The 57,671-nt window shown below is 54.9% G+C and carries 51 protein-coding genes and 3 tRNA genes (2 of these 54 cut by a window edge); 24 read left to right on the top strand and 30 right to left on the bottom strand.

What is annotated here, in order from left to right:
- The 9 genes from ybgF to xerD all read right to left on the bottom strand — a co-directional run.
- Positions 1-36, bottom strand: partial view of a tol-pal system protein YbgF gene (ybgF, locus tag ACMTNU_RS09915; protein ID WP_413935082.1) — the start only. The gene continues 1,353 nt to the left of window position 1, outside the view; the window shows 36 of its 1,389 coding nt (coding positions 1-36); its start codon is at positions 34-36; its stop codon lies beyond the left edge, outside the window.
- A gap of 66 nt (positions 37-102) precedes the next feature.
- Complete coding sequence (gene pal, locus ACMTNU_RS09910) at positions 103-807, bottom strand: peptidoglycan-associated lipoprotein Pal (protein WP_413935081.1); 705 nt, start codon at positions 805-807, stop codon at positions 103-105.
- A 79-nt stretch (positions 808-886) separates the two neighbouring features.
- Positions 887-2,227, bottom strand: coding sequence for a Tol-Pal system beta propeller repeat protein TolB (gene tolB / locus ACMTNU_RS09905; RefSeq protein ID WP_413935080.1), 1,341 nt, complete (start codon positions 2,225-2,227; stop codon positions 887-889).
- 3 nt (positions 2,228-2,230) lie between these two features.
- Positions 2,231-3,301: a TonB family protein gene (locus ACMTNU_RS09900; RefSeq protein WP_413935079.1), complete on the bottom strand. Its 1,071-nt coding sequence runs from the start codon at positions 3,299-3,301 to the stop codon at positions 2,231-2,233.
- Between the two features lie 38 nt (positions 3,302-3,339).
- Entirely contained in the window at positions 3,340-3,786 is a 447-nt protein-coding gene (locus tag ACMTNU_RS09895) for a biopolymer transporter ExbD (RefSeq protein WP_413935078.1), read from the bottom strand.
- Positions 3,783-4,484, bottom strand: coding sequence for a MotA/TolQ/ExbB proton channel family protein (locus ACMTNU_RS09890; protein ID WP_413935077.1), 702 nt, complete (start codon positions 4,482-4,484; stop codon positions 3,783-3,785). The genes ACMTNU_RS09895 and ACMTNU_RS09890 overlap by 4 nt, the downstream gene beginning before the upstream one ends.
- 73 nt (positions 4,485-4,557) lie before the next feature.
- Positions 4,558-4,635 (bottom strand) — tRNA-Asp (locus ACMTNU_RS09885).
- A gap of 135 nt (positions 4,636-4,770) precedes the next feature.
- Positions 4,771-4,846, bottom strand: a tRNA-Val gene (locus tag ACMTNU_RS09880).
- A gap of 113 nt (positions 4,847-4,959) precedes the next feature.
- Complete coding sequence (gene xerD, locus ACMTNU_RS09875; RefSeq protein WP_413935076.1) at positions 4,960-5,910, bottom strand: site-specific tyrosine recombinase XerD; 951 nt, start codon at positions 5,908-5,910, stop codon at positions 4,960-4,962.
- A 123-nt stretch (positions 5,911-6,033) separates the two neighbouring features.
- Between xerD and ACMTNU_RS09870 the strand changes: the two genes are divergently transcribed.
- The 4 genes from ACMTNU_RS09870 (at position 6,034) to ACMTNU_RS09855 (ending at position 10,280) form a co-directional block, all read left to right on the top strand.
- Positions 6,034-8,010: a penicillin-binding protein activator gene (locus tag ACMTNU_RS09870; RefSeq protein WP_413935075.1), complete on the top strand. Its 1,977-nt coding sequence runs from the start codon at positions 6,034-6,036 to the stop codon at positions 8,008-8,010.
- 10 nt (positions 8,011-8,020) lie between these two features.
- Positions 8,021-8,761: a site-2 protease family protein gene (locus tag ACMTNU_RS09865; RefSeq protein ID WP_413935074.1), complete on the top strand. Its 741-nt coding sequence runs from the start codon at positions 8,021-8,023 to the stop codon at positions 8,759-8,761.
- The gene (trpS, locus tag ACMTNU_RS09860) at positions 8,758-9,750 is read left to right on the top strand and encodes a tryptophan--tRNA ligase (RefSeq protein WP_413935073.1); all 993 of its coding nucleotides are present in this window, start codon (positions 8,758-8,760) and stop codon (positions 9,748-9,750) included. The genes ACMTNU_RS09865 and trpS overlap by 4 nt, the downstream gene beginning before the upstream one ends.
- A gap of 221 nt (positions 9,751-9,971) precedes the next feature.
- Positions 9,972-10,280, top strand: coding sequence for a hypothetical protein (locus ACMTNU_RS09855; protein ID WP_413935072.1), 309 nt, complete (start codon positions 9,972-9,974; stop codon positions 10,278-10,280).
- 134 nt (positions 10,281-10,414) lie between these two features.
- On the opposite strand, the gene ACMTNU_RS09850 is transcribed toward ACMTNU_RS09855, so the two are convergent.
- Positions 10,415-11,053, bottom strand: coding sequence for an MBL fold metallo-hydrolase (locus ACMTNU_RS09850; protein ID WP_413935071.1), 639 nt, complete (start codon positions 11,051-11,053; stop codon positions 10,415-10,417).
- Positions 11,054-11,092: 39 nt separating this feature from the next.
- On the bottom strand, positions 11,093-11,737 hold the full coding sequence (locus ACMTNU_RS09845; RefSeq protein ID WP_413935070.1) for a hypothetical protein: 645 nt from the start codon (positions 11,735-11,737) through the stop codon (positions 11,093-11,095).
- A gap of 109 nt (positions 11,738-11,846) precedes the next feature.
- On the opposite strand from ACMTNU_RS09845, the gene ACMTNU_RS09840 reads away from it, so the two are divergent.
- From ACMTNU_RS09840 to ACMTNU_RS09820, 5 genes are all read left to right on the top strand, one after another.
- Positions 11,847-12,566: a hypothetical protein gene (locus tag ACMTNU_RS09840; RefSeq protein WP_413935069.1), complete on the top strand. Its 720-nt coding sequence runs from the start codon at positions 11,847-11,849 to the stop codon at positions 12,564-12,566.
- 359 nt (positions 12,567-12,925) lie between these two features.
- Positions 12,926-14,485 carry an AAA family ATPase gene (locus tag ACMTNU_RS09835; protein ID WP_413935068.1) on the top strand — a complete coding sequence of 520 codons (1,560 nt, stop codon included), beginning with the start codon at positions 12,926-12,928 and terminating at the stop codon, positions 14,483-14,485.
- A 14-nt stretch (positions 14,486-14,499) separates the two neighbouring features.
- Positions 14,500-15,342 carry an NlpC/P60 family protein gene (locus ACMTNU_RS09830; protein ID WP_413935067.1) on the top strand — a complete coding sequence of 281 codons (843 nt, stop codon included), beginning with the start codon at positions 14,500-14,502 and terminating at the stop codon, positions 15,340-15,342.
- A gap of 198 nt (positions 15,343-15,540) precedes the next feature.
- Positions 15,541-15,972, top strand: coding sequence for a hypothetical protein (locus tag ACMTNU_RS09825; RefSeq protein ID WP_413935066.1), 432 nt, complete (start codon positions 15,541-15,543; stop codon positions 15,970-15,972).
- A gap of 166 nt (positions 15,973-16,138) precedes the next feature.
- Positions 16,139-16,813 (top strand): hypothetical protein, encoded by a 675-nt coding sequence (locus tag ACMTNU_RS09820; protein WP_413935065.1) that lies wholly within the window; start codon positions 16,139-16,141, stop codon positions 16,811-16,813.
- A gap of 12 nt (positions 16,814-16,825) precedes the next feature.
- Here the strand turns inward: ACMTNU_RS09820 and ACMTNU_RS09815 are convergent, their stop codons facing one another.
- From ACMTNU_RS09815 to ACMTNU_RS09805, 3 genes are read right to left on the bottom strand one after another with little or no spacing between them, the layout of a single operon-like run.
- Positions 16,826-17,239, bottom strand: coding sequence for a hypothetical protein (locus ACMTNU_RS09815; RefSeq protein ID WP_413935064.1), 414 nt, complete (start codon positions 17,237-17,239; stop codon positions 16,826-16,828).
- Between the two features lie 28 nt (positions 17,240-17,267).
- Entirely contained in the window at positions 17,268-18,410 is a 1,143-nt protein-coding gene (locus tag ACMTNU_RS09810; protein WP_413935063.1) for a hypothetical protein, read from the bottom strand.
- An 8-nt stretch (positions 18,411-18,418) separates the two neighbouring features.
- The gene (locus ACMTNU_RS09805; RefSeq protein WP_413935062.1) at positions 18,419-18,859 is read right to left on the bottom strand and encodes a DUF5069 domain-containing protein; all 441 of its coding nucleotides are present in this window, start codon (positions 18,857-18,859) and stop codon (positions 18,419-18,421) included.
- 157 nt (positions 18,860-19,016) lie between these two features.
- Between ACMTNU_RS09805 and ACMTNU_RS09800 the strand changes: the two genes are divergently transcribed.
- Positions 19,017-19,382 (top strand): PilZ domain-containing protein, encoded by a 366-nt coding sequence (locus ACMTNU_RS09800; protein ID WP_413935061.1) that lies wholly within the window; start codon positions 19,017-19,019, stop codon positions 19,380-19,382.
- On the opposite strand, the gene ACMTNU_RS09795 is transcribed toward ACMTNU_RS09800, so the two are convergent.
- From ACMTNU_RS09795 to gltB, 5 genes are all read right to left on the bottom strand, one after another.
- Positions 19,363-20,148: an FkbM family methyltransferase gene (locus ACMTNU_RS09795; RefSeq protein ID WP_413935060.1), complete on the bottom strand. Its 786-nt coding sequence runs from the start codon at positions 20,146-20,148 to the stop codon at positions 19,363-19,365. The two genes, ACMTNU_RS09800 and ACMTNU_RS09795, sit on opposite strands and share 20 nt — an antisense overlap.
- 44 nt (positions 20,149-20,192) lie before the next feature.
- Entirely contained in the window at positions 20,193-20,420 is a 228-nt protein-coding gene (locus tag ACMTNU_RS09790; protein WP_413935059.1) for a hypothetical protein, read from the bottom strand.
- Positions 20,404-21,249, bottom strand: a complete 846-nt coding sequence (locus ACMTNU_RS09785; protein ID WP_413935058.1) for a hypothetical protein — start codon at positions 21,247-21,249, stop codon at positions 20,404-20,406. Before ACMTNU_RS09785 ends, ACMTNU_RS09790 begins: the two co-directional genes overlap by 17 nt.
- A 306-nt stretch (positions 21,250-21,555) precedes the next feature.
- The gene (locus tag ACMTNU_RS09780) at positions 21,556-22,992 is read right to left on the bottom strand and encodes a glutamate synthase subunit beta (RefSeq protein ID WP_413935057.1); all 1,437 of its coding nucleotides are present in this window, start codon (positions 22,990-22,992) and stop codon (positions 21,556-21,558) included.
- A gap of 47 nt (positions 22,993-23,039) precedes the next feature.
- Complete coding sequence (gltB, locus tag ACMTNU_RS09775; protein WP_413935056.1) at positions 23,040-27,557, bottom strand: glutamate synthase large subunit; 4,518 nt, start codon at positions 27,555-27,557, stop codon at positions 23,040-23,042.
- A gap of 235 nt (positions 27,558-27,792) precedes the next feature.
- On the opposite strand from gltB, the gene ACMTNU_RS09770 reads away from it, so the two are divergent.
- From ACMTNU_RS09770 to ACMTNU_RS09760, 3 genes are all read left to right on the top strand, one after another.
- On the top strand, positions 27,793-28,797 hold the full coding sequence (locus tag ACMTNU_RS09770) for a polyprenyl synthetase family protein (protein WP_413935055.1): 1,005 nt from the start codon (positions 27,793-27,795) through the stop codon (positions 28,795-28,797).
- A gap of 132 nt (positions 28,798-28,929) precedes the next feature.
- Positions 28,930-30,255: a DUF1015 domain-containing protein gene (locus ACMTNU_RS09765; RefSeq protein ID WP_413935054.1), complete on the top strand. Its 1,326-nt coding sequence runs from the start codon at positions 28,930-28,932 to the stop codon at positions 30,253-30,255.
- 92 nt (positions 30,256-30,347) lie between these two features.
- Complete coding sequence (locus ACMTNU_RS09760; protein WP_413935053.1) at positions 30,348-31,715, top strand: sigma-54-dependent transcriptional regulator; 1,368 nt, start codon at positions 30,348-30,350, stop codon at positions 31,713-31,715.
- A 49-nt stretch (positions 31,716-31,764) separates the two neighbouring features.
- Here the strand turns inward: ACMTNU_RS09760 and ACMTNU_RS09755 are convergent, their stop codons facing one another.
- The 3 genes from ACMTNU_RS09755 to ACMTNU_RS09745 all read right to left on the bottom strand — a co-directional run bounded on the left by ACMTNU_RS09755 (position 31,765) and on the right by ACMTNU_RS09745 (position 34,163).
- Positions 31,765-32,505 (bottom strand): nucleotidyltransferase family protein, encoded by a 741-nt coding sequence (locus ACMTNU_RS09755; RefSeq protein ID WP_413935052.1) that lies wholly within the window; start codon positions 32,503-32,505, stop codon positions 31,765-31,767.
- Between the two features lie 90 nt (positions 32,506-32,595).
- Entirely contained in the window at positions 32,596-33,699 is a 1,104-nt protein-coding gene (locus tag ACMTNU_RS09750) for an aminoglycoside phosphotransferase family protein (protein ID WP_413935051.1), read from the bottom strand.
- Between the two features lie 62 nt (positions 33,700-33,761).
- The gene (locus tag ACMTNU_RS09745; protein ID WP_413935050.1) at positions 33,762-34,163 is read right to left on the bottom strand and encodes a VanZ family protein; all 402 of its coding nucleotides are present in this window, start codon (positions 34,161-34,163) and stop codon (positions 33,762-33,764) included.
- Positions 34,164-34,261: 98 nt separating this feature from the next.
- Here ACMTNU_RS09745 and ACMTNU_RS09740 point away from each other — a divergent pair, with 98 nt between their 5' ends.
- From ACMTNU_RS09740 to ACMTNU_RS09710, 7 genes are all read left to right on the top strand, one after another.
- A complete protein-coding gene (locus ACMTNU_RS09740) occupies positions 34,262-36,463 on the top strand; it encodes a glycoside hydrolase family 57 protein (RefSeq protein WP_413935049.1) in 2,202 nt (733 codons plus the stop codon).
- A gap of 131 nt (positions 36,464-36,594) precedes the next feature.
- Entirely contained in the window at positions 36,595-37,599 is a 1,005-nt protein-coding gene (gene galT / locus ACMTNU_RS09735; RefSeq protein ID WP_413935048.1) for a galactose-1-phosphate uridylyltransferase, read from the top strand.
- Positions 37,600-38,985: a CCA tRNA nucleotidyltransferase gene (locus ACMTNU_RS09730; protein WP_413935047.1), complete on the top strand. Its 1,386-nt coding sequence runs from the start codon at positions 37,600-37,602 to the stop codon at positions 38,983-38,985. It abuts the gene before it with no gap.
- A gap of 82 nt (positions 38,986-39,067) precedes the next feature.
- Positions 39,068-39,262: a MoaD/ThiS family protein gene (locus ACMTNU_RS09725; RefSeq protein WP_413935046.1), complete on the top strand. Its 195-nt coding sequence runs from the start codon at positions 39,068-39,070 to the stop codon at positions 39,260-39,262.
- Positions 39,263-39,714: 452 nt separating this feature from the next.
- Positions 39,715-39,942 carry a hypothetical protein gene (locus tag ACMTNU_RS09720; RefSeq protein WP_413935045.1) on the top strand — a complete coding sequence of 76 codons (228 nt, stop codon included), beginning with the start codon at positions 39,715-39,717 and terminating at the stop codon, positions 39,940-39,942.
- A gap of 347 nt (positions 39,943-40,289) precedes the next feature.
- The gene (locus ACMTNU_RS09715; protein ID WP_413935044.1) at positions 40,290-40,634 is read left to right on the top strand and encodes a fibronectin type III domain-containing protein; all 345 of its coding nucleotides are present in this window, start codon (positions 40,290-40,292) and stop codon (positions 40,632-40,634) included.
- Positions 40,635-40,832: 198 nt separating this feature from the next.
- Positions 40,833-40,908, top strand: a tRNA-Arg gene (locus ACMTNU_RS09710).
- A gap of 270 nt (positions 40,909-41,178) precedes the next feature.
- Here ACMTNU_RS09710 and ACMTNU_RS09705 read toward each other — a convergent pair.
- Positions 41,179-42,450 carry an ammonium transporter gene (locus tag ACMTNU_RS09705; protein WP_413935043.1) on the bottom strand — a complete coding sequence of 424 codons (1,272 nt, stop codon included), beginning with the start codon at positions 42,448-42,450 and terminating at the stop codon, positions 41,179-41,181.
- A 280-nt stretch (positions 42,451-42,730) separates the two neighbouring features.
- Here ACMTNU_RS09705 and ACMTNU_RS09700 point away from each other — a divergent pair, with 280 nt between their 5' ends.
- From ACMTNU_RS09700 to ACMTNU_RS09690, 3 genes are all read left to right on the top strand, one after another.
- Positions 42,731-43,699, top strand: a complete 969-nt coding sequence (locus tag ACMTNU_RS09700) for a FlgO family outer membrane protein (protein ID WP_413935042.1) — start codon at positions 42,731-42,733, stop codon at positions 43,697-43,699.
- 154 nt (positions 43,700-43,853) lie between these two features.
- Positions 43,854-44,657 carry a bifunctional hydroxymethylpyrimidine kinase/phosphomethylpyrimidine kinase gene (thiD, locus tag ACMTNU_RS09695; RefSeq protein ID WP_413935041.1) on the top strand — a complete coding sequence of 268 codons (804 nt, stop codon included), beginning with the start codon at positions 43,854-43,856 and terminating at the stop codon, positions 44,655-44,657.
- Positions 44,658-44,710: 53 nt separating this feature from the next.
- Complete coding sequence (locus tag ACMTNU_RS09690; RefSeq protein ID WP_413935040.1) at positions 44,711-45,520, top strand: alpha/beta hydrolase family protein; 810 nt, start codon at positions 44,711-44,713, stop codon at positions 45,518-45,520.
- 121 nt (positions 45,521-45,641) lie between these two features.
- Here the strand turns inward: ACMTNU_RS09690 and ACMTNU_RS09685 are convergent, their stop codons facing one another.
- The 6 genes from ACMTNU_RS09685 to ACMTNU_RS09660 form a co-directional block, all read right to left on the bottom strand.
- Positions 45,642-46,430: an MBL fold metallo-hydrolase gene (locus ACMTNU_RS09685; RefSeq protein ID WP_413935039.1), complete on the bottom strand. Its 789-nt coding sequence runs from the start codon at positions 46,428-46,430 to the stop codon at positions 45,642-45,644.
- Positions 46,431-46,915: 485 nt separating this feature from the next.
- Positions 46,916-47,806 (bottom strand): hypothetical protein, encoded by an 891-nt coding sequence (locus ACMTNU_RS09680; protein ID WP_413935038.1) that lies wholly within the window; start codon positions 47,804-47,806, stop codon positions 46,916-46,918.
- Positions 47,807-47,964: 158 nt separating this feature from the next.
- Entirely contained in the window at positions 47,965-51,357 is a 3,393-nt protein-coding gene (locus tag ACMTNU_RS09675; RefSeq protein WP_413935037.1) for a tetratricopeptide repeat protein, read from the bottom strand.
- Between the two features lie 668 nt (positions 51,358-52,025).
- Positions 52,026-54,278 carry a CHASE2 domain-containing protein gene (locus ACMTNU_RS09670; RefSeq protein WP_413935036.1) on the bottom strand — a complete coding sequence of 751 codons (2,253 nt, stop codon included), beginning with the start codon at positions 54,276-54,278 and terminating at the stop codon, positions 52,026-52,028.
- A 379-nt stretch (positions 54,279-54,657) separates the two neighbouring features.
- Entirely contained in the window at positions 54,658-55,977 is a 1,320-nt protein-coding gene (locus ACMTNU_RS09665) for an adenylate/guanylate cyclase domain-containing protein (protein ID WP_413935035.1), read from the bottom strand.
- A 17-nt stretch (positions 55,978-55,994) separates the two neighbouring features.
- Positions 55,995-56,285, bottom strand: coding sequence for a hypothetical protein (locus ACMTNU_RS09660; RefSeq protein ID WP_413935034.1), 291 nt, complete (start codon positions 56,283-56,285; stop codon positions 55,995-55,997).
- A 407-nt stretch (positions 56,286-56,692) separates the two neighbouring features.
- Here ACMTNU_RS09660 and ACMTNU_RS09655 point away from each other — a divergent pair, with 407 nt between their 5' ends.
- Positions 56,693-56,971: a hypothetical protein gene (locus tag ACMTNU_RS09655; protein ID WP_413935033.1), complete on the top strand. Its 279-nt coding sequence runs from the start codon at positions 56,693-56,695 to the stop codon at positions 56,969-56,971.
- Positions 56,972-57,601: 630 nt separating this feature from the next.
- Here the strand turns inward: ACMTNU_RS09655 and ACMTNU_RS09650 are convergent.
- Positions 57,602-57,671, bottom strand: the 3' end of a protein-coding gene (locus ACMTNU_RS09650; protein ID WP_413935032.1) for an AarF/UbiB family protein. It continues 2,264 nt past the right edge of the window; the window shows 70 of its 2,334 coding nt (coding positions 2,265-2,334); its start codon lies beyond the right edge, outside the window — the gene reads right to left on this strand; its stop codon occupies positions 57,602-57,604.

Raw genomic sequence — 57,671 nt, 5'->3', positions numbered from 1 at the left:
TAGCACGCCATGCGTGGTTCGCAGTTGAGACTTCATGCCTTGCACTCCAGTGGACCGACTACAACGAGGATACGCTCCTGCCAACAGCGTGTCCCACACGCACTATTTCCCCACCTTCACGACAAGATGCCCTCGACGATTCATCGAGTAGCAGTGCTCCCCATGTTCTGTGCAAAACGGCCGTTCTTTTCCATACGAGACGACCGAGAGGTGCTGGGGAACCACCCCCAACTCAACGAGGTAGTTCCGAACGGCTTTCGCCCGCTTCTCTCCTAGCACCAAGTTATATGCGGAGGTGCCTCGTTCGTCACAATGTCCTTCGATCTTCAGCTGAGCCTGCGGATTTGATTTGATCCACTCCGCATCGTTCGCGAGCGCGTGGCGCCCTTCGTCGGTGATAGAAAAACTATCATAGGCAAAAAATACGTCCCGCAAGCCGGCCGCCGCCGATGCCGTCTGCTCTGCACGTATTTCAGCGAGCTGGCGTGCAGCACCGCCAGGATCGGACTTGGCCATCAGCGTGTTGCCCGGAGTCACCGTTCCATTTCCGTTGTGACCACCGCCTCCGAGTCGTTCTTCTAAGGGGTTCCGATCGAATCCGCGCAGACTACTCGTCTCATCCTTCCCGGACAACGATGTGTCGGGAAAGCTTGAACTTGCCCCACCTTTTGCCCCTCCTCGTGCCATTTCTTCCTGTAACGCACGTGTGTCTCCTCCCGATTGAACCGCCTTCCTCGAGCAAGCCGGACTCAGCAGAAGGAGCACGCCAAGAATCACTGGCAGGGGGGTGACTACTAATGTCTTCATCGAGTCGATTCCCTTCTCATCAGGTGTTCTTTCTTTTCATACCGTGGAGGACGATTCTCGTCAATGCCTTGCACAAAAATCACGAGGCGGGAGACCACGTCGGTGCGCTATTGTGAGTCCCCGTAAAGGTAATTCGTTCCAAGTCCTTCCCGTCCGTATTAATCATATAGATATGGCTCTTCCCGTCCGCCGTGGAACTAAACACAATGTGCCGTCCATCGGGGGACCACGAAGGGGAATCATCCACCCCCGGCCCGGTCGTCAACTGCACGCGCTTCTGCCCATCGGGCGTGATGAGACAGAGCTTGTACTCTTTCCGTGGAGTCCGGCACACGTACGCGATCCAATTCCCTCGAGGAGACCAGGCGGGAGCGGCATTATAATCTCCCTCAAAGGTCAATCGGCGCACATTGGATCCATCCGCGCTGATGAGAAACACTTGCGGTCCGCCGCTTCGGTCGGAGGTAAAGGCCAACTCGCGGCCAGACGGTGCCCAGGAAGGGGAGAGATCTCCGCCGGCATTGGTCGTCAACCGTTGCACCGCCTTGGTGTGGGTATCCATGCGATAGAGTTCCGCATTCCCCTCGGAGCTGGACGAATACGCGAGAAAATTCCCGTCCGGAGAGAGTGCCGGCGTGATGTTCAGTCCGCCCTGCGAGACCAGAGTCCAGCGTTTTCCAGTCGCGAGCTCAAGGAGATCGATATCTTGCGTATTCCGATTGCGGTAGGTCGTAAAGACCAAAAATCGACGATCAGGAGACCAGCGCGGCATCAAATTCAAAAATCCGTCGGCCGTCAGTTGCCGCGGGTCGTAGCCGTCATAGTCCATGATGAATAACTCGCGCGCCGAACCCAACTCAGACACATAGGCGATTTTTGTCCGAGCGATCCCCGGTTCTCCGGTATACCGAAACACCAGCTCATCGGCAAATCGATGGGCCATCAGTCGGACCACCGATGTCGAGCCGACATAGCGTTTCCCCCCAACCACCTCGTTATTCCCCGCATCGTAGACATAGCCGTCCATATTCACATCGGAATCTTTATTCCCACTCTTGATACCAGCTCGTCCCCACACCACCACCGACACGCCATTCTCAACCGCGTGCTTGAAGGATGGATCCGGCTCAGCTCCGAGTTGTCCAGCCTTAATACCGAGACCATTCACATCAACGAGAGCAAACACCAAGGAGCGACGGACATCCGTCTTGAGCACCTCCTCAATGCGGCTACCGAGCTTCACGCGCCCTTCCGGCGATTCCGTCCCACCCAGATTCTCAATTCCGGCAATCGCCAATGGAATTTTTTGAAAATCTGGCCTCGCCGCTTCAAGAAACACGTCGGCAGCACCGGATTCGATGATCCACACCAGGCCGACCAGGGCACAGAAACCGGCAATCACAAGCGCTCGTAACGTCATAATTTATCCTTGAGGCTCGCCCACGGTAAAGGTGAAGTGGGCATCAAAGTATGAATCGGAAATATCGGCCGGGAAGACAGGCAGAGGATTTGCGCTCAGAACCGCCCGCTTTCCCGCCAGATCATAATAGTCATTCCCAGACGATTGTTCGATGGATACACCCGTGACTTTCCCGTCCCGATGAAGTCTGAATTGGACGATTACCACATACACCTGGTTGGTCAGGTCCAGAGGCGGAGCACTCCAGCTATTGCTGATGCGTTGTCGGACCAACGCAAGATAGGCATTCGACCCAGGAGCCATTCCTGGAACCTTCAGCGTCGTGTCGACGGCCTTGACGCTCGGCACTTTTGCCTCAACCTGAGGAGCCGGCTGGGAGGCAGGTTTTGAGGGAATATCGACCGAAGCCACGGCTTTGGGCACTTCCAGTTTATTAATCTTCTTGAGCTCTTCGTCCAAGTCTTTTGCAAGATCTTCTGTCAGGGAGGAAGACGATTTCTGGGCCACAGGCTTCCCCGTGAGATCTCTCGTATCCGAGACGACCGGCACATCAGGCAGCTTCATAGCCGACGTCGCCCTGGGCTTCTCCTCAGGACTGATGTCTCCGCGCTTCGGAGCATCCGGCGGCAACTCGATGCCCTTCATGATCTCGCTCATCATATCATTCGACGATTTCGCCCGAGTGACAGGAGGAGAAACCGGCGTGGAGGAAGCAGACGAAGACGGGACAGGTACCGGCCTTGGAACGGGAACGGCCTTGGGTGGCGCGATCGTCGTGGTACGCTCGACAGGTTTTGGCGAATCGACAGACTTATGCTGCGGCACTGGCTTCGGACGTTCTAGGTCTTTCTCTTTCGAAATCGGTTGGCTCTTTTGAGGCTCAAGGGTTTTCACCTGAGGCGCCGGGAGACTGGCCAGCGAAATCTCAATGGACGCAAGCGGTCGTTCACCATGACGCGGCAAGCGAATCCACGCCACGATCGCCAAAATCCCGAGATGCAACACAAGGGAAACAAACAGGGCACGGCTCAGGCGGCGAGCCAGCTTCGCCTGCCACTCATCATCCGATATCATACCGGCTGATGTCCAAGCCTGCACCGTGAACCTTAATCCTACTGGTTAGGTGGAGGAGACGTCGCCTCCGTGATCCGCTCAGGTCCGGTTGTGGGATCGGTCACCATGCCGAGTTTTTCAATCCCGGCCTTTTTGACTCCATCCATAACCTGAACCACGACCCCATACGGCACATCACGATCGGCACGCAAATACAAGGAGACATCCGCGTGTTCTTGCTTCAGGAGATGTAACTTTCGCTCGAGTTGAGCCACGCTGACTTGATCTTTGTCGAGATACAGTCGCTGATCTTTTTCGATCGTCAACACGGCTCGAATTTCAGGTTTGATGGTGTTCGAGGCGGAAGTCGGCAACTTGATGTCCATTCCACGATACAGCATCGGCGCGGTCACCATGAAGATGACTAATAACACCAAAACCACATCGACCAGCGGAATCACATTGATTTCGGCCAAGAACCGACGCTGCCGTGTCTCGAAAATCATCCCTTGGCTCCGACGGCAACCGGATCGGCGGACTTGGTCTGCGGTGGGATCAGAGCCAGAAGCTCCACCACGACGGAATCCATCTGCAAGGCAGTACGCCTGATGCGCGTCAGGAAGTAATTGTAAGCAATGACTGCGGGGATCGCCGCAAATAACCCGGCAGCGGTGGCGATCAAGGCTTCGGACACTCCGGGGGCCACAGCCGCAATACTGGCCGTGCCCTGGGCGCCGATTTCCCGAAACGAATCGATGATCCCCATCACGGTCCCCAACAACCCTACGAACGGGCTGATATTCCCAGTCGTAGCAAGAAACGGAAGAAAAGACTCCAACTTGGCGATTTGACTCTGCGCGATATGGGCGGCCGTCCGCTCCATCACATGCCGATCAAAGGCGAGCGCGCCGTTCTCCTTCATCTCCGTAGGGATGTAGCCGATCCGCTGGACGACGGTATGAAAAATCTTTGCGCAGGGACTTCCGGTAGTTTGTTGCACCTGCCGCGTGACCTCTTCGACATCTCTCGCTCGCAAGAGCACCGCCATAAAACGGCGGTCTTTCTCGTCGGCCGCACGAAAGCTCGCCCACTTATAGAAAATAACCGCCCAGGAAATGATGGAAAACCCTAACAGTAGCAAGAGGACCACTTTGGAGACGATCCCCAACGACATGATGACTCCCAGTGGGCCAGCTTGAAACATACGAGTCTCGACGTGCCTCCTTAGATTTCAGTCGCTCTGTGCAACGTGGATTGTACCAAACACTGGGGAAAAATGGCGGGGCCGACGGGATTTGAACCCGCGACCTCCAGATTGACAATCTGGCGTCCTAACCAGGCTGAACGACGGCCCCGCAAAATCTAGCTATGGCGGAAGATTGAAAATGACAAGACGCTCTCAGTTTGGTCGCCGATCAAGCCCCGAGCTGAGGAACAAACCCTCCGTACAAAAGCACTCTCCCTGCCGCGCCTTACCACAATACTCCATTTGGTAGGCGGAACAGGGATTGAACCTGTGACCTCTGCCTTGTAAGGGCAGCGCTCTCCCAACTGAGCTATCCGCCCAATTTCCTTAGCAAGCTCCGCGGAGCCTATCAAGTCCATACTGCCTTGTCAACCAGTAGCCATCTCTTTCACCGCTCGCGTCACATCCATACGTACGACAACAGTCTTCACCCTCAGGCTTTTGTTCCACCCGAGCCTCGTCGCATAAGCTGTCTTGGGAAAAATCGTTTATGAACATGCTTCAGCCGGCTCCGTTCTACATACGTGTAAATCTGAGTCGTCGCAATATCGGCATGCCCCAGCATCGTTTGAACGGCTCGAAGATCGGCTCCCCCTTCCAGCAAGTGCGTGGCAAACGAATGTCGCAGCATGTGCGGCGAGATCGACTTCGCAATCCCAGCGCGTCGTGCCCGCTGCAGAAGCAGCTTCCAACAGGCTTGTCTGGTCAACCCCTGCCCACGGCGACTGACGAACAACACTCGCGTGGAGCGGCGCTTCAGAAGCACCGGACGAATGTGATCAAGGTACTCACGCAACAGATCTTGCGCAGTCTGTCCCATCGGGACCAGGCGCTCCTTGGTACCTTTCCCCACGACCCGAAGGCAACCGAGATTGAGATCCATGTGAGACAGTGTCAACCCCACGAGTTCTGAGACACGAAGACCTGACGCATACAACAGTTCCACCATCACCCGATCGCGTTGATCCTCTACCCGATCACGTACTGGCAACTCCAACAGAGCGGTCACCTCAGGCCTCGTCAACGTCTTCGGCAATTGAACAGGCCGGCGCGCCACCGCAACTTCACGGAGAGGACTCCCTTCCAAGACACGTTCCCGCACAAGGAATCGATACCAACCTCGCATGGCCGAAAGAATCCGGGCAACCGACGAGGCCGCAAGCGATTCCTGTTTGAGAGCGGCCAAAAACGATCGGATCACCTGCGATGAGACGACATCGTTCATGCGCAGTCGATGCATCAGCAAATGTTGCTGCAATCGAAACAGATCACGCCGGTAGGCCTCGACCGTATTCGTGGCCAACCCTCCCTCAACTCTCAGTTGTGTGAGATATCGTTCAACCAGAGGGTCGAGGAGCGCGGTCGATGGGGCAGTCGTGGACATCAAGTAACCGAACTATAGCCAACTCGCGCATTCCGCACAATGACACTCCCATTATAGTTCTCCTTGACAGGCCACCGCCTTTCCGATACTAGTCTGCGTACGGCCTACCATCGGCCCAACGGAATGCTCGCCTATTCACATCGCCTACTGCTCAACGCTGCTCGACTGTTGCTGGTTCTCACCATCAGCGGGACATTTACGCTCGGTGAGGCCCTTGGTCTCACACGCTCGGAACTGCCAGGAACGACAGAGTCCCCCAAACCCCTCGTTCCCATCCCACCAGTATTGAACCAGGCCAAGCAGTTGATTGAAAAGGGCGCGTCCGAATCGGCGGTGACCGTGCTCCGTCGATTCTTAACCACGACTCCTCCTCCTGAACACCTTGACGACACCTACTTACTACTCGGTGCCGCCCTCTACGGCATCAAAGACTATCCGGAAGCCCTTCGTTCTCTCAACCAACTCCAGACGGAGTTTCCTGAATCCGACCTGCTAGACAGGGGCAAGCTCTTGATGGCCCGCACCCATGCAGCGATGGGCAATTTTGATCTGGCTCTGCCGTTGTTGGCTCAAGTTCGGACTACCACACAGGACGAGAGCACGAAGCGTGAGGTGCAGCAGCTGACAGCCGAAATCCTGGCCAATAAGAAAGATTATGTGCGAGCGATCCACACCTTGCTGGAAGGAATGGTCGGCAGCTCAGACGCACAGATGACCGAGACACGTGAACAAATCCGCCAGTTCATCTCGGACAAGCTGGATAAGCGTGGCCTGATTCGCGTACGCGAGGCCTATCCTCGCTCATATCCCGGTGACCTCGCCTCACTTCGTCTGATCGACTATTACACCGGACGAGGTGAAGACCACTTAGCAGAGCGGGAAACTCGGCATTTCCTTGCGGCGTTTCCCGCCCACCCCTCCCTCTCAAAAGTCAACGAGTCCCTCGATCTCATCAAAACGAAATTGAAAGCCAATCAATATCTCATTGCAGCCGTCCTTCCACTGTCGGGACCGCTGTCCCCCTTCGCCACGGATGTTCTTCAAGGCATTCAACTGGCGGTAGAACGGGCTCGTGAGCAGCCAGGGTCACCACCCGTTGGACTGATCGTCAAAGACCATGACGCCGACCGGCAGGGCTTTCTGGACGATCTTTCGACGCTGCTCCACGAGGATCGTCCGCTTATCGTCATCGGTCCGATGTTGTCGAAGAATCTTCCGGTCATGGCTGAAATGGCCCAAAAGACCAGAATCCCGTTAATCACACCGGCCGCCACACTCCCGAATGTCCGGCGGATGGGCAATTACCTGTTCAGTACGGCACTGACCTATGGGATGCAGGCCGAACGGATTGCAACCTACGCTGCCAAGGAACAGGGCTATCGACGGTTCTGCATTCTCTATCCCGATACCGTCTATGGCCGTGAGTTAGCCCGCCTGTTTGCGCAAAATGTGCGGCGGCTGGACGGCGAAATTATCGCCATGGAAGCTTTTAAGGAGGGGGACACCAATTTTGCTCCCCAAATCCAGCGGCTCAAGGCCGAGGACCTGAAAAAATACGGGTTGGCAGTCCCCGTCGAAGTAACCAATCCAACGGGCAAACCGCTGAGCCGAAACGAAAAACGAGTCCTCTACACACCAGGCTTCGATGCGATCTTCATCCCCAGTCGCTCAAAAGAGATCGGCCTCCTCGCCGCCCAACTGGCCTTCCATGATATCAAGGCTCCCCTTCTCGGCACCAACGGATGGAATTCCCAGGATTTTGCTCGCACCGCAGATCGTGCCGTCGACGGCGCGACGTTCGTCGATGGCTTCTTCATCGATAGCCTCAATCCCGGTGTCCAGGAGTTTGTCCAACGACACCAGAAACGCTTTGAGTCCCCTCCCTCACTCTTCACCATGCAGGGCTATGATGCCGCGAGAATTGCCATCGACGGAATTCGCCATGGAGCCATCACCGGGGACGCCCTGCACGAGTACCTCGCGACCTCACGCAATCTCCCGACACTGACGGGACCGGCCGAATTCGGACCTGACGGTGCTCTGCACCGACCGCTCTTTCTTCTTCAAGTAAAACAAGGTAAGTTTGTGCAACTGAACTGAGCGCAGGGGTATGAGTTCGTTGTCACAAATTCTCCACACCATCTCGTATATGGGACTCCCGCTCCTGTTTGCTATGGTCCTCCACGAGTATGCCCATGGCTGGATGGCGGAAAAGTGTGGCGACTCGACGGCAAAACTTCAAGGTCGCCTCACCATCAACCCTTTGGCGCACATTGACCCATTTGGTACCGTTATTCTCCCCCTGATTTGCCTGATGCTGCCGGGGAGTTTTCTCCTGGGCTGGGCCAAACCGGTCCCGATCAACCCAGGAAACATGCATCAGCCTCGGCGCGACATGGCCCTCACGGCGGCGGCCGGACCAGGAATGAATCTGTTGCTGGCCGTCGCCAGCGCCTTGCTCCTGGCTTTGATTTTAACGATCGATCCCTCCTTGTCCATCCGTAACACCGGGGACGCCGAGACGATATCCAATCTGTTTGGGACCATGTTTCTGCGACCGATCGCCGTCATGGCACTCTACTCGGTGATGATCAATGTCTTCCTGGCTCTCTTCAACCTGCTTCCCATTCCACCGCTCGACGGTGGCCGTATCTTGACGGCGGTCTTGCCGCCTCAACCTGCCATGGCGTTAGCCAGGTTGGAGCCATACGGGATGCTCATCTTGGTGGGACTGATCGTGTTCGACAAGGAGCTGGGAATCCTTCACATGATCACAGGAACCTTTGTAAAAACCTTGTCGGGAACCATTCTGTCCACCGCACTCGGCCTACGCCCAGGAGCAACTGAATGACGCCAATTCGAAAGCGAGTTTTGAGTGGGATGCAGCCCAGCGGCCTGATGCACCTTGGCAATTACCTGGGAGCACTGGAGAATTGGAAGGCCTTACAAGAACAGTATGACTGCTACTTTTTCGTCGCGGACTGGCACGCCCTCTCGACGAACTATGCCGACACCAGCCGTATTCGGATGTTTGTCCGAGACATGTTGATCGATTGGTTGGCTGGTGGCATCGATCCGGAACGTGCCACGATTTTTATCCAATCCCGGATCCCCGAACACGCGATCTTACATCTCTTACTCTCAATGATGGCTCCCGTCTCCTGGCTCGAACGCAATCCGACCTACAAGGAAAAGCAGGAGGAGATCAAAGAGAAAGATCTCACTACCTACGGTTTTCTCGGCTACCCCGTCCTGCAGGCCGCCGATATCCTCTTGTACAAGCCTGATTTCGTGCCGGTGGGTAAGGATCAACTCCCGCATCTGGAGCTGACACGGGAACTCGCGCGGCGCTTCAATGATATCTACAAGACATCGGTGTTTCCTGAGCCGAAGGAACATCTGACGAAGTTTCCCAAGGTAATCGGCACCGATGGCCGCAAGATGAGCAAGAGCTACCATAATACGATCAATCTTTCGGACACAGAACCGGCTGTCCGACAGAAACTCAAAACCATGGTGACTGACCCAGCCCGTGTGAGACGGACCGACCCCGGCAATCCGGACCTCTGCCCGGTCTATGAATTCCATAAGATTTACTCGCCACAGGGAACTCAAGACCAAATCAATAAAGATTGCCGAACCGCCGCGATCGGCTGCATTGACTGCAAGAAACTGGTGGCAGATCGGTTGGTGGAGCAGTTGACACCGATCTGGGACATACGCGCGAAGCTCACCCAAGATTCATCCCAGGTCGATGAGATTGTTGACGCCGGCAGCAAACGTGCCGCTACGGTCGCAAAAGCAACCCTCCAAGAAGTCAACGAAGCCATGAAGATTTAGGAGTTGTCCCAGAACCGTCCGCTCGTCCGTTGACCAACACATAGCAACAAGCAGTGAGCCTGAAAGAGTCTATCGATCCGTTCATACCCATTTGCTTCTTCTGCTCCACCGTTCGAGTACTATCTCCACATACCTCTTATCGATTCCGTGTGCGTCCTGAACACCATCACTTATGGTAAGGTGTCTCGTTCAAGCAACCGTCCACTCAGATGGAGTACAGAATGAATCGACCTTGGTATCGTTCGGTTGGTCTCATCCTCAGCCTTGCGATTACACCTGCAATAGCATCAGCGGCTGATCCACCTTGCGATAAGTATCTGCCCGCTGAACAACCGCGCTGTATAGAGATCTGGAAAGGGCTGAACAAGGAAGACGGGCCGGTCATTGCCCAGTTTGGGCTTGATCAGCAGAAACGCCGGGAAGAGGGGAAAATCAACGCCCAACAGCATCTTGCCGAGAACATGACATTCATTAAACAAGCCACTGAGAAGCGGATTGAACGACTCAAGGAACGCATGGCCAAAGAGTAGCGCAGCGACTGACAAATGCCGTCTGCGTTGTGATCCCATCGCTTAGAGGTTCGCCGTACGACGCACCTTCTTACTCACTGCAGCGTGGCATTGTGGAACAGCTACAATTCGAAGGGGCACGTCCCGCTGCACCATCACACACGGACAACCTGGTTTGATTCCTTTTCCCACCCAATTTCGGTCTCAGGCCCATGCCCAGTGACCACCGTCGTGGCATCATCGAGGGTGTACAATCGTTCTCGGATAGACTCTTCAATCGCCTCAAAGTTTCCGCCCCACAAGTCGGTCCGGCCGATGCTGCCCCGGAACAGGGTGTCACCTGCCAGTACCAACTGGTCATTCGGCACATGAAAGCTCATCGACCCAGGCGTATGGCCCGGCGTATGGAGCGCAATAATCGGCACCTGTCCCAGCATCACCTTTTCTTCATCGACGAGCCAATAGTCCGGTAAGAGGGCCGGTCGATAGGACACCCCAAACATGCGGCACTGCAGTTCGAGGTTTTCCCACAGCTTGAGATCGTCTTGATGGAGACACAACGTTGCACCGGTCGTATGCTTGAGCTCGCTGGACGCCAGAAAGTGATCGAAATGGGCATGGGTATGCAAAATGTGACTGATCGTGAATCCCAGTCGCTGCACTTCCTGGACAATTCTCTCCGGGGCCCCGCCGGGATCGATCACGACCGCTTGCTTCGTGACGGGGTCACCGACGATCGAGCAATTACAGCCAAGCGGCGGGACTGAAAACGTTTTTCGAATCAGCGAAGCCATAGAGTCGCATGCTACAGCCATAGGACCGTGCGGCGCAAGTTAGGGACGTGCTGCGTCATCTGCGCTATCGCGCATAGTCCACACCACCTCCGTATCAAAGAGCTCCCATACCTCTTCCCGCCGATGAAACCACACCAGGAACCCTGCTCCAGTCCCATCACGGCGCCTATTCTCGACGTACACGAGAGCTTGATCGTTCTTCAGCGTTCGCCCCACACGCGAGAACGCCAGACGATCAAGCACAGAGCGAGCGTGCACCGCCGTCTTATGACCATGCAGAGTAGGAACCACCAAGCGTGCCTCTACGTCATCGCTCGTCTCTTCGGACACAAATCGATAGTGCACACCAAATCCAAATCTGCCTTCGAGTCGGCTCTGTGCTTGGTTGACACCGATAAAATCGCGGACCAGCTCTTGCGGTATCATTCCATTGAAGAACTCTTGCTGCCGAAAAAACGCTATCGTCATGGAATCAGGTTGGTCCGGCACAAGCCGTGACACCGTCATACGTTCCAGTAGGACCAAGTGGATCTGGGATGTAAGAAATTTGCCCTCAATGACCCGGTCGTACAGGTCATAGTCCTCCGGTAGAACAGCAACACCACCCTGCCTTCCTTCCACCGCAAGCGACAACCCCATGAAAAGAAATGGCAATAGCATCGCACAGGCAACCATCTTGTTCATGACAGAGCACCGATTGAGGAGCCATTTCCAACAATCAAATTTCCGATATCGCATTTACAAGTTGAGGCGAAGCGTAGATAATCTTACCAGTCAACTGAGAGGAGCACACGTGCAGGATAAAACACTGGGCAGTCCGCAGTCACTGGGAATTGGCATCGTCTGGTTCATGATCGCGCTCGGCTGCGCACCCGATGGGAGTCGGGAGAATCCTTTCCGTGTGGAGAATGACGCACTCAAACGGCAACTGGCGAAGCAAGAATCTCTCTTAAGCTCTTTGCAGGACGGGAATAAGGTCATGCAGCAACAGATTGATCTGCTCAATCAGGAACTCCGCGATGCCAAGAGCAGCATGGAGGTGACCAAAGCCGACGCGAAACGGCTCAACGAGCAAATGGAGCTGCAGCTGGCTGAAACGAAACGAATGATCGCCGCACAGATGGCAGAATCGCTCAAAATCGAGGAGAAAGGTGCGCAATCCGACACCCTGCCGCGGCCAATGCCGACCGTGGCCAAAGTAGTTGAAGACGCCCTGGCGCGGAACGGATATCATCTAAAAGTTAGCGTCAAGACCGATCAACGGGCGGTCTATGTGACTGAGCGTAAGATTTCTACCCCTGCGACGCTTGAGATGACGGGCTCACGAAACCAATATCTCGTCTCACTTGAAGCCCTTCCAGACAGTGTCACGAAGCTTGGGGTGAAAGCAGAGTTCGAACGGGTCGCCCAGGGAGGGCGGATCTTGAGCGTGAGTCACGAGGAAACCAGTGAAATCGAGCGCCGCCTGATCAGCGAAATCAATAAGGCGCTTGAAAGCCCTCAAAAGACCTAACCCCACTTTATTCACGAACGCTGCTCCTGTAACTGTCGATGCTCCGCTACGAGAATATCCGTCGCTCGTTGTTCGTGAAGCGTTTTAATCCAGAACGGGATACACTTCACGTATGACGTTTCACGGCCTTCATACGCTTCACAAGATTGGCTGTCCAGATGATTTTGTCCCTCGAGGGTATGTCAGGCCTTTCTGAATAGCGTGAACGCAAGTTGCAAAACAGCGTCTGCCCACCTCCTTGTCCTAACGAGTTCCAAGTGATGGCAGCGGCAACGGACATACACACGTCGGCTTATCCGTCAGTGATATTCTGTGGTTTTCTTGGTCAGCATAGAGCCTCGTGCTAGCATTTTCGTCCGATGGCTCTCTCAACGACCGTCCATGATCTCCGTACACTGATCCGTTCTTCTCACCCTCTCGTTGTCATTGAAACAGTGGAAGAGGAGCGGGTGCTGGCCCTCCTGCAATCCGTCACAGCTCAGGAACGGATGCCGCTCTTCGAATGGTCAATGACCAGAGGGCTGACCCGTGCGGATGATGGCCCAACTCTGAGCAAACTAACCACGCCCCCCCTGGCAGTCCTTCAGCACCTCCATGGGTTAACGGTCGAAGCAGTATTTTGGCTGAAAGATCTTGGACCACATCTCCAGGATTTTGCCGTGTGCCGCCAGCTACGGGAGGTTGCAGCCGTCTACAGTCGAACACGGGCCACCTGCGTCCTGACCGGTCACCCGATCGCGCTGCCACTGGATCTCGACAAGATTGCCGTCCGGCTGGACCTGAAGCTCCCGGATCGAGAGGAATTGCGGTCAATGCTCCAAGGTCTGCTGCAGTCACTCGGCCCGAGATCCGTCTCTCGCCCACATTCCACCATCCGTGTGCGTAGCCTTCTCAATTCGCTCGGCAAAGCCAGGATACCAGACAATAATCCCGCCGGTGATGAATCCGATTCGATCCTCCGGGCATTACAAGGCTTCACGCTCCATCAAGCACGTCAGGTGATCGCCCACTGTCTCGTCGAGCGAGGTACCCTCTCGGCCGAGGATGTGCGGACCATCCTGAAACGCAAGATGCAAGCGATCAAAGACGGCGGTCTGCTTGAATACTATCCGCTGGAGGATAACCGGTTTGAGTTGGGCGGATTCAACAATCTCAAAGCGTGGCTGGAGCGCGCCCAAGTTGGGTTTACCCAGGAAGCCAAATCACTCAATCTCACTCCGCCTCGAGGGATCATGTTCGTTGGCGTGCCAGGCTGCGGCAAGTCTCTGGCGGCAAAGGCCATCGCACGAGAGTGGAAACTCCCCCTGTTGAAGCTTGATGCCGGCCGATTATTCGACAAGTTCATTGGAGAATCGGAAAAGAACTTTCGGAAGGCGATCGAAATGGCTGAGTCGTTGTCCCCGATTGTCTTATGGATCGATGAGATCGAGAAAGCGATGGTCGCAGGAGGTGGTAATGGTGAGGCCGATGCAGGCCTGAGTCGTCGCCTGTTTGGGGCGTTTCTCACATGGTTACAGGAAAAGAAGCATGACGTATTCGTAGTCGCTACGGCCAATGATCTCTCATCGCTCCCCCCTGAACTTCTTCGGAAGGGCCGATTCGACGAGATCTTTTTCGTCGACTTACCGGACGATGCCGAACGCGCGTCGATCTGGAGAATTCATCTGGGCCTGCGCAAGCAAGACAGCACCCAGTTCGATCTCGAGAAGATCGTCAGCGCCAGCGATGGGTTCAGCGGATCTGAAATTGAGCAAGCCGTGATGGCCGCCCTCTATCGGGCACTCCATCAAAAAACGCCGCTCACAACCGATCTGCTCATTGAAGAATTAACCCATACCATTCCCCTGTCCGTGACCAGGCGAGAAGATATTGATGCACTGCGACAGACTGCGGAAGGGCGATTTGTAAACGTACGGTAGCAAGAGGAGGACCGATGCAACATATCGCCATCATGATTGTCCTCGCAATCGTAGCTCTAACAGCCTGCGCCACCCCGACCAAGAAGCCACAGCTCGTGGCCGCTGAATCATCCACTTCACTGCAAAACCTCAGCAAGAACATTGACCGATCATCGGTGCCCATCCTTCGCCAGCCGGTACCGTTCAGTTCTTACGCACCAACTCCCGCCCCCATCCCCACCTCCCTACCCAGTCGATCCGCCATCGTTCACTCAGCCGTACGGTTATTAGGGTCAAAGACCATCACCATTCAAGGTCGGCGCATCAACTATGACTGTGCGGGAGTGACGCGTGCCATCTTTTTGGAGCACGGGATTGACCTCTACCGAAGTAGCCACCCCGAGGTGAATGCGAACGGCGTCCGGCTCATCCACAATCATGTGCGCCAGCATGGCATGCTTCATCAAGCCCTGGATGTACGCCCAGGTGATCTGGTGTTCTTTGATAACACCTGGGATTTCAATGGGGACGGTCTGCTGAATGATCCGCTGACACACGTCGGTATTGTCGAGCAGATCGAGCCTGACGAAACGGTCATCTTCATCAGCCGAGTGGCTGGAGCCGTTGCACGCTACCGGATGAATCTGAGTCAGCCCCATGTCCACAAAACAGCGGAGGGCCGTCTGTTAAACGACTATATCCGACGAAAACGCCCAACGGATCCCGAGAACACGGCCCGACTAACCGGCGAGTTATTTTCCTTCTATGGGAACCTGCTAAGCCCTCAAAAGAACAAGCCTTTCCAGGGACGATCTGATCAGCATTCATACGAGCAACGGGTCTCCGACATCGCCCCCTCTGCAGTTACGGAACAGTGAGGGACACGTCATGGCGCCCTCGATTCCTCTCATCATATCGGAGATACCTGAGTGCGAAGGCTCACACTCAGTCCAGTTATGAGTTTGAGTACGACTACAGAACGACCGGCTGCCATCCGATAAGAATCCCAGTGAGTCACTCACAGAGGGATGGTACCTGAATCCTTAACTTTCAACCGAGCTGTTAAAATAACTACTATGGCTATTTCATCAAAGCACACAGACGTCCGAGAAACCAATCCACTGCGGCGAACCTTGGCCGATGTTCGGCATGGGCTCTTAGGCTTGCATAAAGCCCTGATTGTCGCTGAGCAACTGACCTATGAGCGGATTTATGGCCGAGTGGATTCCACTGGCCAGCTCCTCCAGCTGGTGATGAACGACCCCTGGTTTACCTGGCTCCATCCATTATCGAACATGGTTGTCCGTATCGACGAACTGCTCGACGGACACGATCAACCAACGGTTGATGACGTCGCCATCTTATTGACGGAAATCAGAGGACTCATTCGCCCCTCCGAACTTGGCGATGGATATGAGCGGAGTTATTATGAGGCACTTCAACGCGCCCCAGACGTCGTACTGGCCCACTGCGAGATGAAGAAACTGCTGACACTCCCATCGGTATAACGTTTTACCAGCCTAGTGCTCACGATAAATGACCGCCGTCGGTCCTGATGAACCAACGGCGGTCTTGCTTTCTGGACATACCTCCAATTCCCGTCACACAATCGGCAGATAGCATGAGGCCGACGCGCCTGAAGACAGCCCAAGTCCCTCCCTTGTATGATGCAGCATGGCAAGACAACGAGGAAACAGCCCTACACATAGGATACCGGTAGCTTTTTCCAGCAGACACTGGGGGATTCTCCTCCTGATCATAGCTGCCCTATGCCCAAGTCCTGTCTACACCCAAGGCCGCTCTGTCGATGTCCTGATCACAGTCGTAAAGGATAGGGTCGTTGCCCTACCAGGGGGCGGGAGTCCCGTTGAAGAGCCACTGGGAGTCAATGAAACGATCGTCACCGCTTCAGCTCACGGACCAGCGGGACTTGCTCAGACCACTCGAAGGCTATTGGGCTTTTCTTCGGCCTTACACCGATGGACGGAGGTGCAGCTGGGTGTCGAGGAACAGGTGGAGCAACATCAGGTATTGCCGCGCATGCTTTTGGTCCAGACCAATCGACGGGTCCATGGGTTTCAAGAAAGTCGTGGCCATTGGTTCAGCGAAGCGTTGGGACCGAATGAAACCGTTCATCAATTGCACGGGCGAGGCCATGTCGCCGTCGCGATCACGCCTGAGCGAGCCTTGGCATTCTCTGCTTTCACGGGAGGGTTCTTCTCGATTCGCTTCTCACCGAACGAGCAGGTACAGTCGATCGACCAGACACACGACGTCACCGTGATCCGAACCACCGTCCGTCAATTGGCGTTCCGTTCACAAATCGGCCTCTGGACGGAAATGAGATAGGAACGGCTCCAATTACGAATGGCTCTGTCGCTTCCAGAGATATCCTGCAAAGGCCGTGGCTCCAAGAACGGACAGCATGAGAAGGATAAGACAGCCCACTGCTAAGACTCCCGCCCAGGGAGCCCCATAGCCCTGGTAGATAACCGACAGTGGCTGATCCGTCATCGGGCTGAAATGCGAGAGCCAACCGAGCCCTAGACCAAGCATTCCGACAACCGTCCAGAAACGGGCGCCTACCCATCCTGCCCGATACAGCCAGACTCCCAATCCCATCCCGCCCAGGATGACCGTCGCCACGACGAGAAATCCAATCGATTGTTCGTCGATCGGCCAATGAAAATCTCCTCGAAGAAGATGGTCGACGAGATGCAGTACATTCAGGAAAGCAATAACTCCGAGAAGTTGGAGCAGGCGAGGATCCGGCATAGAGGCTGTTCTATTGTTAGCTTGAGCATCATTCATGAGTGTAATACTCCACCCCACCAGAAAACTGACGGCGCAAGCAAAGATCGGCGACCACCACACATTCGAGACCGAAAGGAAGATACCCTGCATAGCCGAGCAGCGGCATCTCGAACAACGGGAACCGATGGACGAATGGAAGAGCATACTCCCAGTGAGCCAGGCTCTTCCAGTTCCACAGCTCCCAAAAGATTCCGCAGATCAGCGCCGCTAATGCCGGCACCCCGATGCCTCGCCAATCACCCTGCGCAAGGGGTGAAAAAGCGGTCGGTGTTCCGGCGAGCACTTGAAGCGAGACGACCAACAGCAGCGGTCCAACCCAGACCAGTGGGAAAAGATAATTGGGCCAGAGTCCAATGCCGAAGAGTCCGCAGCAGGACAGGCCCACAAGTACCCAACCCGACCACTTCTTCTGTAGATATTGAATGGCTTTGAACCGATTCCGGCCAGAACTGATGACACGATACGAAGTCAGAAGCTCCGCCGTGCCGATCACAGCCGGCAGCACGGTGGAAAATGGAGTCGTCGCTCGGAAGAAATACTCGACCGACGACAGATCAGCCACACCAACGTAATACCAGTTCTGGACAAATCGATTGAGATACTCAAAGACCCACCAGAACACAGCACTCAAAGGAAAGAGTGACAGAAAGTACCGAGGCCGATGGAGCATCATGCATCGGCCAGTGCGACCGAACGTGCAAGCGTTCACAATCATGATGTAGCCGAGCCACAGCGGCGTGAATGTGTGCTCCTGGACCACGACCAGCCAGGGAACCCGAGTCCAGGCTACGACCCACCAGAGGCAGGTCCATCCGATTGCGAGCCAGCCCCACCAGGGCAGCGTGAAACATGAGGCGTGAAGCGTTCCCACAAAAGCTGATGACCGATGGCTGGCAGCTGATAGCTGATGGTTTGAAACAGCAATACGAAAGGAGACTGCTCCAAGAACTATGACGATCAGAAGGGCGATCGCGATAAATACCGGCCAGGAGAAGGGCTCATGCTGCACATAACTGGTGCGGGGAGGAAATTCAAGATAGCGACCAAGCGGTTCACCGGCCCACAACACACCAAGTAGAGGAAGCCCGAGCACGAGTACAAGCGACAGACAGATGATACCGGTTCGACTCATGCCCCATGCTACGACAGACGCGCTTCATCAAGCTCAATAACGTCGGCCCAGGTGGTGACCGGAGGAAGAGACTCGACCGACACACCGCGCTTCGTTGCAATCTCCTGAAGACGGTCTTGAAATCTCCGGCGAGCTGACTCGTCTTTTGGACCAGCAGCCAACAGCCCTTGGGACCATTGTATAACCTCTTGCTCATCAGGCTTACGACCATTCGCCTTCACCCAGACAAGCAGCTCTTCATCCGTCCCGCCGGCTAATACCCGCTGCTCAAATGCGTTGGCATCGATGCCAAGAAAGTCGATCAGGTACTTGTCGAACCCCACCGTGATGTAGTTGTAGTCCTGAATCTGCCCGGCATGACGCAGTCGAATCTTGTCGATAAACCGTCCCAGATGAGCGATGCCGCCAAGAAGAGCTTTCGGACTACGAGGATATGTTTGCTCAGGCATCTGTCAGTTCTCCAACATGGGTTTCACTCTATGATACAAGCCTAGAACCATTCAACTCCAGTAGGGTTCAAGGGGAAGAAAATGCCTAGCAAGGCTTTCAAGTTTTTTCTGGTCTCACCGATATAGACACCAGATAGGGACGAGCAAGGAGGCACCTATGAGGCTAAGGAATAGCCCAAGAAAGTACGTGCGGTATTCTGCCAGTGTTCAGACCGACCACGGCGCAGCAGACGGAGTTCTCTTCGATCTTTCTGCAACGGGATGCCGCCTGCAAAGCAACCTGACGCTACCGCCAGGCACCTACCTCGCGCTGCATATTGAGGCTCCGGAAAGTGACGCTCCTCTTGGCATCGACGTCTCCATCGTGCGGTGGCACAAGGACAACCAGTTTGGGATCGAGTTTCTAAGGTACGCTGAAGCCCATCGCGAGCGCATCACTGATCTGATCGAAGGTCGAGAAGTCACGACCGTTTCTGATCACGCGGAAGAAGAGGAGCTGGTGCTCAGCGCTGCCCTGGCGTAAGCACGTCGGCCTTCTCATTTTCGCCGGCATCGATGCCGGCCAGCCTATCGGTTCTGAAGAACACGCCATCGACCTGATACATTTCACCGGTCTTCTCATTCGACCAGCCGTTCTCAAACTCCACCACATGGAAACCCTTTTGCTCTAGGAAAGGCAGCATATCGCGCAACAGCACCTCACCACGATAATTCTCCACAAGCGACATCTCCACCTTCAGTCCTATCACGCGCTGTAATTCGCCGCCGATGCCCTCGATCACATTCCGTTCATACCCCTGTGCATCGATTTTCAGAAAGAGGCGATCACCTTCCGGGTAATACTTCTTCATCATCTTTTCAACAGTAGTAATGCTAATTTCTTCTTGTCGGATGACGGCTTGATCAGGAGCATGCTTCACGACATGTTCACTCATCGTCAGAAACGAGCTGGCCCCACCATGGCCACCGGATACATTAATCGCGCACGCTCCCTCTTTTTCGCCTAAGGCAACCTGTTCCACCAACCACTTTGGATCAGACCTGGCGTTTTGGCTCAATTGTTCAAATAGATGGGAAACCGGCTCGAATGACACAATGGTTTTGTCAAAGCCGATCCATCTGAACCAAGGAACACACTGTCCAATATTGGCGCCGATGTCGAAGACCATGTCGACCCGGTATTGCGCCAGCAGTGTTTCAAGTTTTGTTTTTTCCCTAACCTGCTTTCTCCGCACCTCCAAACCAAAGTTCCCAAGAATAGCTTGCATGGTGTTTTTCAACGAGGTCATGATTCTGTTTTCTTACATCGTATCTCCTCTCTTGACCAACACTTTCACATTTCGCTGTCGGCGAGCACCCAATTGTCTGATCCTTGATGACAGGATTTCATCCATGGGTAATAAACAACCGGAATATCGGGCATAGGAGTAGTGGCGGCCATCACGTCATCGATGCTTGGAGAATTTTGCGTTGCGCCTAGAGAAAAGAATTGCCACCATGCAATGACACTCGACCCCTTTCCCTCAGCAAACCTTTTGACTTCCTTAGAGAGTATGCTCATCAAGCTGGCCATCCTCGGCAATGTAGTGGGATGGTCGCGCGAGAAGGAGCGATAGTGCCGGTTCCCATTCGTAAATGAACCCGATGAGTTCCAGTCGCTCGACTGGAGGTGCAGGCACTAAGCGAAACACCGGACCACCACTAAAACCTCCCATATCGACATTGTCAATGCTCTGACCTCGAAATGGTTGATGGAAGTTTCCCCAATCGATGTGAAGTTTTAGGTTTTCCCGGGTAACCGAGATAGGAGTCCCTGCGAACCATTGGAAGGGAATATCTGCGGTCCCCTCATACTCCACTCGAAGCGTTCCAGGATAACCACCAAAGAGTATAACTTCGCCTACTGAGGCCTCATGTGTAGGCCAGGTTATTGATTCATATGCAGAAGCACCCGCAGCGGCCACGATGATCTCAGATACATCAAAAGTAGCCAGATCGAGAAACGTGCTTTCCGCTATGAGTCGAACTTCTGGCTCTATTGCGGTTCCTCCAAACTGGCATCGGATATTAGATTGTGCAACCTTTGCAGTGCGGTAGCGGTCGAAAACATGACGCGCCGTAACACCGATCAGACGCTTGCCTGTCTGCAAGAAACAGATCGTACCATTATGGTGAATACGATACTTGCCGTTTGCGTCGACGCCGTGCCACCAGAAAGGAACACACGTTGAATTTACGACACTACGAAGCGCAGGTAAGTACCCAGTACGCTCCATTTGGTCTAGCAGAGTACGAGTATTCGAGTTCATGAGAAGAATAACACCGGCCACCCCTTGCCTGAACATCCTGCTCAGTCGATTTAGAGAGTCGAGCAGCTTTTCTTGACTCACCCGTTCATCCCAGCGATGAGCCCATTGCTTCCCATTCTTCTTTGCTGATAAACCGTCTCGGCTTTAGGGCCCCGATGGTATAGGCAAGTTAGAGCGTCTCTTCCGACAAAGCTATCCACTGCGTAGGTGTAGCTGCTAGGGCCCCTTGGAGAAGTGTTTCTGAATCAGTATTTTCGGATGGGTGGGGAAGCGGGCCTAATGAAGAAAATGATTCATCCGCCACAATACGGCCACTACTCCTTGTTGCGAACTGAGTCGATATCCCAGGAGTATGACTGCGCAAATCTGTCTTTGAAACAGATTCCGTTAAATGGCAGCCTTCTTCGCCGACTTCCCCGCTTGCAGATACTTATCAATGCCCGCTGCCATTTTGCGGCCTTCGGCGATGGCCCAGACGATAAGTGAGGCACCACGTTTGGTGTCGCCACCGGCAAAGACGCCGTCGAGATTGCTCATAAAGTTCTCATCGACGGCCACCGTGCCACGTGCGTCATATTTCACACCGAGGCTGTCGAGCAAACCATTCCTAACGGGACCGGTGAAGCCCATGGCGAGCAGCACCAAATCGACATTCATATCAAAGTCACTGTTAGGAACAGGCGCGAACTTGCCATTCTCGAATTTCACGCGATTCGCATGCAGTTTGGTCACGTGCCCGTCGTGGCCGGAGAACTTCGTCGTGGACACACTCCATTGCCGGTCACAGCCTTCTTCATGCGCATGGGACGTACGGAGCTGCATGGGCCAGAGGGGCCAGGGAGTCGACTCGGCTCGCTGCGGTGGAGGTTCCGGCAGCAATTCGAATTGATGGGCTTCTACGCACCCTTGGCGATGTGCCGTACCGAGACAGTCCGACCCTGTATCACCGCCGCCGATGATAACAACGCGTTTCCCCTTTGCGGTGATCGGCTCGTCGGTGATCGGAATGCCGGCCGTACGCTTATTCTGCTGGGTCAAATATTCCATCGCCAGATGCACACCCTTCAATTCTCTCCCAGGGATCGGTAGCTCACGGGCCATCTCGGCTCCCATGGTCAACCCAACCGCATCAAACTGTTTCCGCAACTGTTCGCCGGTGATGTCTTTGCCGACAGCGACACCGGTTTGGAACTTCACCCCTTCAGCCTTCATCTGTTCCAGACGGCGGTCGATCACCCACTTTTCCATCTTGAAGTCGGGAATACCGTAGCGAAGCAAGCCGCCGATCCGATCAGACTTTTCGAACACCGTCACATCATGGCCGGCCCGAGCCAATTGCTGGGCGGCGGCCAACCCAGCCGGACCGGAACCGACGATCGCCACAGTCTTGCCGGTGTTCACAACCGACACGATCGGCGTGACAAACCCTTCGTTGAAGCCCCGATCAATGATGTTCCATTCAATGACGCGGATCGAGACCGGATCTTGGTTAATCCCAAGCACACAGGCTCCTTCACAGGGGGCCGGGCAGAGACGTCCCGTGAACTCAGGGAAATTATTCGTGGTGTGGAGCGCCTTCAGCGCATCATTCCAACGGCCGCGATAGACGAGATCGTTCCACTCCGGGATCAGGTTCACAACGGGACAACCGGTATGGCCCTGGCAAAACGGCACACCACAGTCCATACAGCGGGCGCCCTGAGTCTTCAGCTTATCCTCGGGGATCGGCTCGTACATCTCCTTCCAATCAAGCACACGCAGCTCGATTGGCTTACGCTTCGGGCCCTCGCGGGCGTATTTCATGAAACCTTTCGGATCACCCATCTTCTTCTCTTCTAACCCCTTACCTCTAACTTTTCACTTCATACCAGCTAGTGGACTGCACTCGCTTTCCGCTTCCGCTCCTCAATGACGCGTTTGTAATCAACCGGCATCACCTTCACAAACTTTGGTACCGTGGCCTCGAACGCATCAAGCACTTGCTTGGCCTTGCGGCTCCCGGTGTACATAAAGTGTTTGGTGAGCAACCCATGGAGCAGTTGCTTGTCTTCTTTCGTGGTCAACGTCTCCAGTTCGACCATTCCCGTATTACAGCGACTCTGGAACGTCCCTGTATCGTCCAAGACGAACGCCACTCCTCCGGACATCCCGGCTGCAAAATTGCGACCGGTCATACCGAGGACGACCACCACGCCACCCGTCATATATTCACAACCGTGATCGCCTGTCCCTTCGACCACGGTCTGCGCTCCGCTGTTCCGCACGGCAAACCGCTCGCCCGCCATTCCATAGAAATAGGCCTCGCCTTGTGTGGCCCCATAGAGCGAGGTATTGCCGATCAAAATCGTCTCTTCAGGACTATAGAGGATGTTCTTGGGTGGAAAGACGATGATCTTCCCGCCGGACAGCCCCTTCCCAATGTAGTCGTTGGACTCTCCCTCAAGCGTAAGCGTGATGCCTTTCGCCAAAAAGGCCCCAAACGATTGACCAGCCGAGCCGGAAAACTTGATTGAAATCGTGTCTTCCGGCAACCCCTCAGGCCCGTACTTTTTCGCAACTTTACTGGAGAGCACTGTACCGGTCGTCCGGTTGATATTTCTGATCGGCAGTTCAACCGTGACCTTCTCGCCCACCTCGATCGCAGCTTTACAGAGTTCGACGAGCTTATTATCGAGAATATCGGCAAGCCCATGATCCTGCTTCTGCACGCAATACCGCGGCACATCCACAGAGACATCAGGCGCCGTCAGTAGCGGCGTCAGATCAAGTCCCTTGGCCTTCCAGTGGTCGACCGCTTTGGTGATCTTCAGCTTATCGACACGCCCGACCATTTCGTTGATCGTTCTGAAACCAAGCTTCGCCATCAACTGCCGTGCCTCTTCTGCAACAAAGAACAGGTAGTTGACGATATGTTCCGGCTTGCCGTTGAACTTCTTGCGTAGTTCAGGATCTTGCGTCGCAATCCCGACAGGGCAGGTGTTCAGATGGCACTTGCGCATCATGATGCAGCCTTCGACAATCAGCGGGGCCGTCGCGAATCCGTATTCTTCTGCGCCAAGCAGCGTGGCGATGACCACGTCTCTGCCGGTCTTCATCTGGCCATCTGTTTCAACACGGATACGCCCTCGCAGGTCGTTGAGCACCAATGTCTGGTGCGTCTCTGCCAACCCAAGCTCCCAAGGGATACCTGCGTATTTAATGGATGAGAGCGGCGACGCACCTGTCCCACCGGAATCTCCGCTGATGAGGACTTTGTCTGCATGGGCCTTCGCGACACCGGCCGCCACCGTCCCGACACCGACCTCCGATACCAACTTCACCGAGACACCGGCATCAGGGTTGGAATTTTTCAGGTCAAAAATCAACTGGGCCAAATCCTCGATCGAATAGATGTCGTGATGAGGCGGAGGCGAGATCAGTTGCACGCCAGGTGTGGCATAGCGAAAGCGGGCGATGTTCTCGTCCACCTTATGACCGGGCAACTGACCACCTTCTCCCGGTTTGGCCCCCTGTGCCATCTTGATCTGCAGTTCCCGCGCATTCACAAGATAATGCGCCGTGACTCCGAATCGGGCCGACGCTACCTGCTTAATGTAACTATTCTTGGAATCGCCGTTCGGCAAGGGGCGGAACCGCTCTGGATCTTCCCCTCCTTCGCCCGTATTGCTCTTGCCGCCAAGCCGATTCATCGCGATTGCAAGAGTTTCATGCGCTTCTTTGCTGATCGAACCGAAAGACATGGCGCCGGTGTTGAAGCGCTTCACAATTTCCTTCGCCGATTCCACTTCTTCAATCGGAATGGGCTGAGGATCGAACTTGAAGTCCAGCAGCCCACGCAGGTTCGAGCGCCGCTTGCCCTCATCGTTCACGACCTGCGCAAACTCCGCGTACGTCTTCGGGTCGTTTGAGCGGCTGGCATGTTGTAGCTTGTAGATCGTCTCCGGATTCCAGTTATGATGCTCACCCTGGATGCGATAGTGAATCTCGCCCCCGAAATCGAGCTGGCGGATAGCCGCCGGCTCATAGGCTACGCGGTGGCGACGCAGTGTCTCTTCGCCTATTTCGCGGATCCCGACCCCTTCCACGCGCGATGGGGTTCCTGTGAAATAACGGTCAATGAGCTCGCGATTCAACCCGATCGCCTCGAAGATCTGTGCACCGCAGTAGGACTGCACGGTAGAGATTCCCATTTTTGAGAAGATCTTGAGCAGGCCCTTGTTGATCGCCTTGATGAATTTTCCTTCCGCCGTCTGCGCGTCGAGCCCTTCGGGTAGGTAATTGTCACGTTCCATATCGACGAGCGATTCAAACACAAGATACGGGTTGATCGTCCCGGCACCGTACCCGATCAAACAGGCGAACTGATGCACATCACGTGGCTCGCCCGTTTCCAAGATCAACCCTACTTCGGTTCTTGTACACTCCCGAACCAGATGGTGGTGGACGGCAGAAATACCGACCAAACTTGGGATCGGTGCCCACTCCTCGTTCACACCACGATCGCTCAGAATCAGGAACTTGTACCCTTCCTTGATGGCATGCGAGGCCTGTTTGCAAAGATCATCGACCGCCTCACCAAGCCCATCCGGACCTTCAGCGACGCGGAATAACATCCTGAGCGTCTTGCTTTTGAAGTGCGGGTCCGAAATACCGCGGATCTTTTGCAAATCGGCGTTCGTCAGAATCGGCTGCTGCACCTTAATGCGGCGGCAAGACTCAGGCGATTCATCCATCAAGTTCGGCTTCGGACCGATGTTGGTCACCAGCGACATCACGAGCTGTTCCCGAATCGGGTCGATCGGCGGATTCGTGACCTGTGCAAAGAGCTGCTTAAAGTACTTGAACAGGAGTTGAGGCCGATCGGACAGCACCGCCAACGGAGTATCGGTCCCCATCGAGGAGATCGCTTCTTCGCCCGTCACGATCATCGGCGTGATGACCATCTTCAGTTCTTCGACCGTGTACCCAAAGGCCTGCTGCCGCTGGCGAATCGTCGGGTGATCCGGCTGGGGAACGTTCAGCGGGTCCGGCAACTCGTCCAGTGAGACACCGTACTGCGTGACCCAACTACGATAGGGTTTGCGCCCGACGATACCGGCCTTAATCTCTTCGTCATCGATGATGCGGCCCTGCACCGTATCGACGAGGAACATTCGTCCTGGTTGGAGTCGGCCCTTCATCCGAATCTCTTTTGCGTCAGCCGGCAAGACGCCGGCCTCCGATGCGAGGACCACGAGCCCGTCGGTCGTCACGTGATACCGGCAGGGGCGCAGTCCATTTCGATCCAACGTGGCGCCGATCAATTTCCCGTCGGTGAAGCATACAGCCGCAGGCCCGTCCCACGGCTCCATCATGGCCGCATGATATTGATAGAACCCACGGCGATCCAGATCCATCTGAGGATTCGCCACCCATGGTTCGGGAATCAGCATCATCATGGCATGCGGCAGCGAACGGCCGCCAAGCAGCAAGAACTCCAGAGCGTTGTCCAAACAGGCTGAGTCGCTTTGATCCTCGGAGACGATGGGAAAAAGCTTTTCCATGTCCTTCCCGAAGAGCTCCGAATGAAGCCGGCCTTGGCGCGCCTTCATCCAATTGACGTTCCCCTTGAGCGTATTGATCTCGCCGTTATGGCACACATACCGATAGGGATGGGCCCGCGGCCAGGTGGGAAACGTATTGGTGCTGAAGCGCGAGTGCACAAGCGCGAGGGCGCTTACCATCCGTTCATCGGTGAGATCCTGATAGTAGGCCGCCATTTGATGCGGCAACAACAACCCCTTATAGACGATGGTGTTGGCGGACAAGCTCGGAACATAGAAGTGCTCTCGCCCTTGAATGGCCGACTCTGCCACAGCCTTTTCAACTCGTTTGCGAACCACATACAGCTTTCGCTCAAACTGCGTTTCGTTGAACGCATCTCGCGCGATGAAGACTTGCCGCATGAACGGCTCGGTCGTTCGTGCAAGAGCACCGATCTGATCGCTCTTGACCGGCACATCACGCCAACCAAGCAGGCGCAGACCTTCCTCTGCAATGATCTCAGTGAATACCTTCTCGCAGAGCCGTCGGGAGTCGGTAGTGGGAGGCAGAAACAGCTGACCGACTCCGTACTCACCCACCTCAGGCAATACCACACCCGTATCACCCGCAACCCGCTTCAAAAACGCGTGAGGAATCTGTAGCAGAATCCCTGCTCCGTCTCCGGTATGAGCATCAGCACCCTGAGCCCCTCGGTGTGTCAAATTCTCTAAAACTTGGAGTCCCTTACGGACAATGTCATGGGATTTCTTCCCTTTGATGTTGACGACAAAACCAATCCCACAGGAATCCTTCTCATGTTGAGGATCGTAGAGCCCCTGTCGGTTTGGAAATCCGGGAATATTCATAGATCTATCTCGTTCAAACAATGGACGTTTTTCTATATTATGGTGTGAGGAACGGAGCAAGGAAACACCCCTGGGTGGACACACCCTCCCATCCGTATCCAGGGTGGACCTCACCCACATGGGTTACCGTGATGGGAACTTACTGGATGGGTCCTTCCTCTGTCAAGATTGCGTTGGCCCTATACCCCTTTCATTTGCTTGACTTTATTTCCTTGGCTGCCATACCATCCGCCGCATGACACAAGGTCCAGTCATCGCGACCCTGCACAACATGTCGGATGTGTGGGAGTCCTATCGAAGTGAGCTGGACGGAGTGGAGGATCGCGTACGGAAGAACCTCGATTCCAGCGTGACCTTGGTCAATACCGTCGCCGCACACATCCTGAGCGGCGGAGGGAAACGGGTCAGGCCTCTCCTCTTGCTCCTCTCCGCCCGCCTCTGTGGATATACCGGAGCTGAGCATCACCAACTTGGCAGTATCGTTGAATTCATCCATACGGCTACCCTCTTGCACGACGATGTGGTGGATGATGCCGATCTCCGGAGGGGAAGACGAACCGCGCGCAAGGTGTGGGGAAACCAAATCAGTATTCTAGTCGGCGACTACCTCTATACGAAAGCGATGTGTAAGGTCGTCGAATTTCAGAGTCAGGGGATTAATGAAGTCCTCGCCGAAGCCTGCAAGAAGATGGCAGAGGGGGAAGTGTTGCAGCTCTACTATAACGGAAATCCCTCCATGCCCGAGATCGATTACATCAAGATCGTCGAACACAAGACGGCGGGATTGATTGCAGCGGCGTGCCGCATGGGAGCCATTCTCGCCGAAGCATCCGAACCGCAACAGGACGCGCTGTTTCGCTTCGGCCAATATCTCGGCATCGCCTTCCAAGTGGCAGATGACACGCTGGATTACATTGCAAACGGCGAATCACTCGGCAAAACGATCGGGCAGGACCTCCGACAGGGAAAGGCGACGCTGCCGCTGCTGCATTTGTTACAGCAATGCTCCGAACAGGACCGTCAGATGATCAAAGATCGCATGGAAACGCGAACACTGAGCACGACGGATTTGGAGCGCATTCTGTCACTGATGGCCAATTTCGGGTCGATTACCTATGCCATGGATCGCGCCCGCGCATACATCACGGCCGCGAAGGATGAACTGGACTGCTTCGAGGATAGTACGGCGCGACGCGCCCTATCCGTCGCTGCGGACTATATGATTACCCGAGACCGGTAACAGTCTTCCCGCCAATCGGAACAACGCCAGGCCGTGGGAGCGGCACGGCGTCGGGCGAAAGGACCCCGCTCTCTCCTGTAACCATCAAACCGGCGTCGCTGTTACGAACACGACATTGCCAGGGAGTTGCTCATGTCACAGGTTTTTCCGTTCCACGGTCTGCGGTACGATCAGACGCTCGTCGGAGCAATCACGGAGGTCATCGCCCCACCATACGATATTATCGATGCAGCCGGACAGAAACAGCTCCATGACCAACATCCCCACAATATCATCCGCATGGAACTAGGGCTCGACCAGCCCGGTGACAGTGCGACGCACAACCGCTATACCCGTGCGGCTGCAACGCTCCAAAGCTGGATCACGGAAGGGATCCTCAAGCGTGATGCGCAACCGACCATCTATTACCACACAATCGAATATCGTCCACCCTACTCAGCTCCCGACGCTCCCACGAAAGTGCTGCGTGGATTCCTGGCATTGGTCAAACTGGAGGCGCTGGACTCCGGGCACATCTATCCTCATGAGAACACGCGTGCGGCAGCGAAGACCGATCGGCTGAATCTCATTGAGGCCTGTCGAGCGAATTTCAGCCCAATCTGGTCGCTGTACTCCGATCCACAGGGAATCATTATCCAGCTTTTGGAAACCGAGACAAACGGCAAACCAGCCTGCTATGACTTCCAGGACGAGGCCGGTTGTCGAGAACGCCTGTGGACTGTCACCGACAACCGCGTGCTGAAACAGATCACCGAGGCCATGCAGAGCAAGCCGCTGTTCATTGCTGACGGCCACCACCGCTATGAAACGGCGTTGAATTATCAAAAACTCCGGCGACAACAGGCCTCTACGCCGACAGGCCCGCAGCCCTACGACTCAGTCCTCATGCTGCTCGCCCCGCTTGAGGATCCAGGATTGACGGTGTTACCCACACACCGGGTCACCACCACTCCGTTACCTCCGTTTGAACAGATCAAGCAAATGCTGGGCGACGTGTTTGAGTTTCGAGAATTTCCCTTTACCCCATCCTCACGCCACCAGATTTGCACACAATTCCTCACCAGCCTACGGACGGAAGGGACGAAGGCGCCGGTGTTTGGCCTGGCAAGACAAGGGGATCCTCGATACGTGACCCTCACGCTGAAGCCGAGTCATCGGCCTTCCGCAACGGCTTCACCTCGCACTAAACTCGACGTCTCCCTGCTGCAGCAGCTCATCGTCACCAAACTCTGCCGAACCCAACAGGAGCAGGAGGCGATTCTCTACACCAAGGATGACCTTGAGGCCCTCGATTGGGTGTACCGTGGAACAGGGACCGGAGCCTTGTTGCTGAACGCGACCAAAGTCAGCGAAGTCCAGGCCGTCGCAGCGGCGGGAGAACGCATGCCGCACAAGTCCACGTATTTCTATCCGAAACCGTTGACCGGGCTCGTCATCAATGTCATGGGCGGTCAGTGAAGGGTGGTGAGTGGGCAGTGAGGGGTTGTCCGCACGAGCATACAACAGCATCGTTGCTTCACGTTTGACCCATCACACCTCACGTCTGATGTATGAACGCAAAGATTCTCATCGTTGACGACGATCCAGACATCGTACTGATGCTGGAGGATCGACTGCAGGCCTCCGGATACAAGACCGTTACCGCACTTGATGGACAGCAGGCTCTTGATCTCATTGTGCATGAGTCGCCTCACCTCGTCCTGCTGGACCTGACGTTACCCAAACTCTCCGGCCTTGATGTGCTCAAGCGCTTAGCTCAGATGAAACCAGCGGACAGCCCTCCGGTCATCGTAATGACCGCGCATGCTTCCATTCAGGCCGCCGTCGAAGCCATGAAAGAAGGCGCGTACGACTTTCTGACCAAGCCTCTCGACAATGACCATCTCCTCATCGTCATCCGTAAAGCGCTGGAGCGGGACACACTCCGACGACACGTTGCTTATCTCCGCTCTGAGGTTGACGGTCGTTATGCGAATATCGTAGGCAACAGCCCATCGATCCGCTCCGTCGTTGAAGCAGCACAGCGAGCCGCCAAATCCGATGCCGGGGTGTTACTGCTAGGTGAGAGTGGGACGGGGAAAGAACTCTTTGCACGCTCGATTCATCAGTGGAGTCCTCGTTGTGCCATGCCGCTCATCGTCATTAACTGTGTGGCGTTGACCGAGACACTCCTCGAGAATGAACTCTTCGGCCATGAACGCGGGGCATTCACTGGAGCGGATCGGCAGCAAAAGGGCAAACTGGAAATGGCCGATGGTGGTACGGTCTTCCTCGACGAAATTGGGGATATGCCGCTCACCCTGCAGGCCAAGCTGCTCCGTGTACTTCAAGACCGGGAGTTCCAACGCGTCGGTGGATCCAAAACCGTATCAGTCAACATCCGCATCATCGCCGCCACCAATAGGGACCTTCGGCAGGCCGTCAAGACGGGGCAGTTTCGGGAAGATCTGTACTTTCGTCTCAATGTCGTCACGCTGACGCTCCCACCACTCCGTGAGCGCCAGGGAGATGTTCCCGCGCTTGCACAATTCTTCTTGGAGCGACACACGCGAGATGCTAAGCGCACCGGGATGGTCCTCAGTCCGGCTGCCGTGGAGGCGTTAACCCGATACCCATGGCCCGGCAATATCCGCGAATTGGACAACGTCATCGCCCGAGCCGTCGTCCTCAGCCCCAAAGACACGATCGAGCCGGACATGCTGGCACTCCTATCAGATGATGGAGATCTCCGTCAGAACGAGGAGGACGCGCTACAATCCTACCTCGACCTGCCCTACCATGAGTCCATGGAGGAGCACAGCCGGTACATCATCACACGCGCCATGGAACGGGCCGAGGGCAATCAAACCAAAGCAGCCGAGTCGCTCAAACTCCAGCGCACTTATCTCGCACGCCTCCTCAAACATCAAAAAGTCTAAGCGGCACGGCGGACTCGGCCAAACAGCACACTGTTGACGAGTCTGGTGATTAGTGAGATATACCGTGAGGGGAACGTTCTTCCAATCGAATCCGCCCGGAACGGGCATCGTGCTCCGCCTGTGTATAGCGTTCGGTCGTTCCGATGTCCGACCAGTATCCGTGAAGATCATAGCCAAGTACGGGTTCTCCCTGTTCGATAGCCGCCACGTAGGGATCAATGATTGAGGACACAACCCCCTTCGGCACTTGCTGCAACAGCCGGGGATGAAGGATGTGAATCCCTGCAAACATACGCCGTGCGATCGTCGTAGCCTCTCTGACTCCTCGCCCCGTGATCCGCACGATCCGATCCTGCTCTCCCACCTCGACCAAGCCCCAGCGCTCGGCATCCTGATCTTCCCGCAAGGCCAAGGTCGCCGCCGCTCCTCGCGAGCGATGAAAGTCCCGCAAGGCTTCGAGATCGAGTTCGACCAACGTATCCGCGTTCAGGATCAACACCGGTTCTCCTGAAAAATATGGCTCGGCCTTCTTGATGCCTCCGCCGGTTCCGAGGATGATCGGTTCATGGGAGTAGATGATCCGCATCCCGAACTTCGAACCGTCGCCCAACGCCTGCTCGATCATTGGCCCGAGATAATGCAAATTGATGACGACGTGGTGAAATCCATGCCGCTTCAGCAGCAATAAATTCCAGACAATGAGCGGGGTACCGGCAATCGGGAGTAACGGCTTAGGAATTGTGTTCGTCAACGGCCTGAGGCGAGTCCCCAGACCAGCCGCTAGAATCATGGCTCTCACAGGATCTAGTGCTGGGGACTGAGTGCTGAGTGCTGAGTCAATAATTCGATGCTCAGTCCTCAGTCCTCATCCCTCAGTCCTCTATTGCAATTCAGGCACATATGGAGCGAGATGCTTCCGGAGCGGTTCCAACTCCCGATATTTTTCAAGATTCCGTTTGACGTAACTCAGGACACGAGGGATATCCGCCAAAAACTTCGGATTGCCCTTGATGCGATCGATGTAAACGAACCGACCGGCTGCCTTCAGATTTCGCTGGACACTCGTGAGATCAAACAGGCGGCGGAAGGCCGCTCGATCGATACCTCCGACACCTTGGTCGGTCATTTGGTCCTGATAGTACTCCACTAATTCATCGACCAACGCCTCATCGAGTTGGATGTAGGCATCCCGCACCAGTGACGCCAAGTCGTAGGTGGCCGGCCCCATCAACGCATCTTGAAAGTCGATCACACCAAGTCGTGTTCCGTCGACCATCAGGTTACGGGAATGATAATCACGATGCGTAAAGATCTGCGGTTGACCGGCTAACTGATCGGCAATATTCTTGAACACTCCCCGAATAGCCTCCGCATCGACATCGGCCAACGGGTTGCCGTTCCGCACCTCGACTCCATACTCCAGAAAGTGCTCAAACTCCCACATCAGTAACGGAGCATCAAACCCACGATGAAACGCAAGACAGGTGCGATCATTCGCCTTGGTAACGTTGATCTGCATCTGCACGAGCACGTCAATAGCCTGCCTGTAAAGCGACTTCACCTGAGCCTGATCGGCACGACTCACGGCATCCGCTAAGGTCACATCGCCGAAATCTTCCAGATACAGGAGTCCTGCCGACTGATCATAATAGTAGAGTGTCGGCACGGGGACCTGTACTCCGGCCAAATGAGACCGGATATTGATAAACGGCAATTCCGCAATCTGATGTGCCGTTCCACTGACCGCCTCCTCGGACTGTTTGAACCCTTCCGGCTCAGCAAGCTGCATCACGATGACAGAATGCGGCGGCCCTCCCGTCAGGGTTGCACGAAAATACCGTCGGTTGGAGGCATCACCGGCCAACGACGTGGTGGTCTGCAGGCCAAGACCCGGCCGCAATTTTATCGCGATCGCATCGGCCAGGACGGCAGGATCTGGAGATGCTAACTGTATCTTGGGAGAAGTCTGATTGCCCGTGACCATATCTCGCTGAGTATAGCGGGCATCCGGCAGCTTGTCACGAATGCTGTATTGTTCAGCTGGCTTCAGGGTGAGGTTTCTGGAACGGAATTCATCGGTCGCAGACTCAGTACCCGATGCATGACACCTGCCCCGATTGCTCCACCGATTGTATCGGCCACCCAATCGAGCCAACTAGACTCTCGAAACGGAACGAAGGCTTGATGGATTTCGTCGCTGACTCCATACAACGATGTGAAGACGATGGCCAACAGCATCGCCTGCCGTCGCCAGCCCTCCCGCGAAGTCGCGTAAAAAGCCCGGTAACACAGAGCACCCAACACCGCATATTCAACGGCATGTAAGACTTTATCACTGAAGTGAGTGACGAACGGCACCTGTTCTTCAGGGTGCGACTGCGACGACATGTAGAAAATAAGCGCAGTATACGCACAAACCGGCCCCCACGAATGCAGAAAACATTTCATATCATTTCCCCAGTGCTCCACGTCTCCAAAAACCTCTCCGCAGATTGCATGCCTATACCCCCTATGACATACTCAAAAAACGAAAGGAATCGGCCGCGATGAAGCAGGTCCACATCTGTTTTTTCTGGCACATGCACCAGCCCTACTACACGGACCCGGTAACCGCATCGGCCAGTATGCCGTGGGTACGCCTCCATGCGACCAAGGCCTACTATGATATGGCCTATGTACTCCAACAATTTCCAGAGGTACACGCGACATTCAACTTTACCCCATCGTTGCTCCTCCAGTTACAAGAGATTGGAACCGGAGCGGTGCTCGACCTGTTTCTCGAACACGCCCAACGACCAGCGGCAGAGCTCATGCTCGAAGAAAAGGCTTTTTTGGTTCGGCATTTCTTTTCCGCCAATTGGGCGACCATGGTTCGTCCCTATCCCCGATACCATGAGTTGCTCGTCAAACGAGGGTTGGAGGTCAGTGATCACGATCTTCCTCGGATCGCCCGTCAGTTTTCAACACAAGAACTCTTGGATCTTCAAATTTGGCACAACCTGGCCTGGTTCGGATACGGCACCATCCGACGGTATCCTCGCCTGGCTGAGCTGCGCCAGAAAAATCGTGGCTTCACCGAGGATGAAAAACAGGAGGTTCTCGCACTGCAGCGTACAGCGGTCCAAGAGATTGTCCCGTTGTACCGGCGACTCATGGAACGGGGACAAATCGAGCTCACCACGACTCCCTTCTTTCATCCGATTCTGCCGTTAGTCATCGACACCGACATCACCCGTCGCGCCAGACCAGACCTCCCCTTGCCGGCCAGATTCCGGGCCCAGGACGATGCAGAGGCGCAGCTCCGAGAGGCTGTCCTCTTTCATCAACAGACGTTCGGGCAGCCTCCATCCGGCCTGTGGCCGTCAGAAGGATCGGTCTGTCCCGAGATGCTTCCGCTTGTCCATCAAGTAGGCCTGCGCTGGTTAGCCACCGACGAAGGCATTCTGGCTCGATCCCTCGCAATGGGCGGTCAGCCATGGCAGCGATCATCCGCCCTGTATCAACCGTACCACATCGGTGAGGCCGGCCAATCCCTGGCCATCCTGTTCCGCGACCGTGAGATCTCCGATGCCTTTGGATTCGTGTATCACAAGACGACGCCGGAAGCGGCTGCCGAGGACGTCACGCGACGGTTGCAAGGAATCATCCAAGACAGCCCTCAAGAACGACTCCTCATTGCCATTGTATTGGACGGTGAAAATCCTTGGGAACATTACCACGACGGAGGCGAACAATTCCTCTCGCTTCTCTATGAAAGCCTGACGCACCATGCATTGGATCAGGCCGGACAACTGACGGTCCACTCTTCAACCGTCTCCACCGCGCTGGCCTCGATGCCGCCCACACAGCACCTCTCCGCACTTCATTCAGGTTCCTGGATCAATTCCGATTATAAGATTTGGATCGGACACCAAGAAGACAATCGTGGGTGGGACCTGCTTGGGCACACTCGCACGCAACTGCTGGATCGTGTGACGAGTCTTCCGCCTGATCGTGCTCAAGCCGCCTGGCGTGAGCTGTACGCCGCAGAAGGAAGTGACTGGTTCTGGTGGTACGGTGACGATTTCGACACCGACTTCAAGCCCGAATTCGATCGCCTCTTCCGAACGCATCTCCGCAATGTCTGGACGCACATGGGCCTCCCGCCTCCAGACCAACTCAACCAAGCAATCTGCGCGAAAGGGATGCCGTTTGATTCCGAGATGGTTCAACAGCCAGTCGGTCTTCTCACACCCACCATCGACGGTAGGGTCACCAACTTCTTTGAATGGCGAGGAGCGGGCACTATCAGTACCCAGCCGCCCCTCGGAGCCATGTGGAAGGCCGATGGGATCTTCACGGCCATCCGCTTCGGCTGGAACCTCGATCAGTTTGTCATGCGATTCGACGTCGATGAGACCAATCTTAAGAAAGACGGTTTCGACGTCGAGATCGTGTTCCAAGGCCTACAATCCAAGTATCGACTCACGTTTCCTCTCTCCTTGTCAGGCCCAGGCGAATTTCAATTGTCTCGCCGGACGACAACGGATACCTGGCAAACAGTCGGTTCCCGTCAGTCGATTCACGCACAGACCGTCTTGGAGTTGGCGATCCCCTGGAAGGACCTTGATCTGGAAACAGGACAGACGATTCAGCTTTCAATCGCGGTGCAAGAACATGGCCTCGAAGTGGCCCGGTACCCCAGCCAGCGTCCCGCCGTGCTTACCGTGCCGGGACCGGACTTTGAAGCAGGAATGTGGAGAGTGTGATGCATGATGGTAAGGAGTAAAGAGTGAGGCGTCAGGGGTGAGAAGAAGTTCGGTGGCCTTCAGCTGGTCTCAGTCAGCTTCTTTCGCCTCACCCCTTACCCTTCACCCCTTATCTAACTAGGAGGAAACAGATGCCCGATCTACGACGTGATCCGATAGTCGGTCGCTGGGTGATTATTTCAACGGAACGCAGCGGCCGCCCCCATGATTTCATCACCCCTCAATCGGCTCGAACGAATGCCGCGTCGCTTTGCCCGTTTTGTCCCGGACAAGAACGCTTGACCCCGAAAGAAATCATGGCCTATCGGCCACAACCGGCAGCTCCCAACACCCCAAATTGGACCGTACGGGTCGTCCCCAACAAGTTTCCCGCACTCCAGGTGGAAGGCGAGATGGGACGCGAAGGCATCGGTCTCTACGATCGGATGAACGGGATCGGTGCGCATGAAGTCATCATTGAAACTCCGACGCATGTCGAAGGCCTTGCCGAGATGCCGACGAAGCGAATCGAGGATATGCTATGGGCCTATCGCGACCGGATACTGGATCTGCGCAAAGATCTGCGGTTCCGCTATATCTTGATTTTCAAGAACCATGGATCTTCCGCCGGGGCCACATTGGAACACAGCCATTCCCAACTGATTGCCCTCCCGATCATCCCGACCAGTGTCCAGGAAGAGCTGGATGGGTGCCACCAGCATTATCAGAAAAAGGAACGGTGCATCTACTGTGATATCCTCCGGCAAGACCTGTCCGATGGAGAACGGGTCGTGGCAGAAAACCCCGAGTTCCTCTGTGTGACTCCGTTCGCGCCGCGTTTTCCGTTCGAGATGTGGATCCTACCCAAGCGTCATGCGGCATACTTCGAGGAAAGTCAGAAGTCTCAATTCGAGTTTCTCGCCCCGATCCTTTCAGAATCGTTGCGTCGTATGGACAAAGTGTTGGCACGCCCACACTACAACTTCATCCTCCATAGTTCTCCCTTGCATGAAAAAACCGGGGATTACTACCACTGGCACCTCGAGATTATTCCCAAACTGACGCAAGTCGCCGGCTTCGAATGGGGAACAGGGTTCTACATCAATCCGGTCTCGCCGGAAGAATCGGCCAAGTTTCTCCGTGAAGCAGGGATCTAAGTGCCGACCCGCTTCCGCCTAGAGGATCCGGCCCTTGCAGGCCTCCTCCGCCGTCTTGAAGAACGCGTCCGTGGAATGGGCGGCAGAACCTGGGTAGTGGGCGGAACTGTTCGCGACCTCGTCCTAGGGCGACAGCCCCGTGATCTGGATCTGGAAGTCACCGGTCTCCCAGCAGGACAGCTTCATACCTTACTGTCTGAACAGTACTCCGTCCAATTCGTAGGCAAGGCCTTCACCGTATTCAAACTCCAGGGGCTTCCTGTCGACATCTCTATTCCCTCCCGCCTCCACACCGGCGAGAGCACATCGATTCCTGGCCTGCTGCGACAAACCGATCCCGACATGCCGATCGACGAGGCACTGGCGCGACGTGATTTTACGATCAACGCCATGGCCTGGGATCCTGACACGAGGGAGCTCCGTGATCCCTTCAATGGTCGAGAAGACCTCGCGGCTGGTCGGTTACGCCACGCCTCACATCAGTTCGTGGAGGATCCCTTGCGGGTACTCCGAGCTATGCACCTCGCGGCCCGCTTCGAGCTCAACGTGGTACCAGAGACGATTGCACTCTGCCGAACCTTGTCGCAGGAAGGGCAGCCGAGTGAGCGGCTGTGGGAAGAATGGAAGAAGTTTCTCCTTCTGAGTCGAAAGCCCTCTCTTGGGCTCCACTTTTTAGACCAATGCGGCTGGCTCCGCTTCTATCCGGAACTCGCAGCACTTCAAGGCTGCCCTCAGGATCCTCGCTGGCACCCGGAAGGCGATGTCTGGATTCACACCCTCCACTGTTTGGACTGGTTTGCAGCAGAACGCACAGGCCATGAACGTGACGATCTGATCGTGGGATTGGGTATCCTCTGCCATGACTTCGGGAAACCGGCGACGACGAAGAACGACGGTGAGCACATCACCTCTCGAGGACATGAATCGGAAGGAACCGAGCCGACGAAAACCTTTCTCGAGCGACTGACCAACCAACCAGACGTGATGGATGACGTCATCCCCCTCGTACAGTGCCACCTCCGTCCCCGCGCACTCTTTGATGTTCGGGCCTCCGACAGTGCAATCCGACGTCTCGCGAGACAGGTCACTCGCATCGATCGTTTGGTCCGTGTCGCTCGGGCCGATCATGCAGGCCGTCCACCGAAACCGTTCGATGGATTCCCTGCTGGAGACTGGCTCCTGACCCGCGCCACATCGCTGGCCGTAGATCGGCAGGTCCCGCTCCCCCTCGTGATGGGCCGTCATCTGTTGGAACTCGGCGTTCAGCCTGGACCGGACATGGGCCGATTGCTGGATGACTGTTTCGAAGCACAGTTAGATGGAGAATTTGCAACATTGGAAGAAGGACTGGCCTACGCCAAAAGCAAGCTGTCGGCTCTATGCTAAGCGACTTCGGCTTCCACGAACAGCTCATGTGCACGCGCATCTCCTCTTGCCCCTTGATCCCAGTTACTCGTATTATTAGAGTATGCAGGTCCAACTGAGCCACCCTTCACGATCAATCACGATCAAAGGTCCGAAACGAGCCAAGGATCTCCTGAGAGAGTTGAACTTGGTCGTCGAAGCACACCTCGTTATTCGAGGAGATGAATTGGTGACCGAGGATGAGTTGCTCTTCGATCAGGACCAGATTGAAATCAGACCGGTGATTTCAGGCGGCTAGGGCACACACCACTTCACTCCGCAAGATGTCTCTCTAGAATCCATATTAATAGGAATACGCATATATCGTATTTCGCCTCACGGACTTCATCATCACCTCGTGGTCGCAAGACCGGAGCTCCCCTCTCGTTCAAATCGACTACTTGGCATGTCTCATCCAATTCTTTCTGGGTTTGGGAACATCCGCCCACCACGGCAGCTCCCAGTCCACACCCATGAACTGAGGCGGTTTAGCTCGATCCCGACTATTCTGCTACAGTCCCCTGTAGGAAGAACCATTCGAGCGTTCATGAGAAAGATTTTCTAACTTACTGATTCATCGCTACTCTTGGTCTCATGTGAGAAGGAGCCAGGAACGGCATCACCTTTGCTGTATACCTCCTCAAGTGCCAATGAACGGCACACATTCTTCTAAACTCTTATAAGGGGGTTCTTATAATGAAGAGCATGTTGATGGCAGTGATGGCAGTGGCAGTGGCAGTCACCTTCAGCGCACCGGCGTTCGCCGGCGACAAGCCAAAGGAAGAGAAGAAGGGCGGCCATGTTGTGATGGCTGAAGAGAAGAAGAAGAAGGATGGCCATGTCGATGAGACCTTCGGTGATAAGCCAAAGGAAGAGAAGAAGGGCGGCCATGCCGACACCTTCGGCGATGAGGGCAAGAAGGACAAGGGCGGCAAGTAAGTTTCAACTTGCTGATGTCTGATTGAGGGGCTTCCTACTCTGTAGGAAGCCCCTCGTCGTTTTCAGGTAGACAGGCCCGTATCTCACTGCTTTCACAACACTCGACTACCCGCTGTTTCACCCATTGATAGTAGCAAAGAGGGACAAGTCCTGACATGGTCGTACAAGCACGACTGATACTCTGTAGCCTTTCACCCCTGTCATTCCAGACAATCCTCCTCACTCTGTAGCATTTCAATGACTTCTGTCGGACTAGTTCCGCGTAGGTATGGGTACAAACCTTGCTTAGACTAACGACTGAGTCACCGCACACAATCACGCCATTTGACAGGGGACGGCCAAGACCAATGACTCGTTCCTATCAGATGTTGCAACTCGCTCTCTTACTGCTTCTTCTGACAGCCTGTCCATCAGCGGAGCCGTCCCTCGATTCCCAATTCTCCCCAGATAGTGGAACCGCCTCGCTTTCTTGGGACGCAAGCGCTGGAACGGATGTCGCTGGATACAAGATCTATCTGGCAACAGCCTCAGGTGCCTATGGGACGCCAATTGCGACGACGTCCGCAGATGTCACCACATACACTGTCACCGGGCTGGCAACAGGCACCACCTATTTCTTCGTTGTTTCCGCGTTCAATCTGGATGGGACTGAAAGTACATTCTCAAACGAAGTCAGCAAGGTTATCCCTTAATCAACAAACACCCCAAGCACAGACTTTTCTAACAACCATCCCTTGACCCCTCCTCACAGAGAACTGTATAACCACTAGCGCTGATAGCAATGAGACGAACATGCTGAGGGCTGACATAAGATTCCAGCCTCCATGAAGCGTCTTCAGGCTAGCCTTTATTGTAGAATTCAGGACCCAACGCTCAGCACTGTTTCGGATGCGCCCGTAGCTCAATGGATAGAGCATCTGACTACGGATCAGAAGGTTACAGGTTCAAGTCCTGTCGGGCGCACCATACAGACCCTCTTACGGTTCCTATAGGTTGCTGACGGATCTGAATCCACTAGATTCAGTCCTGTCGGGCTCACCATAGCCAGCCAACTCCTCTCACTATTGCCTCGTTGACGGCTCAGAATTTATCAAGTCCAGTCCTGTCGGTCACACCACACAGAGCCTGCTCGACCTAGGCAGCGTACGACGTTTCACCGTTCAGCAGGTTGAGAGGCCTGGCTAGTCCAGACCTCCCACCATGTCAGTCACAGGCAATCGCAAGAGGCTTCACCGCTCACGTACGAGCGGCAGGCCGAGCAAGAAGTTCTTTCTGCAAGGCGTCGATATCGGCCTTGGCTCCAAGTGCCAGTTCCTCAACACGTCGCTCACTTTCCGGGCCCGGCACATGGGAGAATTCGTGGCAATCTTCGTAGGCCTGCTCGGTTGTTCCGGTCGCTCGAATCACCGCACCGGCAATGGCGCCTCCAATGATGGCGATGCCCAGCGTCATCGTAATACCCACAAGCTGTACACCGGCCACGCCCGGCACAACAACGATCGCCATGAGTCCGCCGAGTAACCCCGGCATACCATGCAGATTGTGGACGCCGCAGGTGTCGACAAGTTTGATCTTCGATTCAAGCATGGGCTGAATAAACACATAGCCAATGACCGACAACGCACCGGCCAGCAATCCGATCCCAAATGCGCCGGTCGGACTGACCAGATTGCAGGTTGAACCGATCGAGACCCCACCTGCCAAGGCCGCATTGGCCATATCGACCATGGACGTTTTCCCATGGTGGAAATGGGTGCTAAGGAAATAGGTCGAAAGCGTTGCCCCGCTCAATGCCAGAATCGTATTCACGATCGTCTGAGGCATCTCTTCAAACGGCACGATCGCCGTCGCAAAACTCGGCCAGAACAACCACAGCACCATGGACCCCAGCATCGCAAATCGATCGGAGGTCGGATCGGACTCAATCGGCTGACTTCGCTGCGCCGTCGTCGTCAGAACCAGCGACGCGGCCAGACCAAAGTAGGCCCCGAATGCGTGGATGACGATTGAACCAGCCGAATCCTGAAACCCTTTGGTCAACCCGGCCCCGTTGTCCAAGACGAGATATTCGTTGAGGGCATAAAGCGGCACCAACAGCAACGTGAGCAGTGCATACTGAAACACTCGCAAACGCCCCAGCACCGCTCCCATCGCAATGAGCGCCGTTGCCACAGAAAATTCAGCGTACAGAAGCGCATCGACCGTGTGGGCTTTCAACTCGTGCCCCACCACCCCATTCGCACGCAACAGCATGTACAAAGGGAGTCCCGTGGCCACCACAAGATAGGTGCCGGTCGTCGCACCAAATCCATACCGGCGGACGAAGACCATGAGAAACCCGAACCCGACGACCAACATAGCCAGGATGTGGATCGAGTAATTGTATTGCGCGACCAGCCGGGCCTCATTCACCGCACCCGCCGGCGCTTCGGCACTGGCCCAACTGGTGAGGCACAAGAAAAACAGACCCGCGGCACTGAGCATCTTGACCCAGAAACTGTTCGGCATGGAGGCCTCCTTGGACAATAGGAGTGAATGGGGGGAGCTTATAGGGCTGGTAGTGTACTGCACTCACAAGCGCGTTTGTCAAACATCCCCACAGGTCTATTTCTCAGTCTAGTCACTCAGCCGAGTGTCGATCTCTTTACTTGCAAAATATGGGATAGGCGCAAGGTGCGTGACAAACCAAGAGAAGCAGGTCTTTTTCAAAAATATTCAGCCCTCACAATGGGTTAGTGGTCCGCAAGTCTTGCGGAGTTGAGAGACATGAGTATAATGATGACCATTCATGCGTATGATTAGCTCGCTGCTCCTTCTGATCGCCCTTGTTCTGCCGGCTCACGTTCCATCGTCGTCATGGGCAGCAGCCAGTTACGAGGACAGCCTCAAGCAGTTGGCAGAAGGTGTGACGGAACGAGCTGCCAAAGCGAAAAAACAGCGACTCGCCGTGCTCGATTTTACCGACGCACATGGTGCACAGACGCCGGTCGGACAATTCCTCGCCGAAGAACTTGGAACACAAATTATGGTGGCCGGTGAGCTGACGACAGTCGATCGCACCCTGATCTATTCGACCTTGAAAAAGATGGAGCTCGAGCACGTCGATCCGGCCCACGCCAAAACTGTCCGGCGCGCAGCCAAGGCCATCCGTGCCGACATCTTCGTATCAGGTACGTACACCGACACACCAGAAGGCCTGCAAGTAACCGTACGGCTGATCACTCCGAAACAGGCGCAATCAATCAGTGCCACTCGGACGACCTTCCCGAAAAGTGGTCCCCTGAGCACGTTCTTCAAGAAAGAAGATCCTCCACCAGGAATACTGCCGGCCGAAAAACCAAAGGAACCCACGCCACCTCCAGGAATAGGAACCCATCGAAACGACGCCTACGAGTTCGTCGTCACGTCGATTGAGCAACTGACCCGACGGGTGAAGCTGGATGCCACTGTTGCGAATCATTCCTCCCGTGATCTCAAGCTCCTCTGTCACTTGCAAAATACGGTGCTGAAGGACGAACATGGGAATGTATGGCATCAGACCGTAGAGGAGAACCGTGAAGGCCTCTGCACGCGAGGTATCGAACTGTCCCCCCGTCGAAAACAGCGGGTGGTCTTCATGTTCACACAACCATCGGACGCGTCGGCTTCCGAGTTCACCTTATCGTTTCATGAACAATTACCACGACGCGACGCCGCATTCACCATCGAGAAGTTAAAGCTGGAGCCTCCTCCCAGCCAAGGAGAAGTGACGCCGTAACCCATAGTCGTGAAACGTGAGGCGTGAGGCGTCGCACGTTTGGGAGTTGGAGACCTGGAGTTTGAAGCGTGTGATTTCCACATAACGTGAAACCTCAAACGTCAAACTCAGGATCAAAGGAACGAACGACGCTTCACGCGTTTGAAAGTAACTTATGCCACAGACCATCAAACAAGTGCTGACGATAGCCGGATCGGATTCCGGTGGAGGCGCCGGCATTCAGGCCGATCTCAAGGCCATGTCTGCCAACGGCGTCTTTGCCATGTCTGTCATCACCGCCGTCACGGCTCAGAATACCGAGGAAGTGACGGACGTGTTCGAGTTACCGCCGAGCATCATCGCCTCGCAACTCGACGCGGTCTTCGACGATTTCGACATCGCCGCCGTGAAGACCGGCATGTTGTCGTCGACGGCGATCATTGAGACGGTCGTCAAGCTGCTGACTCCTCAAAAGGTCGCCTTCCTCGTCGTGGACCCGGTCATGGTCTCGAAGAGCGGTCATCCCCTCTTGCGACCGGAGGCCGTCAACGCGATGAAGGCCCAGTTACTGCCGCTCGCCTTCGTGGTCACCCCAAATATCCATGAGGCGCAACAATTATCGGGGATCCAGATCACCTCCTTAGCCGACGCGCGACGAGCCGCCAAGATCATCCATGGGTTCGGATGTAAACACGTCCTGATCAAGGGAGGCCATCTGCTCAGCGAACGGGCGACTGACCTCCTCTACGACGGTCGGTTCTTTAATGTCCTGAAAGGTGAGTTCATCGAGACCAGCCATACCCATGGCACCGGTTGTACATTCGCCTCTGCGCTGGCCGCTCACCTTGCCAGAGGCCGTTCCGTGTTGGATGCGGCACAAGCGGCTAAGACCTATGTCTCGCAGGCCATTCGGCATGGATTGGCGATCGGCCACGGCCACGGCCCGACCGATCATTTCTATTTCCTGGAGCGAGACTGAACGGCGTGAGTGTCAGGTTGCATGTTTAACATTTCAAGTTATGCGGAAACCAAATGCCTCAAGCCTCTGACCGCCAACTCCCCCTGGAAGAACGCCTCTCCTTTCTTGATCCCCAAGGGCATCGCGTTTCCGCGATCGTGAGCTTCCCGCGCGGAGGAACAGACAGGGTAGCCGTCTTGTGCCATGGGTTTCTCTCCTCCAAAACTAGTTCGACGAATAAGACCCTCACCCGGTTGCTGATCGACCAGGGGATCGGCACCTGTTGCTTCGACTTCTTTGGGCAAGGAGAAAGCGACGGCCCCTTCGAGCAGATCACGACAACCCTGGGAGTGCAACAGGCTCAGGCAGCCATCGACCTCATGAAGCAGAACGGCTATCGTCACATTGGATTAATGGGGTCAAGCTTCGGCGGGCTGGTGTCGATTCTGACGGCCGCTCAACGGACAGACCTGGCTTGCCTGGCGCTCAAATGCCCGGTCGTCGATTTCGCGGAGGAGTTACGGTTGGGGTTCGGCGCTGATGGGATGGCACAATGGCAGGCGACGGACACGATTCCCAATATCATGGGTGGTCCTGACCGAATCAAGCTCCGCTACGCCTTTTATGAAGACGCTCTGCACCGAATCGCCTACGACCCTGCACGATCCATCATGGCTCCCACCATCATCGTCCAAGGCGACAAGGATGAGCACGTCCCGCTTCATCAAAGCCGACGACTCTTTGACACGCTGCGAGTTGAGAAATACCTTGAGATGCTGCCGGGAGCGGACCATCAGTTTACGAAGGGGGAAGATTTCAACCGGATGACACGCCTGATTGCTGAGTGGCTGATTCATCACCTCTCCAGCCCGCATTATCCGTAGCGTGAAACGTGATGCGTGAGGTGTCCAAAAGCCGTGAAGCGTCGTTCGTGAAACATGAAGCGTCTAAATCCGTAACGAGATACGCTTCACGAACGACAAGCGACGGATATGGTTGCGGCAACTAAATTGTGATGATCTGATCTTCTCGAAGAAACCCAACCTGTTCAATCTCAAACCGGCTGATTTCAGCCTGGATCTGGGTTTTGAACGCGGGCTTCATGTGATAGGCATAGACCGGCAACTGAGGGCGTCCAAGCTTTTGAAACTCTTTAAAAAACAGCGACGGCGTCAGGTGTTTTGATTTCTTCGCCAATGCCCCTAGTTCGTCGGGAAAAGATGATTCAATGAAGGCGGCCTTGAGGTTGGGGGTGGTTCGTCCCACGCTCCAGATGTCCTCCGTCTGATAGGTATCCCCACTATAGAGCAGCGCGGCATCTTGGTCCTTCACGACATACCCGACAGTGGGCACGGCATGGTTGACCGGCACGGGAATCACATCGAGATGGCCCATCGTGACCGGCTTGCCTGGCTCGAGAATCTGAGCCTGGAAGACCGGATGGTTCCGATCAGGCAGCTGAAAAAAATTCGGATAGACCTTATCGTTAAACACATGTTCCATCAGCCCCTGCATCACCGATTCAGTCGCCGCGACCAGAACCGGAGTATCAAATCCTTCCGCAAGGTTGTCGGCCAAGAGCGGAAGCCCTTTAATATGGTCGAAGTGCAGGTGGCTGAGCAGCACGACGCGGATACGGCGTTGTTCGGCCAAGGTGAGCTGAACACCGATCGTGCCGGCATCCAAGAGCACAGAGTCATCAATCAAAAACCCGCAACTTTCTTGACGGATCGGCCTGTCCCCGGTGCTCACGAGACAATCGGCCCCGTGGCAACCCAATACTCGTATGCGCATGTATAGACGTCGATTCTTAAAAACTTCGGTGACTACCAGCAGAAACGCTCGTGCCGACTCATATCTCGGTAGCCAATCATATAACACTGACTCTCACAATGATATGACTATATACCATGTTGGGCTCACCTGCGTCTGCATCTCTTGGTAGCGGCATCGGTCTCCTTGAAGTCAAGTCTGAAGCGCACCAGGGTGGTTGAGAAGTGACCGCGCTAGAAGTCCGTCAGCGAAGAGAAGTCAGTCATGCCCTATCAGTATAGGAGACTTTTGAGGAGGACTTCGTGGTCGATCACGGTCTGCGAGGCTTCCTGACCACGCATCTCACCGCGTGGTACCTCCGCATAAATAGCCGAAGAATTAAATGATAGGCCCCTAAAACCGCTGTGCTATAGCAGCCCGGTCGAAGATTTCGCCCGGGCTGCCGACTTGCCGTTTAAGACAGCTGCTATTCCCTTTTTCGCGTCACATCATTCTCCACGATCATGTCATGGGAATATGCTTGGAAGCGTTGTATCCTCACATGCATATCCGAGCCGCGGACCGTCGAAACTGAAGTCCTGCGGATTTGGGAGCACACAGGAGTTAACAGGTGTTTTATAGAACGGCCGTATATCGAAGTGATTAATCGCCCCGTCAGGAGTACCATTCGGACCACTTACATCTGTCCATGCAAAAGTGAAATCTTGAGGACCAGGATTCACCTTCGTCGCGGAGGCACATCGGTTTGCAGGCCCTGAGGTGGCAGAAATCGGCTGATCGGCGTCGAGGGTAGGATCGCAATTGCAGACGTGATGTCCTCCGTCGTTGTCACAAAAATACAGAAAGCCTTGCAGTTGCATTGCCACTGGAGTTGCGTTCACAGGCACCCAATTTTTCCCACCATTGCCATTAAAGCCGCCGTTTGGGCAAAAAGCCTGGAGTTGCTGACACTGTCCAGTAGGATCGTTTGCACATTGTTCCGGAGTCCATTCTGGATGGACCCCTGCAATCTCGATATCTTGATTGGTCCACACGAATTTGCCTTTCTTATCGACCAGAGTCGGCTTCGTCCCCTTCGTGCTAGATAAATTAATAGCTGCGGGAAGAAACGCCTTTCCAGATCCTATATTGCCCCCGCTATTCCGACAGAGCAAAAAGATTCCTGCTTCATTATCCGGCAGGACCGCTACAACGACCGTGGTTTTGCCACCCTGCGTATTCCCGTCTCCTTCGGTATCCACGCTGCCCGTCGACGCTTTGCATGTTTTCGTAGTCAGATTGTACGTAGTCCCAGAAGGGCACTTAAAGCTCAGGGTTTGTGCATCCGCTTTGGCGGGGATCCAGAAGGCACTGCTTGCAATCAACAGGCCCGTCACCATCATGCTGTTCTTCCACATGGCTTCCTCCCTATTCCGGTTAACTAAACCTGGCGACAGAAATAACGCCGCATAAGAAACCGTGAAGCACAGTATTCATGCGGTGTGTACGTTACAAATGCGGTAACACCTAGCACCTCGTGTCTAGTTTATGATCTAGAAATATTCACCTTATCTACTCAAGGAAGTGCAATGGTGATCTTGAAAAACACGAGTCGGTCCGGAAAAATGATTGGATTTCTCCAATCGGTATTAAAATATTGGAACTTCTGATCGAACGCATTCTTGACACCCACAGCAATCAGCCCATACCGCTTCGGCATCCGATATCCGACCATAAAGTCGGTGAGCCAAAATGTGTCGTGACCGTCCACACGGGTCCCGGCGGGCTGATTCAACGGCTCGAACGTTCCCAGTTGATTCCAGTAGGTGAGAGTTACATTGGCAATGAAACCAGATGGGTGGAAAAATCCAGCCGACAACGGCACCCGGCTGGTAGAGAGTTTTGAATCAGAATATTGCCCGGCACTGGGTAAAGTGTTTGCGTATTGGTCATATTGGTAACTGGCTCTGAGGGCCACCCAGGGGTGCGGCGCAAAATTGAGATAACCAATTGCCTGATACCACTCGTTATTGTTCGCATCTTGAATGGTCGGATCCACGACGTTAAACACGGGGATATCGACCTTTCTATAGGAACCTTCGATACCACCGAAGAAGGTCTTTGAGAACTTCTGGTTGATCGCCGCACCATAACGCCATCCGTCAGTACTAGGGAGGTCGTCATAGAATTGATTGAAGCCTGCCACCTGAGTGGGTTCGATCGTCTGCTCATTGAGCGTAGTCCGCTTGAGTGTTCTGAAAGCGGCTAAGCGAATCGTCGTGTTCGGATGAGGCTGGTATAGGAGGCCAAACTTGGGGTTAAATCTGCTCTTCGAATTGGATGAATCTGATCCTGGCACAAGTGCAGGAGATCCGACCAGATAGTCTTGACTGCCTCCCGCAATCAAGGTCAGATTTTGTAAGGGTTTGAAGTAGCCATACGCATACGCATTGGCGTGCTGGTACATCAGAGGAAGAGGTTGGTTGAAAAGGTTGAAAAATTCATTTCCAGGTCCCAGGAGTGCGCTCGCATCTACGTCGAGCTTGAATTGCGGGGAGCCGTTTTGCTGCGCATAGCCTCCACCGGTCACTACATTCAGATATTGAGTCCGCAAGATATGTTGAATCTCTGCGGTATAGACGTCCTGCTTCCATTCCTTTCCGTTTTGTTGAAAGGAAGAGATTGGAATAGGAACCCCGAGGCCCAAATCAAGAGGGGCGGCATTTGGCGGAATGAATGTTCGGATCTCCGATGATTTGGCGTAGGAGAAATTCGCCAAGAGAGTAGAATTCGGTGAAAAGCTGTGCCGGCCTCCTATCCGAAATGTATTAAGCGCTTGCGAATTATTAAAAAAAGACTCGAAATTATTGTCGAAGAAGCGCTGCTGGACATCGCCTAATTGGAGATTGCGATAGCGATACTCGGCTTGGATACTCGTCTGGGAACTGAGCTCGTATTGCATGAAGACATTGACATTGCCGTCTTTCTGCGTCGCATTCGGCCGCCAACCATCCGTGTTGAAATTGGAATAGCCGGCGCTAAATGAAAGCTTTCCGAAGATGCCCGAGACGATGCCTTCACCGGCCCAGGTCGAATTATTCCCATACAATCCGCTCCCCAAAAACGTTACGCGGTTGCGATTGACCATCAAGGTATTGAACTCGTTAAAGGATGTTCCGATAGGACCCAATGAACTAAGGAGTAAGAGGTTGCTGACTGCTTGGGAAGGCTGAATGGGTGTGATGTTGATCGGTTGCAATAATTGAGACCGTAGCAGCTCACTCACACGGGCCACTTCGTGCCGTTCACGAGAGGCGTAGGTATCGGCAAGAAAACGCGCAGCGGTGTAACTGCTGGGATCTTGGGTAATCGAGGTCCAACCTTCCACCATGGCGACCTGCTCGAAACCCAAGTCCGTATAGATACGACCGAGGGCGGAGCTCCGGGCCGCAAGATCTGCATCCATCTGCAACTGCGACCGATAGACGGCGCGATTCTTATTGTTCTCGATCGCCGTCTCCATATCCTTAAGAGCCTCGACCGGTCTGTTCATGAGCTGTTTCTGCAATGCGTCATAGAAGAACGGCGTGGGATCTTTGGGATCCAACTCCTTGGCATTCTTGTATTCACGCTCGGTCAGGTCATCGCGCTTTTCTTCGAAATAGGCTTTCCCCAAATAGCTCCGGATCATCGCGTTATTCGGGTCCAGGCTGGCGGCGACTTCCATTTCGCGACGGCCTTCCTCTACCTTCCCTTCGCGGAACTTCGCCAAACCGAGGCCCAGTTGCGGTAGGGCAGCCCCCTGGTCCAATTCATGGGCCTTCTCGAATTCAGCCCGTGCATCTTTCGTTTTGACCTGCAGCAGATAGGCGAACCCTAACACCGTGTGTGCGCGCTCGACATTGGGATCTAACTCCACGGCTTTTTGCGCCGCTGTGAATCCCTGATTGAGTTGCTGTAGGGACAAGTGCATTTCCGCCAACCGCGACCACGCCAGGGCATTATTCGGCTCAGCCTTGACCGCTCCCTGAAGGCTCTTTAGCGCCCCGTCGATATCGAAATGGGCCTGTTGGGCATAGGAGAGTGCGATTTGGGCGGAAGCAGCCTGCGGATTCGCCGCCACGGCGCTGGTGGCCAATCTCAGCGCCTGTTCTTTGTCGTTTTGCACGACGGCGATGATGGACTGGAGGGCCAGTGCGTCGGCAGATCGCGGATCTACTTTCAGCGCCCGGTCGAGGTCCGCCTTGGCTTCATCCACCCGGCCGACCGCCAGCGCGTCTGCGGCATGGCTGGTGAGCAATTGCACCTCTCCCGCTTCACCGGCCCTCGGGTCAATGACCGGCGGGTAATGGAGCGCCCACTGCACCGCGTCGCGCGGTTTGACGACAGTCTGATAGACAAGGGGTTTGCCGGCTCCCGCCACGACCGATTGGCCGTCGGTAATTGTGACCGTCCCGGACTCGCTGGCTGCGACGACTTTGCCTTCGAAGATCGTGACTTCGGTTTTCTCGTCGCCGACGTTCACAACGCCTTCGGTCCCTTCCACACCTGCGTTCACGAAGGCGGTCTTGATGTCGAGATTCCTGGGAAGGCGGCTGAAGAAGTGCATAGCGCCCTTCGTGAGTTCCACGACGGAGCCGCCTTGCTTCTTGACACCACCGAGCGTCATCGTGGTGTTCTGATCGAGACGCAACATCGGCTGATTGGAGAGCGCAATATCGGCTCTGCTTCGCTCTTGCACGCGAATCACATCGCCAGGGCAAAAGGTGTCGCGCAGCTTAACCGGCCGCCACTGTGTGCTGTCGGCAGATCGGGCATCCACCTTGCCCTCGACAGCCATGGCTTTTGCGATTGATGGCTCGCATGTCGCGGCACGTGACGTAGCAGGGGACAACACATCCAGCAGAATGGCTGAGCAAATCATGAGATTGGAACAAGTCGACCATCGGTTCGCCGTTCCTCCCATCATTCCCTCCCTTCCATCTTTTCATCGCTTCATGGCTGTCCCGCCGTGAAGTGAACCATCACGCGCTTGGGGAAGCGCGAATCCATTCCACTCCCTGTCAGCTTGGTCCTACACATCACCACGTAGGCGTGCAAGCCTACGCCTTCCCTCAGCCCATTGCAAGCATTGCAGGGAGGCAATTGCACATATTTTGTTAGGATAGATAATTACAATCATTACTACACCACGATCATCACCAGCGTTTATGAAACCTTAATTGCCTTTATTTCAGCAGAGTGACATCATTGCGGCCATTCTTCTACCAGCAAGGCGCATGCCGACAGGGAAATGAAAGACAGATGGAGTAGACCTGACCCATCCGCCCCTGGCCTGGCAGGTGAGTCATCAGGCACCGTAGCGGTGCGGCACACAGTTTTTCAGTCTCTTACAACAACCGAGCGAGGCAGGCCAGGTACAGGTGGAAGATTCCAACCAATGGCTTGGACCACCGTCAAGGTCTCGATATACCAATTACAGGGCAGCCGTATCTAAATAGATGCTGTATCTGATTAGATTCAGCCCGGAAAAACGTAACGGGCTATGCCCTCTGTTCACGACGGCTGACTGAGCAGCCTGGTGCCGTGCAATCCCCAGAGACATGTTTCGACAGCCCGCTGATCTCGCGATCCAACCTATTTTTTTTCGAGAGTGACGACAGCATCCCAGGATTCTTCTGAAGGGGGCGTCTTGAGATACTGGTCGCACAGGGTGAGATAGAACTGAGAGGGACCATCGTTCTCGGTCACGTCGATACACCGCAGAAAGGCAGCGCGAGCTTCACCCCAGCAACGGTTTTGAAAGGCCATCAGCCCTTCCGCAAAGACGATGCAGGTTTCACGCCGTGCCTCTTCGGCCTGCGCTGAGCGGCTCATCAATTCATGAAGCCCGAGCGGCTTGCCTTTGCCTTTGAGCCGGAACGTCCCGAGCTGTCGAGTCAGCAGTCCGTCCAATCCTTGAATGACCTCGTTGCTCACGGCAATTTGGGTTCCGACATACTTATTGAACCCTTCCACGCGCGAAGCCGTATTCACGACGTCGCCGGTCGGCCGATACTCATAGTGATCCATGGCTCCAACCGCCCCGATCGTCAATTCACCGGCATGCAGACCGATGCGTGTAGGCAAATTATAGGGCGCCACCGATTGATTAAACCGGGCCACGGACTCGGACATCTCCAGCGCGGCAAGACAAGCCCTTTTTCGCAGCGCTGGATCATCATGTGATTCTTTCCAAATCGCTAAGATCGAATCTCCCTTCAGGTCCACGATCAGACCACCATGTTTGCGCACCGGCTGAAAGAGCGCTTCGAAATACCGGCCAAGGAAATCGCTGAGCTCCTTCGGCGTCATTTTCTCTGAGAGCGCAGTATAGTCTCCGGCATCGGTGAAGAGACAGGTTCCGTAGACCACCTGTGTCGTGCCCTTGATATTCGCCATGTCCTTCGCTAAGTGATCCACGACGTCGTTCGGCAAATAGAGCCCGAATGCGTTGCGGATGTTCTTGCGTTCGCGTTCCGATTCAACATAATTCCAGAGAACCGCACCGACGAAACCGATCGGTAGCTCAACGAGGAGAGGAAGTACAACCGGATACCACTGCTGATAGGATTGAAACTGATATGCGGCGACAGCCAGATAGAGCCCAGCCAGACCAACCATCACCCCGGCAGCCATGCTGACGGGGAGCAGCAGACAGAGCCCCCCAACAAGAATCCCCCAACACAGCAGCAGCCAGATATGAGCCGACATGCTGATCGGTACGATCGTCGTATCATCGAGAATGTTCAGGAAGGCACTTGCGGCGATTTCTACCCCGCCGATGAAGACCCCGTTCCCCTGCGAGAAAACGGTGTAAAAGCTGTCCTTTCGCTCTGCGAGGAGAACTTCTGAAAGGCCGACAAAGACGGCTTTCCCCTTCACATCGAGTCCCGCCCCTGACTTTGTTCCAATCTTGAGCGCCTGATGATATGGGATCGTGGTAACCGTTCCAGGCGGTCCATAGAAGTTGATGTATCGGCTCGTCTCTCCTCCATACAGATTGATCAGAGCCTTCAGGAGACGATATCGGTGCCCGTCTGTCTCCGACAGGTCCGACCGGTCTAATGCCTCGCGTACCCGTTCAGCCAGCATAGGATCGCCCTCAAACAGATCTCGCAGGTCACGGATCATTCCCACAAGACCTCGGGTGATCCGCTCCCTCTCCACATTGCCGGGCACCTTCTCCGCATAGGCCGGAGCGACCTGCTTCATCAACTGAATCAAATCACCCAACGCTTCCCACCCATACAGCTGCAATGCCACAATCGGAAACGTCGGGACATCACCAGCTCCCTGCTGGAACGTCCAATACTGATTTACCTTGAACGGAATCCTGGGCAGGACGAACGGAGCCGTTCCCGTTGCCGCTTGCGCAAACGGCTCAAACGGCTTGGTGAGCTTAACGATGGTGGCGGTATCGGATGCGTCATTTCCATTCGATGAGGTCGGAAGATCTTTGGCCCTCATGGCGTCGGCAAGCACGACGTTTCCAGCGCGGCGAATCGCCTGTTGGAAAAGGCGATCCTCTCCCTTTGTCTTTGGCTCAATAAAATGCACGTCAAAGGTAATGGCTTTGGCACCTGCACGCGTGAGGGTATCGACCAGTTTTGCATGAACTGAACGGGGCCACTTGTCGGGATTATCCGGGATCTTGAGGATTTCCGAAGAATCTCTATCAATGCTGACGACGACGGCTTCGGTGGGTGACTGTTGGACACCTCTCAGGTTAAACAACAACGCAAGACCAAGATCCTCCTCAAACCCTCTCGCCGTGTGCGTGAAGCTGAACGCAAGCCCTATGAACCCCACTACGGAACCCCATGCAAGTGCTTTGAATGTTCTTGTCATCACGTCAATCGTCGGCATGTGGCTGAAAACTCAGGTTGGGCATGTTCATATATCTCATCAGCAGCCTACACGCGCTGAGGTCTCATCTCCCTGACGGCATGCCCTCCACCGGGAGGAATCTTCACAACGCATTGGAGCATCCGTAGAAGCGAGGGCATCCTCTACCCACCCCTCACCCCCCGGCGTGTCCGCAGTTAAACGGCATATCTCGCCACGGAGACTTCGCTGAGTAACCAGCAACGCTTGACAGTAATCGAAGGAGACGGGCGAAGACAAGAGGCGACGCGGCGAGCGGTGGTAATATCCTGTGCGGATCACCCCTGAGACGTTTCATAAAGAGTCCCGACCCCATACTTTAGAGCCCTATTTGAACACCCTTTCACTTTTTACCGATGGCGAACGCGCAATTCCAGTTTTGGGGAGGAGGTTCTTTTAAAAAGCCCTCACATCTGTGGCGCAGTACATTAGCTGGATTATCGTTAGCCAGCAGTTTGCTCTGAGATATTTTCTTGGCACAGTCACGCCAGCGTCTAGCAAAGTACAGATTGAGCGCTTCCTCGTACTGCTGGCACATTGATATGTCCTCATCTCTCGCTGAAGACATCGTCTTACACAGTTCATAGATCCGTGTGGGCGTCTGTCTACCTTCCACGATCACCAAATCTATCGGGCGAATGAGGAAATGTTGACCGATCTTCTCTCGCAGAGCTTCGCTGATCAGCACCCGCACTCCATAGTACTTGGTCAAGCCCTCAAGGCGCGAACACAGATTCACATTGTCACCAATGACGGTGTATTCCATCCTCTCAACACTGCCAATATTACCAGCAATGACTTCTCCTACATGGATCCCGATTCCGATACTAATCACGGGCTTTCCGCGGCTGCGCCTATCAGCGTTCATTTCGTCAAGCGATTGAGACATTTCAATAGCCGTCTGTGCCGCTTCAATGGCCGAATTTGAGTATGCCACCGGAAGGTTAAATAGAACCAAAAGAGCGTCACCAATGAACTTATTGATATACCCGTTGTGCTTCGTAACCAGGGGAACCATTCGGCCAAAATAGTCTCGAAGCAGGCCGATCATGTCCGCGGCAGACAGATGCTCGGAGAAGCTAGTGAAATTGCGAATGTCAGAAAAGAGGATTGTGGCATTGGCCAAGCGACCGGATAAAAGTGACTCCGGGTCAGAAGAAGACAAAATATCATCCAACACCGCTTTAGAAACATATCGCCCGAACGTATCACGCAGTCCTTCTATTCGGTGAAGATTGCCGACGTCTCGGGCAAGCGCCTCCCGTGTTTTTGCGGCAAGACCTTTGAGGATAGCGCGAACAAAATTCTTATTTGAGTAAAGAGTTTCAAAGTTCTCCCTGGATATCCTGAACACCATCACTGGACCGATAGCGGTTACGGTTGCAGTTGCCTTTCCCGAGTCAACAAGTGATATTTCGCCTACCACCGATCCCATTTCACTAACGGCCAGGCGAAACCCATCCCGAGAGATTGCAACGTTACCTTGCAGCACAAGAAACAATGTGTTTCCAATCTCACCCTCAGTGATGAGAACATCGCCATCATTAACAGACTCTATTTCACCGCGGTGTGAAATCGCTTCTATTTCACCGGGAGAGAGGAATGACAACATGGCGACCTGGGGCAAGAGTTTTTGAGCTAACTTAGCCCCATCACCTCTCATGCGTCACCTCAACATCCCTAGTCATTACGGCTGGCCTCAGCAAGAGCAATAGTAGCACGACGGTCAAAACTGGTTGCAATACTGGTAGCAGCCAGTGTGCTCCAACGCTGATGCACGAATACGTGATCATTACTCAGGGCACAGACTCGTTGAAGTGAATCGACAGTGTTGCCGCGTGTACTGGACAGTGCACGCCTTCCGGCCCGACGAACAAACTCCTGGGATGCAGCGACACCGTGGCCGGCGACGGGTCCACAATACCGGACCTTAAAACCGCCTGTGACCTCGGTTGCAATAGTGGACGCCATGAATTGCAGTCTCATGCCGCTGGCCATTGACGGGCCAACTGCTGGGCACCCATGGCGGGCGAGCAATTCCCAAACCCTGAATGGCACCGCTGACGGTTGTAGAAGAGCTCGATAGACCCCGAGATCTCTTGCCGGGCTTGCTCCGACGTGGCATCCCCCCGGTGATGTACCAATTCGTTCTTCAGCGTGCGCAAAAAGTTTCCATCGGAACATTGTCGTCGCAGGTGCCTCGCCGACTCATGGACGAGGTCAGGCCTAACTGCTACAACCGCTGTTGATAGTCCTGGGCACGATATTGAGAGCCGCGATCCGACTGGGTACATCAGGCCTGGTCGTGAGCGTTTCGCCCCCACAGCCATAAGCAGGGCCTGCCGCACCAAGTCCGTCGTCATCCGGGCGTTCATCGCATGGCCGACCACTTCGAAGGTGTGGAGATCCCTGACGTCAGCCAGATACAGCCACCCTTCTATGGTGGCACAGAGGTGATGTCGGCGACCCAGATCTCATTCGGTCGCGTGGCAGCAACTGTGTGGGCGACCCGATTGTCCGCCATGGGCAACCCATGCGTCGAATTCGTGGTGGCTCTGAATCAGTGTATCTGCGCACAGCGCAACCCAAGTTTCCTGCGCAGCCGCTTGATCCGCAACACCCCGGCCGAACACCCGTCGTCCCGCAATTCCACTTAGAGGCGCTCCGATCCATACATCTACCGAGTCCGCACATGTGCCGCCCGCGTATTCTCCTGGGCGCGTTTCGAGGGCCGGCAGGCAGAGTAGCCGCTTCGGGACACCTCCCGGACCCGACAGAGCAGGGCCAAGGAATGCTGCTGGCGCAGCGTCGTCATGCATGCGTACCGGGCAACTGCGCCTTCGCAACGTACGCGGTGGCTCTGTTAAGATGTCGCGCTCCATGCGGGCCTCGGCGAGCTCGCGCTTCAGCCGAGAACCTTCGGCCAGGTGTGGTGCCAAAGAACGCCCTTGCTACGGATTAATTCCTCTTGCGGGCCATGCAGCATTCCTTGATAATGCTCCCACGATGAGCACGACCACGAAACCCCGTTCTTTTAGAGGTCGGTTGGAATTCCGGATCATATCCATCGGGATGTCGGCGTTTGCATACCTACTCGAGAAAATGATCCTCCGTTCAGTCAAGAACGGCGGAGCGAAACCGCGTGGATCACGTCTTTCATAAAGCAATCGTCGTGAAGCGTCGTTTGTAAGGCGTGAAGCGCACCTCGTGAAGCGTCTGAATCCGGGGACGAGATACGATTCACGTTTCACGTACGACGAGTGCTGTCTCAGCGGCTTATCTGTCGGTTACCGTCCACGCGTTAGATCGAGCACCAATCCAACAATCAGCAGTCCGGCAACGATCCCGAACGACACG

Source organism: Nitrospira sp. BLG_1, assembly GCF_047338595.1.
Lineage (GTDB): Bacteria > Nitrospirota > Nitrospiria > Nitrospirales > Nitrospiraceae > Nitrospira_D.
Note: the sequence above shows the minus strand (reverse complement) of the source record. Positions and strands in the feature narration are given on the sequence as shown.

Coding starts and splice junctions, on each gene's coding strand:
- pal (WP_413935081.1), bottom strand. CDS start 807: ATGAAGACATTAGTAGTCACCCCCCTGCCAGTGATTCTTGGCGTGCTC.
- tolB (WP_413935080.1), bottom strand. CDS start 2,227: ATGACGTTACGAGCGCTTGTGATTGCCGGTTTCTGTGCCCTGGTCGGC.
- ACMTNU_RS09900 (WP_413935079.1), bottom strand. CDS start 3,301: ATGATATCGGATGATGAGTGGCAGGCGAAGCTGGCTCGCCGCCTGAGC.
- ACMTNU_RS09895 (WP_413935078.1), bottom strand. CDS start 3,786: ATGATTTTCGAGACACGGCAGCGTCGGTTCTTGGCCGAAATCAATGTG.
- ACMTNU_RS09890 (WP_413935077.1), bottom strand. CDS start 4,484: ATGTTTCAAGCTGGCCCACTGGGAGTCATCATGTCGTTGGGGATCGTC.
- xerD (WP_413935076.1), bottom strand. CDS start 5,910: ATGTCCACGACTGCCCCATCGACCGCGCTCCTCGACCCTCTGGTTGAA.
- ACMTNU_RS09870 (WP_413935075.1), top strand. CDS start 6,034: ATGCTCGCCTATTCACATCGCCTACTGCTCAACGCTGCTCGACTGTTG.
- ACMTNU_RS09865 (WP_413935074.1), top strand. CDS start 8,021: ATGAGTTCGTTGTCACAAATTCTCCACACCATCTCGTATATGGGACTC.
- trpS (WP_413935073.1), top strand. CDS start 8,758: ATGACGCCAATTCGAAAGCGAGTTTTGAGTGGGATGCAGCCCAGCGGC.
- ACMTNU_RS09855 (WP_413935072.1), top strand. CDS start 9,972: ATGAATCGACCTTGGTATCGTTCGGTTGGTCTCATCCTCAGCCTTGCG.
- ACMTNU_RS09850 (WP_413935071.1), bottom strand. CDS start 11,053: ATGGCTTCGCTGATTCGAAAAACGTTTTCAGTCCCGCCGCTTGGCTGT.
- ACMTNU_RS09845 (WP_413935070.1), bottom strand. CDS start 11,737: ATGAACAAGATGGTTGCCTGTGCGATGCTATTGCCATTTCTTTTCATG.
- ACMTNU_RS09835 (WP_413935068.1), top strand. CDS start 12,926: ATGGCTCTCTCAACGACCGTCCATGATCTCCGTACACTGATCCGTTCT.
- ACMTNU_RS09830 (WP_413935067.1), top strand. CDS start 14,500: ATGCAACATATCGCCATCATGATTGTCCTCGCAATCGTAGCTCTAACA.
- ACMTNU_RS09825 (WP_413935066.1), top strand. CDS start 15,541: ATGGCTATTTCATCAAAGCACACAGACGTCCGAGAAACCAATCCACTG.
- ACMTNU_RS09820 (WP_413935065.1), top strand. CDS start 16,139: ATGGCAAGACAACGAGGAAACAGCCCTACACATAGGATACCGGTAGCT.
- ACMTNU_RS09815 (WP_413935064.1), bottom strand. CDS start 17,239: ATGCCGGATCCTCGCCTGCTCCAACTTCTCGGAGTTATTGCTTTCCTG.
- ACMTNU_RS09810 (WP_413935063.1), bottom strand. CDS start 18,410: ATGAGTCGAACCGGTATCATCTGTCTGTCGCTTGTACTCGTGCTCGGG.
- ACMTNU_RS09805 (WP_413935062.1), bottom strand. CDS start 18,859: ATGCCTGAGCAAACATATCCTCGTAGTCCGAAAGCTCTTCTTGGCGGC.
- ACMTNU_RS09800 (WP_413935061.1), top strand. CDS start 19,017: ATGAGGCTAAGGAATAGCCCAAGAAAGTACGTGCGGTATTCTGCCAGT.
- ACMTNU_RS09795 (WP_413935060.1), bottom strand. CDS start 20,148: ATGACCTCGTTGAAAAACACCATGCAAGCTATTCTTGGGAACTTTGGT.
- ACMTNU_RS09790 (WP_413935059.1), bottom strand. CDS start 20,420: ATGAGCATACTCTCTAAGGAAGTCAAAAGGTTTGCTGAGGGAAAGGGG.
- ACMTNU_RS09780 (WP_413935057.1), bottom strand. CDS start 22,992: ATGGGTGATCCGAAAGGTTTCATGAAATACGCCCGCGAGGGCCCGAAG.
- gltB (WP_413935056.1), bottom strand. CDS start 27,557: ATGAATATTCCCGGATTTCCAAACCGACAGGGGCTCTACGATCCTCAA.
- ACMTNU_RS09770 (WP_413935055.1), top strand. CDS start 27,793: ATGACACAAGGTCCAGTCATCGCGACCCTGCACAACATGTCGGATGTG.
- ACMTNU_RS09765 (WP_413935054.1), top strand. CDS start 28,930: ATGTCACAGGTTTTTCCGTTCCACGGTCTGCGGTACGATCAGACGCTC.
- ACMTNU_RS09760 (WP_413935053.1), top strand. CDS start 30,348: ATGAACGCAAAGATTCTCATCGTTGACGACGATCCAGACATCGTACTG.
- ACMTNU_RS09755 (WP_413935052.1), bottom strand. CDS start 32,505: ATGATTCTAGCGGCTGGTCTGGGGACTCGCCTCAGGCCGTTGACGAAC.
- ACMTNU_RS09750 (WP_413935051.1), bottom strand. CDS start 33,699: ATGGTCACGGGCAATCAGACTTCTCCCAAGATACAGTTAGCATCTCCA.
- ACMTNU_RS09745 (WP_413935050.1), bottom strand. CDS start 34,163: ATGAAATGTTTTCTGCATTCGTGGGGGCCGGTTTGTGCGTATACTGCG.
- ACMTNU_RS09740 (WP_413935049.1), top strand. CDS start 34,262: ATGAAGCAGGTCCACATCTGTTTTTTCTGGCACATGCACCAGCCCTAC.
- galT (WP_413935048.1), top strand. CDS start 36,595: ATGCCCGATCTACGACGTGATCCGATAGTCGGTCGCTGGGTGATTATT.
- ACMTNU_RS09725 (WP_413935046.1), top strand. CDS start 39,068: ATGCAGGTCCAACTGAGCCACCCTTCACGATCAATCACGATCAAAGGT.
- ACMTNU_RS09720 (WP_413935045.1), top strand. CDS start 39,715: ATGGCAGTGATGGCAGTGGCAGTGGCAGTCACCTTCAGCGCACCGGCG.
- ACMTNU_RS09715 (WP_413935044.1), top strand. CDS start 40,290: ATGACTCGTTCCTATCAGATGTTGCAACTCGCTCTCTTACTGCTTCTT.
- ACMTNU_RS09705 (WP_413935043.1), bottom strand. CDS start 42,450: ATGCCGAACAGTTTCTGGGTCAAGATGCTCAGTGCCGCGGGTCTGTTT.
- ACMTNU_RS09700 (WP_413935042.1), top strand. CDS start 42,731: ATGCGTATGATTAGCTCGCTGCTCCTTCTGATCGCCCTTGTTCTGCCG.
- thiD (WP_413935041.1), top strand. CDS start 43,854: ATGCCACAGACCATCAAACAAGTGCTGACGATAGCCGGATCGGATTCC.
- ACMTNU_RS09690 (WP_413935040.1), top strand. CDS start 44,711: ATGCCTCAAGCCTCTGACCGCCAACTCCCCCTGGAAGAACGCCTCTCC.
- ACMTNU_RS09685 (WP_413935039.1), bottom strand. CDS start 46,430: ATGCGCATACGAGTATTGGGTTGCCACGGGGCCGATTGTCTCGTGAGC.
- ACMTNU_RS09680 (WP_413935038.1), bottom strand. CDS start 47,806: ATGTGGAAGAACAGCATGATGGTGACGGGCCTGTTGATTGCAAGCAGT.
- ACMTNU_RS09675 (WP_413935037.1), bottom strand. CDS start 51,357: ATGATGGGAGGAACGGCGAACCGATGGTCGACTTGTTCCAATCTCATG.
- ACMTNU_RS09670 (WP_413935036.1), bottom strand. CDS start 54,278: ATGACAAGAACATTCAAAGCACTTGCATGGGGTTCCGTAGTGGGGTTC.
- ACMTNU_RS09665 (WP_413935035.1), bottom strand. CDS start 55,977: ATGAGAGGTGATGGGGCTAAGTTAGCTCAAAAACTCTTGCCCCAGGTC.
- ACMTNU_RS09660 (WP_413935034.1), bottom strand. CDS start 56,285: ATGGCGTCCACTATTGCAACCGAGGTCACAGGCGGTTTTAAGGTCCGG.
- ACMTNU_RS09655 (WP_413935033.1), top strand. CDS start 56,693: ATGGCCGACCACTTCGAAGGTGTGGAGATCCCTGACGTCAGCCAGATA.